Origin of the sequence: Deinococcus seoulensis, from assembly GCF_014648115.1 — a bacterium.
In the GTDB taxonomy this organism is placed as follows: Bacteria; Deinococcota; Deinococci; order Deinococcales; family Deinococcaceae; genus Deinococcus; species Deinococcus seoulensis.
Genome location: NZ_BMQM01000004.1, coordinates 1 through 56,686 on the forward strand (window position 1 = coordinate 1; position 56,686 = coordinate 56,686).

The 56,686-nt window shown below is 69.4% G+C and carries 52 protein-coding genes and 1 pseudogene (1 of these 53 cut by a window edge); 21 read left to right on the top strand and 32 right to left on the bottom strand.

All coding sequences use genetic code 11. The annotated features are described in order from the left end of the window. Positions 1 to 379: 379 nt before the first annotated feature. From pruA to IEY70_RS04345, 4 genes are read right to left on the bottom strand one after another with little or no spacing between them, the layout of a single operon-like run. A complete protein-coding gene (gene pruA, locus IEY70_RS04330) occupies positions 380 to 1,951 on the bottom strand; it encodes an L-glutamate gamma-semialdehyde dehydrogenase (protein ID WP_189063784.1) in 1,572 nt (523 codons plus the stop codon). An 11-nt stretch (positions 1,952 to 1,962) separates the two neighbouring features. Beyond that, positions 1,963 to 2,430 carry a hypothetical protein gene (locus IEY70_RS04335; protein WP_189063785.1) on the bottom strand — a complete coding sequence of 156 codons (468 nt, stop codon included), beginning with the start codon at positions 2,428 to 2,430 and terminating at the stop codon, positions 1,963 to 1,965. A gap of 9 nt (positions 2,431 to 2,439) precedes the next feature. Then, complete coding sequence (locus IEY70_RS04340; RefSeq protein WP_189063786.1) at positions 2,440 to 3,372, bottom strand: proline dehydrogenase family protein; 933 nt, start codon at positions 3,370 to 3,372, stop codon at positions 2,440 to 2,442. After that, positions 3,369 to 4,070: a GntR family transcriptional regulator gene (locus tag IEY70_RS04345; protein WP_189063787.1), complete on the bottom strand. Its 702-nt coding sequence runs from the start codon at positions 4,068 to 4,070 to the stop codon at positions 3,369 to 3,371. Before IEY70_RS04345 ends, IEY70_RS04340 begins: the two co-directional genes overlap by 4 nt. A 311-nt stretch (positions 4,071 to 4,381) precedes the next feature. On the opposite strand from IEY70_RS04345, the gene IEY70_RS04350 reads away from it, so the two are divergent. From IEY70_RS04350 to IEY70_RS04360, 3 genes are all read left to right on the top strand, one after another. Next, on the top strand, positions 4,382 to 4,639 hold the full coding sequence (locus IEY70_RS04350) for a cold-shock protein (protein WP_189063788.1): 258 nt from the start codon (positions 4,382 to 4,384) through the stop codon (positions 4,637 to 4,639). A 200-nt stretch (positions 4,640 to 4,839) separates the two neighbouring features. Further along, positions 4,840 to 6,891, top strand: a complete 2,052-nt coding sequence (locus IEY70_RS04355) for a M3 family metallopeptidase (RefSeq protein ID WP_189063789.1) — start codon at positions 4,840 to 4,842, stop codon at positions 6,889 to 6,891. A gap of 136 nt (positions 6,892 to 7,027) precedes the next feature. Further along, complete coding sequence (locus tag IEY70_RS04360; protein ID WP_189063790.1) at positions 7,028 to 7,528, top strand: CAP domain-containing protein; 501 nt, start codon at positions 7,028 to 7,030, stop codon at positions 7,526 to 7,528. Between the two features lie 76 nt (positions 7,529 to 7,604). On the opposite strand, the gene IEY70_RS04365 is transcribed toward IEY70_RS04360, so the two are convergent. Next, positions 7,605 to 8,396: a 3-hydroxybutyrate dehydrogenase gene (locus IEY70_RS04365; RefSeq protein WP_189063791.1), complete on the bottom strand. Its 792-nt coding sequence runs from the start codon at positions 8,394 to 8,396 to the stop codon at positions 7,605 to 7,607. A gap of 142 nt (positions 8,397 to 8,538) precedes the next feature. Between IEY70_RS04365 and IEY70_RS04370 the strand changes: the two genes are divergently transcribed. Then, a complete protein-coding gene (locus IEY70_RS04370) occupies positions 8,539 to 9,237 on the top strand; it encodes a CoA transferase subunit A (RefSeq protein WP_189063792.1) in 699 nt (232 codons plus the stop codon). A gap of 57 nt (positions 9,238 to 9,294) precedes the next feature. On the opposite strand, the gene nadE is transcribed toward IEY70_RS04370, so the two are convergent. Beyond that, the gene (nadE, locus tag IEY70_RS04375) at positions 9,295 to 10,134 is read right to left on the bottom strand and encodes an NAD(+) synthase (RefSeq protein ID WP_189063793.1); all 840 of its coding nucleotides are present in this window, start codon (positions 10,132 to 10,134) and stop codon (positions 9,295 to 9,297) included. 80 nt (positions 10,135 to 10,214) lie between these two features. On the opposite strand from nadE, the gene IEY70_RS04380 reads away from it, so the two are divergent. The 6 genes from IEY70_RS04380 (at position 10,215) to IEY70_RS04405 (ending at position 18,174) form a co-directional block, all read left to right on the top strand. Continuing rightward, complete coding sequence (locus tag IEY70_RS04380) at positions 10,215 to 11,627, top strand: MFS transporter (protein ID WP_308425507.1); 1,413 nt, start codon at positions 10,215 to 10,217, stop codon at positions 11,625 to 11,627. Positions 11,628 to 11,680: 53 nt separating this feature from the next. After that, positions 11,681 to 13,084 (top strand): nicotinate phosphoribosyltransferase, encoded by a 1,404-nt coding sequence (locus IEY70_RS04385; RefSeq protein WP_189063954.1) that lies wholly within the window; start codon positions 11,681 to 11,683, stop codon positions 13,082 to 13,084. 133 nt (positions 13,085 to 13,217) lie between these two features. Beyond that, on the top strand, positions 13,218 to 14,132 hold the full coding sequence (locus IEY70_RS04390) for an adenylyltransferase/cytidyltransferase family protein (protein WP_189063794.1): 915 nt from the start codon (positions 13,218 to 13,220) through the stop codon (positions 14,130 to 14,132). Positions 14,133 to 14,458: 326 nt separating this feature from the next. After that, entirely contained in the window at positions 14,459 to 15,088 is a 630-nt protein-coding gene (locus tag IEY70_RS04395) for a CoA transferase subunit B (RefSeq protein WP_189063795.1), read from the top strand. A 100-nt stretch (positions 15,089 to 15,188) separates the two neighbouring features. Then, the gene (locus IEY70_RS04400; protein ID WP_189063796.1) at positions 15,189 to 16,859 is read left to right on the top strand and encodes an acyl-CoA carboxylase subunit beta; all 1,671 of its coding nucleotides are present in this window, start codon (positions 15,189 to 15,191) and stop codon (positions 16,857 to 16,859) included. 106 nt (positions 16,860 to 16,965) lie between these two features. After that, positions 16,966 to 18,174 carry an acyl-CoA dehydrogenase family protein gene (locus IEY70_RS04405; RefSeq protein WP_189063797.1) on the top strand — a complete coding sequence of 403 codons (1,209 nt, stop codon included), beginning with the start codon at positions 16,966 to 16,968 and terminating at the stop codon, positions 18,172 to 18,174. Between the two features lie 129 nt (positions 18,175 to 18,303). Here the strand turns inward: IEY70_RS04405 and IEY70_RS04410 are convergent, their stop codons facing one another. Continuing rightward, positions 18,304 to 18,840: a hypothetical protein gene (locus IEY70_RS04410; protein ID WP_189063798.1), complete on the bottom strand. Its 537-nt coding sequence runs from the start codon at positions 18,838 to 18,840 to the stop codon at positions 18,304 to 18,306. Positions 18,841 to 18,878: 38 nt separating this feature from the next. Here IEY70_RS04410 and IEY70_RS04415 point away from each other — a divergent pair, with 38 nt between their 5' ends. Continuing rightward, on the top strand, positions 18,879 to 19,898 hold the full coding sequence (locus IEY70_RS04415) for an alpha/beta hydrolase (RefSeq protein WP_229777620.1): 1,020 nt from the start codon (positions 18,879 to 18,881) through the stop codon (positions 19,896 to 19,898). Positions 19,899 to 19,904: 6 nt separating this feature from the next. Here the strand turns inward: IEY70_RS04415 and IEY70_RS04420 are convergent, their stop codons facing one another. After that, on the bottom strand, positions 19,905 to 20,858 hold the full coding sequence (locus tag IEY70_RS04420) for a DUF1152 domain-containing protein (protein ID WP_189063799.1): 954 nt from the start codon (positions 20,856 to 20,858) through the stop codon (positions 19,905 to 19,907). Positions 20,859 to 21,379: 521 nt separating this feature from the next. Here IEY70_RS04420 and IEY70_RS04425 point away from each other — a divergent pair. Beyond that, positions 21,380 to 23,638: a RelA/SpoT family protein gene (locus tag IEY70_RS04425; RefSeq protein WP_189063800.1), complete on the top strand. Its 2,259-nt coding sequence runs from the start codon at positions 21,380 to 21,382 to the stop codon at positions 23,636 to 23,638. 82 nt (positions 23,639 to 23,720) lie between these two features. Further along, positions 23,721 to 24,689, top strand: coding sequence for a hypothetical protein (locus IEY70_RS04430; RefSeq protein WP_189063801.1), 969 nt, complete (start codon positions 23,721 to 23,723; stop codon positions 24,687 to 24,689). A 12-nt stretch (positions 24,690 to 24,701) separates the two neighbouring features. Here the strand turns inward: IEY70_RS04430 and IEY70_RS04435 are convergent, their stop codons facing one another. Continuing rightward, complete coding sequence (locus IEY70_RS04435; RefSeq protein ID WP_229777621.1) at positions 24,702 to 25,403, bottom strand: YqjF family protein; 702 nt, start codon at positions 25,401 to 25,403, stop codon at positions 24,702 to 24,704. A gap of 416 nt (positions 25,404 to 25,819) precedes the next feature. Here IEY70_RS04435 and IEY70_RS04440 point away from each other — a divergent pair, with 416 nt between their 5' ends. After that, positions 25,820 to 26,278 (top strand): PA2169 family four-helix-bundle protein, encoded by a 459-nt coding sequence (locus IEY70_RS04440; RefSeq protein WP_189063802.1) that lies wholly within the window; start codon positions 25,820 to 25,822, stop codon positions 26,276 to 26,278. A gap of 204 nt (positions 26,279 to 26,482) precedes the next feature. Here IEY70_RS04440 and IEY70_RS04445 read toward each other — a convergent pair whose 3' ends face one another. From IEY70_RS04445 to IEY70_RS04485, 9 genes are all read right to left on the bottom strand, one after another. Further along, positions 26,483 to 28,306: a HAMP domain-containing protein gene (locus IEY70_RS04445; RefSeq protein WP_189063803.1), complete on the bottom strand. Its 1,824-nt coding sequence runs from the start codon at positions 28,304 to 28,306 to the stop codon at positions 26,483 to 26,485. A gap of 157 nt (positions 28,307 to 28,463) precedes the next feature. Then, complete coding sequence (locus IEY70_RS04450) at positions 28,464 to 28,868, bottom strand: DUF8082 domain-containing protein (protein ID WP_229777622.1); 405 nt, start codon at positions 28,866 to 28,868, stop codon at positions 28,464 to 28,466. Next, positions 28,865 to 29,701, bottom strand: coding sequence for a hypothetical protein (locus IEY70_RS04455; protein ID WP_229777623.1), 837 nt, complete (start codon positions 29,699 to 29,701; stop codon positions 28,865 to 28,867). Before IEY70_RS04455 ends, IEY70_RS04450 begins: the two co-directional genes overlap by 4 nt. Before the next feature lie 342 nt (positions 29,702 to 30,043). Next, the gene (gene abxC, locus IEY70_RS04460; RefSeq protein WP_189063805.1) at positions 30,044 to 30,688 is read right to left on the bottom strand and encodes a monothiol bacilliredoxin AbxC; all 645 of its coding nucleotides are present in this window, start codon (positions 30,686 to 30,688) and stop codon (positions 30,044 to 30,046) included. 109 nt (positions 30,689 to 30,797) lie between these two features. Continuing rightward, positions 30,798 to 31,775 carry a class I SAM-dependent rRNA methyltransferase gene (locus IEY70_RS04465; RefSeq protein ID WP_229777624.1) on the bottom strand — a complete coding sequence of 326 codons (978 nt, stop codon included), beginning with the start codon at positions 31,773 to 31,775 and terminating at the stop codon, positions 30,798 to 30,800. Continuing rightward, entirely contained in the window at positions 31,772 to 32,695 is a 924-nt protein-coding gene (locus IEY70_RS04470) for a phospho-N-acetylmuramoyl-pentapeptide-transferase (protein WP_189063806.1), read from the bottom strand. Before IEY70_RS04470 ends, IEY70_RS04465 begins: the two co-directional genes overlap by 4 nt. 114 nt (positions 32,696 to 32,809) lie before the next feature. After that, positions 32,810 to 33,280 carry a hypothetical protein gene (locus IEY70_RS04475; protein WP_189063807.1) on the bottom strand — a complete coding sequence of 157 codons (471 nt, stop codon included), beginning with the start codon at positions 33,278 to 33,280 and terminating at the stop codon, positions 32,810 to 32,812. Positions 33,281 to 33,389: 109 nt separating this feature from the next. Then, positions 33,390 to 34,055 (bottom strand): GNAT family N-acetyltransferase, encoded by a 666-nt coding sequence (locus IEY70_RS04480; RefSeq protein ID WP_229777626.1) that lies wholly within the window; start codon positions 34,053 to 34,055, stop codon positions 33,390 to 33,392. 65 nt (positions 34,056 to 34,120) lie between these two features. Further along, a complete protein-coding gene (locus IEY70_RS04485; protein ID WP_189063809.1) occupies positions 34,121 to 34,561 on the bottom strand; it encodes a 23S rRNA (pseudouridine(1915)-N(3))-methyltransferase RlmH in 441 nt (146 codons plus the stop codon). A 156-nt stretch (positions 34,562 to 34,717) separates the two neighbouring features. Between IEY70_RS04485 and IEY70_RS04490 the strand changes: the two genes are divergently transcribed. From IEY70_RS04490 to pfkA, 4 genes and pseudogenes are all read left to right on the top strand, one after another. Beyond that, positions 34,718 to 35,146, top strand: a complete 429-nt coding sequence (locus tag IEY70_RS04490) for a hypothetical protein (RefSeq protein ID WP_189063810.1) — start codon at positions 34,718 to 34,720, stop codon at positions 35,144 to 35,146. Next, positions 35,143 to 35,328 (top strand): annotated as a pseudogene (locus tag IEY70_RS21405) (hypothetical protein); the annotation flags it as partial. The gene IEY70_RS04490 and the pseudogene IEY70_RS21405, both read left to right, overlap by 4 nt. 127 nt (positions 35,329 to 35,455) lie before the next feature. Beyond that, positions 35,456 to 36,427: a 16S rRNA (cytidine(1402)-2'-O)-methyltransferase gene (rsmI, locus tag IEY70_RS04500; RefSeq protein WP_189063811.1), complete on the top strand. Its 972-nt coding sequence runs from the start codon at positions 35,456 to 35,458 to the stop codon at positions 36,425 to 36,427. Positions 36,428 to 36,439: 12 nt separating this feature from the next. Continuing rightward, positions 36,440 to 37,474 (top strand): 6-phosphofructokinase, encoded by a 1,035-nt coding sequence (gene pfkA / locus IEY70_RS04505; protein ID WP_189063812.1) that lies wholly within the window; start codon positions 36,440 to 36,442, stop codon positions 37,472 to 37,474. A gap of 63 nt (positions 37,475 to 37,537) precedes the next feature. Here pfkA and IEY70_RS04510 read toward each other — a convergent pair whose 3' ends face one another. From IEY70_RS04510 to recF, 12 genes are all read right to left on the bottom strand, one after another. Further along, positions 37,538 to 38,695 carry a branched-chain amino acid ABC transporter substrate-binding protein gene (locus IEY70_RS04510; protein ID WP_189063813.1) on the bottom strand — a complete coding sequence of 386 codons (1,158 nt, stop codon included), beginning with the start codon at positions 38,693 to 38,695 and terminating at the stop codon, positions 37,538 to 37,540. Between the two features lie 454 nt (positions 38,696 to 39,149). Then, complete coding sequence (locus IEY70_RS04515) at positions 39,150 to 40,001, bottom strand: carbohydrate ABC transporter permease (protein WP_189063814.1); 852 nt, start codon at positions 39,999 to 40,001, stop codon at positions 39,150 to 39,152. Positions 40,002 to 40,028: 27 nt separating this feature from the next. Next, positions 40,029 to 40,970 carry a carbohydrate ABC transporter permease gene (locus IEY70_RS04520; protein ID WP_189063815.1) on the bottom strand — a complete coding sequence of 314 codons (942 nt, stop codon included), beginning with the start codon at positions 40,968 to 40,970 and terminating at the stop codon, positions 40,029 to 40,031. Positions 40,971 to 41,275: 305 nt separating this feature from the next. After that, on the bottom strand, positions 41,276 to 42,535 hold the full coding sequence (locus tag IEY70_RS04525; RefSeq protein WP_189063816.1) for an ABC transporter substrate-binding protein: 1,260 nt from the start codon (positions 42,533 to 42,535) through the stop codon (positions 41,276 to 41,278). 492 nt (positions 42,536 to 43,027) lie between these two features. After that, entirely contained in the window at positions 43,028 to 44,953 is a 1,926-nt protein-coding gene (locus IEY70_RS04530; protein WP_189063817.1) for an ATP-binding protein, read from the bottom strand. Between the two features lie 6 nt (positions 44,954 to 44,959). Then, positions 44,960 to 45,457 (bottom strand): DUF3293 domain-containing protein, encoded by a 498-nt coding sequence (locus IEY70_RS04535; RefSeq protein WP_189063818.1) that lies wholly within the window; start codon positions 45,455 to 45,457, stop codon positions 44,960 to 44,962. Positions 45,458 to 45,527: 70 nt separating this feature from the next. After that, on the bottom strand, positions 45,528 to 45,923 hold the full coding sequence (locus IEY70_RS04540) for a hypothetical protein (RefSeq protein ID WP_189063819.1): 396 nt from the start codon (positions 45,921 to 45,923) through the stop codon (positions 45,528 to 45,530). Further along, positions 45,920 to 47,008 (bottom strand): tRNA pseudouridine(13) synthase TruD, encoded by a 1,089-nt coding sequence (gene truD / locus IEY70_RS04545; RefSeq protein WP_189063820.1) that lies wholly within the window; start codon positions 47,006 to 47,008, stop codon positions 45,920 to 45,922. Before truD ends, IEY70_RS04540 begins: the two co-directional genes overlap by 4 nt. Positions 47,009 to 47,128: 120 nt before the next feature. Next, positions 47,129 to 47,932 carry a hypothetical protein gene (locus IEY70_RS21250; RefSeq protein ID WP_189063821.1) on the bottom strand — a complete coding sequence of 268 codons (804 nt, stop codon included), beginning with the start codon at positions 47,930 to 47,932 and terminating at the stop codon, positions 47,129 to 47,131. A 123-nt stretch (positions 47,933 to 48,055) separates the two neighbouring features. Next, positions 48,056 to 48,763 carry a MogA/MoaB family molybdenum cofactor biosynthesis protein gene (locus IEY70_RS04555; protein WP_189063822.1) on the bottom strand — a complete coding sequence of 236 codons (708 nt, stop codon included), beginning with the start codon at positions 48,761 to 48,763 and terminating at the stop codon, positions 48,056 to 48,058. 93 nt (positions 48,764 to 48,856) lie between these two features. Beyond that, positions 48,857 to 49,732 (bottom strand): DciA family protein, encoded by an 876-nt coding sequence (locus IEY70_RS04560; RefSeq protein WP_229777628.1) that lies wholly within the window; start codon positions 49,730 to 49,732, stop codon positions 48,857 to 48,859. Continuing rightward, positions 49,729 to 50,859 (bottom strand): DNA replication/repair protein RecF, encoded by a 1,131-nt coding sequence (recF, locus tag IEY70_RS04565; RefSeq protein ID WP_189063823.1) that lies wholly within the window; start codon positions 50,857 to 50,859, stop codon positions 49,729 to 49,731. The genes IEY70_RS04560 and recF overlap by 4 nt, the downstream gene beginning before the upstream one ends. Positions 50,860 to 50,975: 116 nt before the next feature. Between recF and IEY70_RS04570 the strand changes: the two genes are divergently transcribed. Both IEY70_RS04570 and aat read left to right on the top strand, forming a co-directional pair. Further along, the gene (locus IEY70_RS04570) at positions 50,976 to 51,443 is read left to right on the top strand and encodes a PaaI family thioesterase (RefSeq protein WP_189063824.1); all 468 of its coding nucleotides are present in this window, start codon (positions 50,976 to 50,978) and stop codon (positions 51,441 to 51,443) included. Position 51,444: 1 nt separating this feature from the next. Next, entirely contained in the window at positions 51,445 to 52,065 is a 621-nt protein-coding gene (aat, locus tag IEY70_RS04575; RefSeq protein ID WP_189063825.1) for a leucyl/phenylalanyl-tRNA--protein transferase, read from the top strand. Between the two features lie 173 nt (positions 52,066 to 52,238). Here aat and IEY70_RS04580 read toward each other — a convergent pair whose 3' ends face one another. Then, positions 52,239 to 53,552: an Nramp family divalent metal transporter gene (locus IEY70_RS04580; RefSeq protein WP_373290747.1), complete on the bottom strand. Its 1,314-nt coding sequence runs from the start codon at positions 53,550 to 53,552 to the stop codon at positions 52,239 to 52,241. Positions 53,553 to 53,765: 213 nt separating this feature from the next. On the opposite strand from IEY70_RS04580, the gene serA reads away from it, so the two are divergent. Further along, complete coding sequence (serA, locus tag IEY70_RS04585) at positions 53,766 to 55,400, top strand: phosphoglycerate dehydrogenase (protein ID WP_189063826.1); 1,635 nt, start codon at positions 53,766 to 53,768, stop codon at positions 55,398 to 55,400. A gap of 83 nt (positions 55,401 to 55,483) precedes the next feature. Here serA and IEY70_RS04590 read toward each other — a convergent pair whose 3' ends face one another. Next, a protein-coding gene (locus IEY70_RS04590; protein WP_189063827.1) for an FAD-dependent oxidoreductase crosses the window boundary here: on the bottom strand, positions 55,484 to 56,686 show its 3' portion. The gene runs 138 nt beyond the window's last position; the window shows 1,203 of its 1,341 coding nt (coding positions 139-1,341); its start codon lies off the right edge, out of view; its stop codon occupies positions 55,484 to 55,486.

Here is a 56,686-nt window from a genome sequence, read left to right on the forward strand (position 1 = left end):
CAGGTCTAGCCCGTATCCGCGTGCGCCGACTCGTTTCATAGCCTTATTATGACAAATGCTCTAGACTGCTCTGATGTTGGTCCAAGAAGCTGGAAAAATGATTTCCAGATCGACAATTCCGCCCTGTTTTGATCCGCGCTGTGGGCAAGTGTGGCAACGGTCAGCTTGATTTTCATGTACAGTAGCCGTTCTCATTGCTGGGTCAGTTGAGCATCAGATAGTGGCGATTGAAATGCTGGCCCTCTGCATTGTTTGCATTTGAAAGTGACCCCGGTGTTCCGACACATGACTGCCAATGCACCTGCCTGGGCGCCACCGCAGAAAAAAGCCCCGGAATCGAATCCGGGGCCTTTGGTCTACAACTGTACAGTTCCTGCCTTTACCAGCGCTCGGTCACGGTCTTCAGCTGCATGAAGTTCGCCAGGTAATCCGGGCCGCCCGCCTTGCTGTCCGTGCCGCTCATGTTGTACCCGCCGAACGGCTGCACCCCCACGATCGCGCCCGTGATCTTGCGGTTGAAGTACAGGTTCCCCACCTCGAACTCCGCGCGGGCCTGCTCCAGACGCTCCCGGCTGGCGCTGCACACGCCGCCCGTCAGGCCGTACTCGGTGCTGTTCGCGATAGCAAGCGCGTCCTGCCAGTCCCGCGCGCGGATGACCGACACGACCGGCCCGAAGATCTCCTCCTGCGCCAGACGCGACTCGCGCTTCACGTCACCCACGATGGTCGGCTGCACGTAGTAGCCTTGCTTGCCGTTCGCCTCGCCGGTCGCCGCGCCGCCCAGCAGCACCTTGCCCTCATTGGGGGCAATCTCCAGGTACCCCTTGATCTTGTCGAAGCTCATCTGGTTCACGACCGCCGTGACGTTCGCGTTCTCCTCGCCCGTCCCGACCTTCAGGGCCCCGGCGCGCTCCACGAAGGCGTTCACCACGTCGTCGTACACGCTGTCCACCACGATCAGGCGGCTCATGGCGCTGCACTTCTGCCCGTTGAACCCGAACGCGCCCTGCACCGCCGCCGTCACCGCCACGTCCAGATCGGCGGTCTCGTCCACGATCATGCCGTCCTTGCCGCCCAGCTCCATGATCACGCGCTTGATCCACTTCTGGCCGGGCTGCACCTTCGCCGCCACCTCGTTGATGTGCAGGCCCACCGCGCGGCTCCCCGTGAACGTGATGAACCGCGTCTTCGCGTGCGTCGTCAGGTACTCCCCGATCTCCCTGCCCACGCCGGGCAGGAACTGCAGCACCCCGGCGGGCAGCCCGGCCTCCAGCATGATGTCCACCATGAACCCCGCGATCAGCCCAGCGTCCTCGGCGGGCTTCACCAGGACGCAGTTCCCCACCACGATCGGCGCGGCCGCCATCCCGATGAAGATCGCGCACGGGAAGTTCCACGGGCTGATGCTCACGCCCACCCCCAGCGGGATGCTCATCAGGCCGTTCTCCTCACCCTCGAACCACGTCGTCTCGCTGCTCCCGAAGCCCGAGTACTTCATGGCGCTGCGCGCGTAGTACTCCAGGAAATCGATCGCCTCCGCGACCTCCACGTCGGCCTCGGCGTAGTTCTTCCCGACCTCGATGCTCATCAGGGCGCACGCCTCCAGGCGGCGACGCTTCAGGATCGCGGCGGCCTTCAGCAGCACGCGCGCGCGGGCGTCCATGTCCCACTTCTTCCAAGACTCGAACGCCGTCCATGCGCCCTGCAGGGCCCGCTCGGCATCCTCGATGGTGGCCTTCGCCGTCGTGCCCACCACTTCAGTCGTGTCGCAGGGGTTCAGGCTGGTCAGCTTCTGGGCCGTGTCCACCCGCTCACCGTTGATGACCATCGGGTAGTGCTTGCCGACCAGCTCGGCGCGCACCTTCTTCAGCGCGTCCTGGTAGGCCCTGACGTTCTCTTCCTTCGTGAAATCGATGAAGCTCTGCGGACGGTACTCCTGAACTTTGATCATGGGGTTTCTCCTTAACAGAATTGATAGAGCTGGAGGTGGTCGGCTGGGTTGAATACGGGAGCTGGAATGTCCCGGTAGGTGGCGAGTTCCGGTTCAGTTCCTGCGCTGAGGACGTCGAAGAACGCTCTGAACAGTGGTGCTGGCTTGTCGGCCAGCACGATCCGGTCTCCCATGAGGGTGTCGAAGAAGTTGACCTTCTCCCACAGCGAAGGCTCGTCTCTGGCGAGCAGAAGCGCAAGGCAGTCGAGGACGAGAACCTTCTGGAAGTCGTTCAGGGAGTCGAAGACGGGTCTGAGTCCATGGGCCAGAAACGCCTGGAGGCTGTGCGCATTGCCGGTGTACGGGGCCAGCACGTAGCTGTCCATCTCGAAGTCCACCTTCTCGGGGCAGGTCTGGCGGTACCAGTCGTCTGAGACATGAACGGCCGAATTCAGGATCTCGTGCAGCCAGAAGAGGTTGATGTACCCGAGAGGGTTCATCGCGTTCGTTCAGCCTTTGAGCATGCCGCGCAGCACGAACATGGCGTTGCGGGGCGTCTCGGCGATGCGGCGGCTGAAGTAGGGGTACCAGTCGCGGCCGTAGGGGATGTACGCGCGGACGCGGTACCCGGCGGCGGCGAGGTTGCGTTGCAGGTCGCGGCGGATGCCGTACAGCATCTGGAATTCGAAGGCGTCCTTGCTGACGCCGTGCGCGAGGGCGTACATCTGCACGTCGTGGATGATGCTTTCGTCGTGCGTGGCGACGTTCACGTAGTTCCCGGCCTGCATGTGGGCGTATACGAGGCGGCGGTACGCGGCGTCCACGTCGGCTTTCTGCGGGTACGCGACCGTTTCGGGTTCCAGGTACGCGCCCTTCACGATGCGGAGGTTGGGGGTCAGGTCGTCCAGGCTGCCTCTGTCTTTCTCGGTGCGGTAGAGGTAGCTCTGGAGGACGGTGCCGACGTGCTGCCCGCCGAACTCGCCGTGCAGGGTGCGGAACTGCGCGAGGGTCTGGTCGACGCGGGGGTGGTCTTCCATGTCGAGGCACACGAACCCGCCGTACTCCCTGGCGCGGCGGATGATGCGGCGGGCGTTCGTGAGACCCAGGTCCTCGCCGCCTTCGGTCTTGCCCTGGCCGACGCTGGACAGCTTGATGCTGACGTAGGGCGTGATGCCGTCGGCGTGCGCGGCGTCGAGCATGGTGATGACGTTGTCGGCGAACTGCGTGCACTGCGCGGGGCTCTCGATGAATTCGCCCAGCAGGTCGAGGTTCGCCATGATGCCGTCTTTTTTCAGGTCGTGCACGGCCTGGATGGCGGTCTGTGGGGTTTCCCCGGCGACGAAACGCTGCGCCATGCCCCAGCCGCGGGCGCGGACGGCGTTCTCGATGGTTTTCTGCCCGGCGACGGTCAGGACTGCTTTGCGGTACAGCTGGTCGATCATGCTTGTTTCTCCGGGTGGGTGGGCTGCGTGGGGGTGGGCTGGGCAAGGGTGGGCTGGGCGAGGTTCTGGAGGACCAGGGCGGCGAAGGTGCGGACGTGCGTGCGGGCGGCCTGACGGGCGGCGTCCGGGTCGCGGGCCAGGATGGCGGTCAGGATGTCGGCGTGCTGGGCGTCGGTCTGCGGGTGGGCGTTGTACGTGCGGGTCTGGTGCTTGATGAGTGCGACGCGCTGTTCGAGGTCGCGGTTCAGGTCGGCCAGCGTGGCGTTGTGGGTGGCGGCGGTGATGGCGCGGTGGTACGCGAGGTCCAGGCGGGTCTGTTCGCGGTAGTCGCTGCTGGGCGCGCGTTGCAGGGCGTGCAGGGCGCCGCGCAGGGTCTGGGCGTCGGTGGGCGTGTGGTGTTGCGCGGCGAGGGCGGCGGCCAGTCCGTCGAGTTCCTCGCGGACGACGTAGGTGTCGCGGGCCTCGGCGGCGCTGAGGGTGCGGACGCGCACGCCCTTGTTCGCCTCGGCGACGAGCAGGCCGTCCTGGGTCAGGCGCATCAGGGCCTCGCGGATGGGGGTGCGGGACACGCCGAGTTGCGCGCCGAGTTCCACCTCACCCAGGCGGTCGCCGGGCATCAGGTCGCCGTCCAGGACGGCGCGGCGCAGGTGTTCATAGACGCCGTCGCGGACCAGGGTGGGGCGCTCGAAAGAGGTCATTGTGGATATTGTATACAATATTCTGATCGCTCCGCAAGAGCGATCCGGCCCACGATTCCAGCCCCGACCGCCCGCCCGTTCCGCACGATCCTGTCGCAGGAAGGCCGCTGCCGGGGGGAGAGCTGATAAGCCGATGCTCCGGGCGCTGACCAGACGTTCAGAACAGTCCGTGCGTATTGTAATGCAAACTGCATTTACCGGGGTGGGTGGCCCCTACACTGACCCCATAGTTTTCCTGGGTACGCAGTGAGTAAGAGGCGCACAAGGTTTCTGTGCGTCTCTTCGTGCCTTTGGAAACTAAGGAGTTGAACATGGCTGTAGGTAAAGTGAAATGGTTTAACGCGGAGAAGGGCTTCGGTTTCATTCAGACGGAAGGGAGCCCCGACGTGTTCGCGCACTTCAGCGCCATCCAGAGCACCGGCTTCAAGAAGCTCAACGAGGGCGACGAAGTCGAGTTCGAAGTGGAAGAAGGCCAGCGCGGCAAGGGCCCGCAGGCCAAGAACATCGTCGTGACGAAGGCCGCGCCCGTCAGCGAGTACGGCGGTGGCCGCCGCGACGACCGCTGGTAATCGCAAACCATCCCTAACCGGAGCTGCCCACCAGGGCGCTCCGGTTTTTCGTTGTCCCGCCCGCGCCCCCGGCCCGCCAGCAAAAAGGCGCGCCATGCAGGCGCCGCGCGCGGGCGCAGCATGAAGGCTCTGCACGATGAAGGCTCTGCACGCCAATATGCTTAGATTGCAGACCCACCACCCTTCTATACTCGGAAACGATGACTGCAACTCAGACTGATCCGACCGGCGTGAGCAACCCCCTGCTGAACGTCGGGTTCCGCATTCCGTTCGACCAGATCCGCCCCGAACACGCCGAGGGCGCCGTGGACACCCTGCTGGCCCTCACGCAACAGAAACTCGAGGACCTGGCCGCCGCCCCGCAGCGCGCATTCGCGAACTTCATGGCCGACCTCGACACCCTGACCGAGCAGCTGGACACCGTGAACACCATCGTTCACCACCTGGACGCCGTGATCAGCAGCCCCGAATGGACCGCCGCGAAACTCGCCATCCTGCCCAGAACCAGCGAGTTCTACACCCGCCTGGGCCTGCACGAGGGCCTCTGGGACGCCCTGAAAGCCTTCGCCGCCACGCCCGAGGCCGCCGCGCTCGACCCCGTCCGCGCCCGGCACCTTCAGACCACCATCGACGAATTCCGCCGCGAGGGCGCCGACCTTCAGGGCGATGACCGCGACCGCCTGCTGACCCTGAACACCCGCCTCGCCGAGGTGACCAGCGCCTTCTCCCGCAACGTGCTGGACTCCACCGCCGCGTACGAACTGTACGTGCCCACAGAACGCCTGAGCGGCGTGCCGCAACGCGTTCAGGACGCCACCCGCCGCGACGCGGAAGGCCGGGGCCAGGAAGGGCACCGCCTGACCCTGCACGCCCCCACCCTGCTGCCCATCCTGACCTACGCCGACGACCGCCAACTGCGCCGCGAACTGTGGCAGGCGCAGGGGCAACTGGGCGTGCAGGAAGGCCGCGACAACCGCCCCCTGATCCGCGAGATCCTCAAACTCCGCCGCGAGAAGGCGCAGTTGCTGGGCTTCCGGAACTTCGCGGACTACGTGCTGCACGACCGCATGGCCGGCAGCGGCGATCGCGCCCTGAGCTTCGAACGCGACCTGGACGCCCGTACCCGCCCCGCCTTTGAACGCGAGAACGCCGAACTGGTCGCCTTCTACCACGAGCGTGCCGGCGCGGACGCCCCCGCCCTGCAACCCTGGGACGGCGCGTACTGGGCCGAGAAGCAGCGGCACGAGCAGTACGACTTCGACGAGGAAGCCCTGCGCCCGTACTTCCCGATGGACGGCGTCCTGGCGGGGATGTTCGAGATCGTGCGCCGCGTGTTCGGCGTGAGCGTCAGCGAATCGCAGGCGCCCGGCTGGCACCCGGAAGTGCGCTACTACGACATTCACGACGAGGCTGGCACGCACGTCGCGAGCTTCTACACCGACTGGTTCCCGCGTGACAGCAAACGCGCAGGCGCCTGGATGAACGCCTTCATCACCGGCGGCCCCCGCGAGAACGGCGTCGAGCCGCACCTGGGCCTGATGTGCGGCAACATGACCCCCCCCGACGCCGATACGCCCGCCCTGCTGTCCATCCGCGAGGTCGAAACGGTCTTCCACGAGTTCGGGCACCTGCTGCACCACGCCCTGTCCCGCGTGAGCGTCAAGAGCCTCAGCGGCACCCGCGTCGCCTGGGACTTCGTGGAACTGCCCAGCCAGATCATGGAGAACTGGGTCATGGAACGCGAGGCGCTCGACCTGTTCGCCCGCCACTACCAGACCGGCCAGACCATCCCCGAGGACCTGTTCGGCCGCATGATCGCCGCCCGCAACTACCGCGCCGCGAACGCCGCCATGCGCCAGTACTCCTTCGGCCTGACCGACCTGAGTCTGCACGTGGAATTCGACCCGACCGGCGACGCCGACCCCCTGCCGTACGCGCGGGACATCATGGCGACCTTCATTCCGTTCCCGCTGCCCGACACGTACGCGCAGATCGCCAGTTTCAGCCACCTGTTCAGCAGCCCCGTCGGGTACGGCGCCGGGTACTACAGCTACAAATGGGCCGAGGTGCTCGACGCCGACGCCTTCAGCCGCTTCGCGCAGGAGGGCATCTTCAACCGCGACACGGGCCGCGCCTTCGTGGACAGCGTCCTGAGCCGTGGCAACAGCGCCGACCCGTCCGAACTGTACCGCGAGTTCATGGGCCGCGACCCCGACGCCGACGCCCTGCTGCGCCGCAGCGGCCTCCTATAAGAAGGACACCGGCGTGAGCGGTTGATCTGATCGTTCACGCCAGCCAGGACAGGTTCCGGGCGCAGAGTCGGTACCTCTGCGCCCGGAACCTGCAACATTCACCGGACATTCAGGTTAAGCTGCGTTCACGATGCTCATGTGGAACCCCAAGCGGACGCTTGGCGCACTGGCGGCCCTTCTGGCCCTCGGTCTGCCCGGCACCACCCAGGCCGCCCCCACCCCCGCCGAGAGTCAGCTGATGGTCCGGCTGAACCAGGTGCGCGCCCAGGGTGTCAACTGCCCCGGCAGCGGGCGGCGCCCCGTGGCAGGCGCACTCAGCTACTCGCCGCAACTGGCCGCCGCCGCGCGCATCCAGGCCGGGTACATGAGCAGCAGTGGCCGCATCACCCACACCGGCGCCGACGGCTCCACACCCAAGGTCCGCGCGGCCAGCACCGGCGTGAACGCCGTCAGCGTCACCGAAATCATCTACATGGGCGGCGGCGTGAACCCCGAACAGGCCGTGCGCTGGTGGCTGAACTCGGCGGTGCACTGCTACTGGATGAACGAGAACCGCTACACCCACGTAGGGGCCGCCGTCGTGCAGGGCTCGCGCGGCACCTCGTACGTGATGGTCCTGAGCAGCCAGCCCCGCTAAGGGTAGGCGGGTGATGGAGGATGGTTGATGGAACCGGCCTCCATGTTTCTGCTGTGAGGGACTCCGCGCCCCACACTTACCGGGCGGTCCAGCCTAGATCCAGATCCAGCACCGCGCCCGTCATGCCCCACGCCGCCGGGCTGACCACGTAACTGGCCAGCGCGGCGATGTCCTGCGGGTTCAGCAGACGCTTGATCGCGGCGGGTTCCAGCATCACCCGCTGCTCGACCTCCTGCACGCTCAGGCCACGAGTGCGGGCCTGATCGGCGATCTGCCCCTCGACCAGCGGCGTACGCACGTACCCCGGACAGATGGCGTTCACGGTCAGGCCCTGCTCACCGGCCTCCAGCGCCGCCGTGCGCGTCAGGCCGATCAGACCGTGCTTCGCGCTGACGTACGCACTCTTGAACGGGCTGGCCACATGTCCGTGGATGCTCGCCACGTTCACGATCCGCCCCTGCCCGGAGCGGGTCAGGTGCGGCCACGCGTACCGGCTCAGCAGGAACGGCGCCGTCAGCATGACCGCCAGCATCGCGTCCCAGGTGTCCTCCGGGAAGGCGGCAATGGGATCGATGTGCTGAAAGCCCGCGTTGTTCACCAGCACGTCAAGGCCCCCCAGCGCCGCCACCACCTCATCCACCGCGCGGCGGCAGTCCTCGCGGCGCGACAGGTCCGCCCCGATGAAGATCAGTCCGTTCGCCCGCGCCACCTCGCGGGCCTGCGGCCGGTCCAGGTCCAGCACCGCCACCCGCAACCCATCCTGCACGAGCCGCTGCGCGATCGCCAGCCCGATGCCACCCGTACCGCCCGTGACCAGCGCGGCCCTGCCCTGCGTCGTCTGCGTGGTCTTCTGCGTGCCCTGCGTCATGCGCGGAGTGTAGTCCGGAGGCGTCACGAAACGTTGACGCCTGCCCGCCTGCCCTGCCCGTCGGCCTTGCGCCCGCCGCTGGACGAATTCCTGGACACCCTCCCCAGACCCTGACGAACGTTCGTTCTACACTGGAGGCCATATGAACAAGGTGTACCCCGACGCCCACGCGGCGCTCTCCGACATTGTGGCCGACGGCCAGACCATCGCCGTGGGGGGCTTCGGCCTGTGCGGCATTCCCGAACAGCTCATCCTCGCGCTGCGCGACAGCGGGGCCACCAACCTGACAGCCGTCAGCAACAACGCCGGGGTGGACGGCTGGGGCCTGGGCCTGCTGCTCCAGACCCGCCAGATCCGCCGGATGATCAGCTCCTACGTCGGCGAGAACAAGGAATTCGAACGCCAGTACCTCGCCGGGGAACTCGAACTGGAATTCACGCCGCAGGGCACGCTGGCCGAACGCATGCGCGCCGGTGGGGCGGGCATCCCCGGCTTCTACACGAGGACCGGCGTGGGCACCCTGGTCGCCGAGGGCAAGGAACACAAGGACTTCGACGGCCAGACGTACATCCTGGAACGCGGCATCGTCGCCGACGTGGCGCTGGTCAAGGCGTGGAAGGCCGACCGGGCCGGGAATCTCGTGTACCGCAAGACCGCCCGGAACTTCAACCCGATGGCCGCCACCTGCGGCCGGGTGACCGTCGCGGAGGTCGAGGAGATCGTCGAGATCGGTCAGATCGACCCGGACGACGTGGACACCCCCGGCATCTTCGTGCAGCGCGTCGTGCTGAACGCTGCGCCCGAGAAACGCATCGAGCAGCGGACCGTCCGCGCCGGGTAGGGTCGGCCACGCACGAGGTCACACTGGAACGTCCACACAGTGTGACCTCCCGTGCGTTTACGCCTCCTGCCACCACCCGTCGAACGGCGTGACCGGCACGGCGCGCTTGTGGCGGGTGATGCGGTACAGGCGTTCCAGCTTCCCGGCCACTTCCGGCGCGACGTCCTGGCCTTCGAGGTAGTCGTCGATCTGCGCGTACGTCAGGCCCAGCGCGACCTCGTCGGGGAGGCCGGGGCGGTCGTCTTCCAGGTCGGCGGTGGGGACCTTGCGCCACGTTTCCTCGGGTGCGCCCAGGAATTCCAGCAGTTGCGCGCCCTGGCGTTTGCTCAGGCCGGTCAGGGGCGTGACGTCCACGCCGCCGTCCCCGTACTTCGTGAAGAAGCCCGTGATGGCCTCGGCGGCGTGGTCGGTGCCCACGACCAGCATGTTCAGCTGCCCGGCCAGCGCGTACTGCGCGACCATCCGCTCGCGGGCCTTGATGTTCCCGCGCACGAAATCACGCAGTTCGCCGCCCACACCCGCCTCTGCCAGCGCGGCCGCTGCGGCGCCCGAGGCCGCGTCCACGGCGCCCCTGACGTTCACGGTCACGCTCCGGTCGGGTCGGATGAACGCCAGGGCGCGCTGCGCGTCCGCCTCGTCGGCCTGCACGCCGTACGGCAGGCGCACGGCCACGAAGGTCGCCTCGGTGCCGTCGGCGCGCAGGCGCTCGGTGGCCAGCTGGCACAGCCGCCCGGCCAGGGTGCTGTCCTGCCCGCCGCTGATGCCCAGCACGAACCCCCGCGTGCCCGACGCGCGCAGGTACGCGCACAGGAACGCCACGCGCCGCTCCACCTCGGCCGCCGGGTCGATGACGGGGCGGACCTCCAGTTCCCGGATGATGACCTGCTGCATGCTCATGCGGCGCAGTATTTCACGGGCGCGGCGGCCAGCAGGCCATCCGGCGTTCCAGGGGGGCCGCTGCACCTAAGATGGGTGGTGTGAACGACCGCCCCACCCTGCTGCGCCTGCCCGCCGACGCCGTGGCCGCGCCCCCGCCGGACACCATGACGGTTGACCGCGCCATCGAGCACCTGGGCCTGGGGGCCTTCCAGTACCGCCTGCTGCTGATCTGCGGCCTGACCTTCGCCGCCGACGCCATGGCCGTGCTGGTCATGGGATTCGCGCTGGGCAACGTGCGCGACTCGTTCGGACTGGAGGCCGGGACGCTGCCGGTCACGCTGCTGACCCTGGCGACCTTCGCGGGCATGCTGATCGGCGCGCCGCTGTGGGGGCGCGTGGCCGACCGTTACGGCCGCCGCCCGGTGTTCCTGACGACCGTGACGCTGGGCGTGCTGTTCGGCCTGCTCAGCGCCCTGGCGCCCAGCGTGGGCGTGCTGATCGCCGCGCGCGTCCTGACCGGCTTCGCCATCGGCGGGACCATGCCCGTGGATTACGCCATGATGGCCGAATTCATGCCCGCCGCGCTGCGCGGCCGGTTCCTGGTGCTGGTCGAGGGGTTCTGGGCCATCGGGACGCTGGGCATGGCGGCGCTCGCCTCGGTGCTGCTGGCCGGGAGCACCCTGGACTTACCCGGCGACGGCTGGCGCTGGCTGGTGGCCCTGACGGCCCTGCCGGGCGTGGCGGGCCTGCTGGTGCGGGTGGGCGTGCCGGACTCGCCGCGCTGGCTGGTCGCGCGCGGCCGCATGGACGACGCCCTGAACGCCCTGGGTCAGGTGGCGCGCCGCAACCGCCGCGACCTGCCGGACCTGCCGCTGGCCCCGCCGCTGCCCGCGCCGCGCCGCACGTCGCGTTTCGCGGCGCTGTTCGGCCCGGACCTGCGCGACCGGACGTTCCTGCTGGCCGCCGCGTGGTTCGGCATGAGCCTCGGCTACTACGGCATCTTCTCGTGGCTGCCCACGTACCTGCGCGCCAACGGCTTCGAACTGACCGAAACGTACCTGACGACCCTGCTGCTGGCCTGCGCGCAGATTCCGGGGTACCTGCTGGCCTCGCTGCTGATCGAGTGGGTGGGCCGCCGCGCCACGCTGGTGGGGTTCATGCTGGTCAGCGCGGTCGGCGCGTACCTGTTCCTGCTGGTGGACTCGGCCGTGGGCGTGCTGCTGACCTCGGCGCTGCTGTCGTTCTCGCTGCTGGGCACCTGGGGCGCCCTGTACGCCTACACCCCGGAACTGTTCCCGACGCTGCTGCGCGCCTCGGGCATGGGGGTCGCCAGTGCGTTCGCGCGGCTGGGCAGTCTGGTGTCACCGTTCGCGGCGGCGTTGCTGCTGGGCGGGAACCTCGCGCAGTCCCTGACGGTGTTCGCGGCGCTGTTCGTGCTGTCCGCCGCGTGCGTCTGGACGGTCGGCATCGAGACGCAGGGCCGCCCCCTGCGTGACCGGGAGACCGCGTGAACGCTCCGGGCGCGTTCGGCCCGGCGCTGTTCACGGACCTGTACCAGCTGACCATGATGCAGGGGTACTTCGCCAGCGACCTGCACACCCAGGACGCCACCTTCGACCTGTCGTACCGCCGCAACCCCTACCGGGGCGGGTACGCCGTGTGGGCCGGACTGGAACCCGCGCTGGAGTACCTGAGCGGCCTGCGGTTCGGCGGGGCGGACCTCGCGTACCTGGATAGCCTGGGCCTGTTCCGCCCGGACTTCCTGGCGGCGCTGCGTGACTGGCGGTTCACGGCGCGCGTCACGGCCTTCCCGGAAGGCAGCGTGGTCTTCCCGCACGAACCACTGCTGACCGTGCGCGGCCCGCTCTGGGAGGCGCAACTCGTCGAGACGGCGCTGCTGAACGTCCTGAACTTCCAGACCCTGATCGCCACCAAGGCCGCCCGCTGCCTGAGTGCCGCGCAGGCCGGGGCGCACGGCGGCGAGATCGTGGAGTTCGGCGCGCGCCGCGCCCAGGGACCCGACGGCGCACTCGGCGCGGCCCGCGCCGCCGTGATCGGAGGGGCCAGCGGCACCAGCAACGTGGAGGCCGCCGCCCGCTACGGCCTGCGCGCCACCGGCACGCACGCGCACGCCTGGGTCGAGAGCTTCCCGGACGAACTGAGCGCCTTCCGCGCGTACGCCGCGCTGTACCCGGACGCCACCACGCTGCTGCTCGACACCTTCGACACGCTCCGCAGCGGCCTCCCGAACGCCCTGACCGTCGCGCGGGAACTGCGCGCGGCCGGGCACGAACTGCGCGGCGTGCGCCTGGACAGCGGCGACCTCGCGTACCTGTCCGCGCAGGTGCGCTCCGCGCTGGACGGTGCGGGCTTCCCGGACGTGCAGATCATCGCCAGCAACGACCTGTCGGAATTCGTGATCCAGAGCGTCATCCAGGGAGGCGGCCGCGTGGACGTGTACGGCATCGGCACGCAACTCGCCACGGGCGGCGGCGACGGCGGCGGCGCGCTGGGCGGCGTGTACAAACTCGTGGCGCTGGGCGGGCAGGACCGCATGAAACTCACGGGCGACCCGGCCAAGACCAGCGTGCCCGGCACCAAACGCGTCTGGCGCGCCCGTGACGGCGCCGGCCAGTACGCGCTGGATGTCGTGGCCGGGCAGGACGAGGCGGCCCCGCAGCCCGGCGGGCGCGTCAGCGACCCCGCCAACCCGCTGCGCTCGCGCCGCATTCCGGACGGCCTGGACTGGTCCGACCCGCGCGTGACCGTCATGGACGCCGGGCAGCGCACCCGCCCGCCCGGGAGCCTGCCGGAGTTGCAGGCCCGCGCGCACACGGAACTGGCGGCCCTGCCGGACGGCACGCGCCGCCTGCTGAACCCGCACGCGTACCACGTGAGCCTCAGCGCCGAACTTCAGGGCCGCCGGGACGCCCTGATCACCGACCTGCGCGACCGCCACGGGCTGTGATACGGATTCCGTTTGTTTCGTTGACAGATCGGAAGACCACCGATCTGCCAACTCCACGTCCGGAATCCGCTCCGCTCCCACTCGCATCCGCTCGGATTGAATGGGCTGCAAAGCCCATGCAATCGGAGTCCGTATGACCGATCCGCTGACCGTGTATGTCGGGCGATTTCAGCCGCCGCACGCGGGGCACCTGCAGACCATGCAGGCCGCCACAGAGAGGCGCGGGCGCCTGCTGGTGCTGCTGGGCAGCGCGAACCTCGCCCGCAGCGCCCGCAACCCGTTCACGCCACGCGAACGGGCCGGGATGATCCGCGCCGCGCTGCGCGAGTCGGGCGTCCCGCCGCGGTGCGTCACCCTGCGCCCCCTTCCGGACGAGTTCGACGCGACCCGCTGGGCGGCGCACGTCCGCCGCGCCGCGCACGCCGTCGCCGGGAACGCCCCCGTGGTCCTGACCGGTTTCGAGAAGGACGCCAGCAGCAGCTACCTGCGCTGGTTCCCCGACTGGACCCTGGCCCCCAGCCCGGCCCTGAGGGTGGGGGAGGGCGTGCTGAACGCCACCGAGGTCCGCGCCGCCCTCTTCGGGCAGGGCGAGGTGCCCGCCCACCTGCCCCCGGCGGTCGCCGGATTCCTGACCCGCTTCCTGGGCACCCGCACCTTCACCCGCCTGCGCGCCGAGTGGACCGCGCTGGAGGCCGAACGGGCCGAGTGGGACGGCACGCCCCGCCACGAACGCCTCGACCTGCACGTCACCCCGGAACTGGTCTGGCTCTCCCGCCGCCCCGGCCCGGTCGGCGCGGGACTCTGGACACTGCCCGCCACGCCCCTGCCCACCGACAGGCTGCCTGCGGGCGCGACGGTGTTCAGCCACCCGGCCCGCTCGCTGGGCGTTCCCACCACCGCGCGCGTCGTCCTGACCGACTCCCCGCCGCCCGGCACGCGCCCGGTCCCCCTCGCGCACGCACTGGCGCGGCCCCGGCAATTCTTCGAGGACCACCACGTCATCCTCCGGCGGATGCTGGAGGCTGGGGCGCGCCGCAGTCGCGCGTGACAGGCAGAGGCTGTCCCGCAGCCATCCTCCATCGGCCATCCGCCTGTCTGAAACGGATTCCGTTTATTTCGTTAACAGATCGGAACACCACCGATCTGTTAACTCCACGTCCGGAACCCGCTCCGACTCCTACTCGCTCCGCTCGGATTGAACGGCTTTATAAGCCATTCAATCGGAGTCCGTATGAAACGGGCCTGTGACGGGCACCGGGCATGATGACGCTGTCCGATCCGGCCGGTCGGGCCGCTTGACAGGCCCGGCCAGCGCGCCGCAAGCTGCCCCTGACTTTCACAATCCCACCCCTACTGACCGCAAGGAGGTCACCCATGCCCTGGACCCGAGACGAGATGGCCGCCCGCGCGGCCCGTGAACTGCAGGACGGCTACTACGTGAACCTGGGCATCGGCCTGCCCACCCTGGTCGCCAACCACATCCCAGACGGCGTGAGCGTCATGCTGCAGAGTGAAAACGGCCTGCTGGGCATCGGCCCGTTCCCCACCGAGGATGAGGTGGACCCGGACCTGATCAACGCCGGGAAGCAGACGGTCACGGCGCTGCCCGGCGCGAGTTTCTTCTCCAGTGCGGACAGTTTCGCCATGATCCGCGGCGGGCACGTGAACCTCGCCATTCTGGGCGCCATGCAGGTCAGCGAGAAGGGTGACCTGGCGAACTGGATGATTCCCGGCAAGATGGTCAAGGGCATGGGCGGCGCGATGGACCTCGTGGCGGGCGTGCAGCGCGTCGTGGTCCTGATGGAGCACGTGGCGAAGGGCGACGCGCACAAGATCCTGCCCGACTGCACCCTGCCACTGACCGGGCAGGCGGTCGTGAACCGCATCATCACGGACCTGGGCGTGCTGGACGTCACCCCGGACGGGCTGAAGCTGGTGGAACTCGCGCCGGGCGTGACGCTGGACGAGTTGCAGGCCAAGACGGGTGCGGCCATCCACGCCTGAACCGTCCCCGCTTTGGCGCCCCTCGTGTCCCGGTGGAGGCGGAGGGCCTGTCATGAATCCCACCACACCCTAACGACCGTTTGTTAGACTGTGGGCAACAATGACCCAGCCAGACACCAGCGCCCCCCCGGCGCCCCCCATTCAGACCCCCTGGGCCGACGCCCTGGCCCGCCTGGACACCGACCGCGCCCGCGTCCACGCCGGTGGCGGCGCCAAAGCCCAGCAGCGCCAGCACGACAAGAACCGCCTGACCGCCCGCGAACGCATCCGCCAGCTCATCGACGATCAGACGCCCTTCGACGAACTGATGACCTTCGCCGGGTGGGAGATGTACCAGGACGTCGGCGGCTGCCCGTCTGGCGGGACCGTCACCGGCATCGGCACCATCCAGGGCCGCCCGTGGATGATCATCGCCAACGACGCCACCGTGAAGGCCGGCGCGTTCTTCCCGATCACCGCGAAGAAGGTCATCCGCGCGCAGACCATCGCGCTGGAAAACCACCTCCCAGTCGTATACCTCGTGGATTCAGCGGGCGTGTACCTGCCCATGCAGGACGAGATCTTCCCCGACCAGGACGACTTCGGCCGCGTGTTCTACCTCAACGCCCGCATGAGCGCGCGCGGCATCCCGCAGATCGCCGCGATCATGGGCAACTGCGTGGCGGGCGGCGCGTACCTGCCCGTCATGTGCGACACCCTGATCATGACCGAGGGCTCGGGGCTGTACCTCGCCGGACCCGCGCTGGTGAAGGCCGCCATCGGGCAGGTCGTGGACAGCGAGGACCTCGGCGGGGCGGGCATGCACGCCTCTATCGCCGGGACCGTGGACTACAAGGAACCCGACGACGCCGCCGCATTGAGGCGCATCCGCGCGCTGGCCGACCTGTACGCGCAGGGCGACCCCGCCCCGTTCGCTAGGCGCCGCCGCGAGACGCTGCCCGCCCCGGAACGCGACCTCACGGACCTCGTCGGTTTCGACGGCAGCAGGACGTACGACGTGCGCGACCTCATCACCGCTCTGGTGGACGGTGGCGAGTTCCACGAGTTCAAACCCGAGTACGGCGAGACCCTCGTGTGCGGCTTCGCCCGCGCCGGGGGCTACCCCGTGGCGTTCGTGGCGAACCAGCGCACGGTCATCAAGAAGAAACTCAAGAGCGGCGGCGAACCCGGCCTGCGTACCCGCATCGAGGTCGGCGGCGTCATCTACGGCGACAGCGCCGACAAGGCCGCCCGCTTCATCATGGACGCCAACCAGGCGGGCGTGCCCCTCGTGTTCCTGAGCGACGTGACCGGCTTCATGGTCGGCCGCGACAGCGAACAGGAGGGCATCATCCGGCGCGGCGCGAAACTCGTGAACGCCGTCAGCAACACCGTCGTGCCCAAGATCACCATCATCACCGGCGGCAGCTTCGGTGCGGGGAACTACGCCATGAACGGCAAGGCCTACGCCCCCCGCTTCCTGTTCGCGTGGCCCAGCGCCAAATACGCCGTCATGAGCGGCAACGCCGCCGCCAAGACCCTCCTCGACATCCAGCTCGCTGCCCTGAAACGCAGCGGCCACCAGCCCGACGACGAGGAACTCCAGCGCCTCTACGACGAGGTCAAGAGCAAGTACGACACCGAACTCGACCCCCGCTACGCCGCCGCCCGCCTCTGGGTCGACGAGATCATCCCCCCCAACGACACGCGCGACCGCCTCATCCGCGCCCTCGAAGCCTGCGCCCAGAACCCCCACCAGGAAGAATTCCGCGTCGGCGTGTTCCAGGTGTAAGTCGGCGGATGGCTGAAGGCAGATGGCCTATGGCCTACAACGCCCCAGCCCCACCTTCGCCATCCGCTATCTGCCATTCGCCATCTGCCCTCCAAAGGAGCCCCCCATGACCAGCACCCTGAACCGTCCCGATGTCAGCAACCCGAACACGCAGCCCATGAACGACGACCAGCGCACGATCATCAGCGCGCTGCGCAGCTTCCTGAAGAACAGGGTCGAGCCCGGCGCGGCCGAGCGGGACCAGACCAGCGAGTTCCCCATGCAGATCGTCCGTGAACTGGGCGAGATGGGCATCATGGGCGCGCAGACGCCCGAGGAGTACGGCGGGGCCGGGCTGGACACGGCGACGTTCGCAATGATCATCGAGGAGGTCGCCGCGGTGGACGGCAGCCTGTGCCTGACGGTCGCCAGTCACAACAGCCTGTGCCAGGGGCACATCCTGATCGGCGGGACCGAGGCGCAGAAACAGAAGTTCCTCCCGGCCCTGGCGAGTGCCGAGAAGCTGGGCGCGTGGGGCCTGACGGAACCCGGCAGCGGCAGCGACAGCGGCGGCATGCAGAGCAACGCGAAGGAGCAGCCCGACGGCAGCTGGATTCTGAACGGCAGCAAGAACTTCATCACGCAGGGCAGCGTCGGCGGCACGTACGTCGTCCTGGCCCGCACCGACGCCCCCCGCCCCGGCAAGGGCAAGAACGACGGCATCAGCGCGTTCGTGTTCAACCGCGACGAAGTGCAGGGCTTCAGCATCGGCCGCAAGGAAGACAAGCTCGGTCTGCGCAGCAGCGACACCGCGCAGCTGATCTTCGAGGACATCCACCTCCCCGCCGATGCCCTGCTGGGCGAGCGGGGGAACGCCTTCAAGGACGTCATGAAAGTCCTCGACGGGGGCCGCGTCGGCATCGCCGCCATGGGCCTCGGCCTCGGCCGCGCCGCGTTCGAGTACGCCGCCCGCTACGTCAACCAGCGCGAGCAGTTCGGCAAGCCCATCGGCCACAACCAGAACCTCGCGTTCCGCCTCGCCGACATGGACACCAGACTCGAGGCCGCACGTCTGCTGATCCGCAAGGCCGCCGACCTCAAGGACGCCGGAATGAACTTCACCGTCCCGGTCGCCCGCGCCAAACTCTTCGCCACCACCGTCGGCGTCGAAGCCTGCGACGAGGCCATCCAGATGCTCGGCGGGTACGGCTACATCAAGGAATACCCCGTGGAACGCATGTGGCGCGACAACCGCCTCACCCGCATCGGCGAGGGCACCGACGAGGTGCAGCGCCTCGTCATCAGCCGCGACGTGCTGAAACGCTTCGCGGACTGAAACGAACTCCGATTGAATGGTGTGCAATCACCGTTCAATCCGAGCGGATGCGAGCAGGAGAGAAAAGGATTCCGATCTGCCAACGCAACAGACGGAATCCGAATCAGTGGGCAGGGGAGGGGTCGGGGGTCAGTCCTCCGGCCCCTCCAGTTTCTCCAGGAACTCGTCGTACTGGTACGCGATCTGATCCGAGAAGCCGTACCCGAACCCGCCAGCGTTCGACACCAGCCGTTCCAGCCGCTTGAATGGAATGTCTTTCAGGTCGAGGGTCGCCGCGCGTTTCAGGGCCGCCTCGAAGACGCCTTCCATGCTGCCGTAGTTGTTCTCCGGCCAGTCGCCGTACGCGTGCAGGCACAGTACGCCGGCCTCCACGTAGCGCAGTTCCGCGTCGAGCGCGTCGGCGGGCGCGGCGACCTTCAGGTACGCGGTCAGGGCCTTCTTCGCCCCGCCGACCTTCATGGTCGGAAGGCGACCGGACGTGCGGAACGCCTTCTCCAGCTCGGTTTCCAGTCGGTCTAGCAGGCCGCTGTGGTCGCCCTCCAGCAGCGCGGCCAGCTGGCGTTTGTTGTCGGCGTTGGCGCGGTACAGGGCTACGAGGACCTCGCGGAGTTCGGGAGCGTCCATGTCGCCGAGTGTCTGGCGGAGCTGCGTGAGGGTCAGGGCCATGTCGTCAGCGTAACGGGTGGCGGGTGCGACAATCAGTCATGAAATCCGGAAGACTGTTGGGGGTGGGGGCGGCGCTGGTGCTGGGTGCGTGGTTCCTCTCGACCAGACGCGCCGCCTCGTACGCCCAGTTGCACCCGGAGTTGCGCTCGCCGTTCGTGCGCCTGCGGACGCCGCCGTTCACGCGGGGCGTCGTGGCGGTTATGGGGGCGATGCAGGCCCGCGCAAAGGCTCCCGCGCTGCCGGATGGGGTGCAGGTCGAGGAGCGCCGTATTCCCGGCCCGCCCGGTGCGCCGGACGTGACGGTGTTCGTGTACCGGCCCCCGAATCTCCCGGCGAAAGCGGCGGCCATCCTGAACATTCACGGCGGCGGGTACGTGACCGGGTCGGCCGCGTCGTACCACCCGCAGAGCGCCGCGTACGCGCGGGAACTCGGCGTGGTGGTCGTGGGTGTCGAGTACCGCCTTTCTCCGGGCACGCCGTTCCCCGGCCCGCTGGAGGACTGTTACGCCGCCCTGACCTGGATGGCACGCGATGCGGAGGCGCTGGGCCTCGACCCGGCCCGTATCGCGCTGGTCGGCGATAGTGCCGGAGGCGGGCTGGCTGCCGCGCTGGCGCAACTCGCGCACGACCGGGGCGAGGTCACGCCCGCGTTTCAGCTGCTGTACTACCCGATGTTGGACGACCGCACCACCCTGGCAGCCACGCATGACGAGCGCGGGGATTTCATCTGGCGGCCCGCGTCCAACCAGTTCGGGTGGTCGGCTTACCTGGGCCGCCCTCCACGGATGGACACCGCTCCTGAGTACGCCGCGCCCGCCCGCCGCGAGAGCCTGGAAGGCTTGCCGCCCGCGTGGATCGGCGTGGGCACCCTCGACCTGTTCTGCCCGGAAGACCGCGAGTACGCCCGGCGGCTCACGGACGCCGGCGTGCCCTGCGAGTATGTCGAGGTGCCCGGCGCGTACCACGCCTTCGAGCGCTTCGCGCCGGACTCGGCGGTGGCCCGCACCTTCACGGCCTCCGCCCTGAACGCCCTGCGGCGCGGGCTGGGGCTGAACTGACGGGCATCAGACTGGAATATTCACCCGTGGCTGGATCGGCACACTGTCCCGGTGCCGTTCGATCACGAGGCCCACGTCGCTCAGCGTGACGGTGTCCAGCATGGGCTGGTAGTACTGGAGGCGGCTGGCGACGGCGGGCAGGTGGTACGTCCAGTACAGGCCCATCAGCGGGTTGATCCACAGTTCGCTGCCGTGCGTGCGGCTGGTGGCGTGGTGGTCGCCGTAGTGCCCGTCGATGGCACCGATGATGCTGCTGTTCACGATGCTGGTGTAGCGGGGCATCATCTGGAACACGGCCTCGCAGGCCTCCTTGTACTTCTGCACGGGGGGCATGTCGGGTGTGAGGCTGAACGCGCCCAGGTACGCGCCGCTGCGGGTGAGCTCGGCGGTCGCCTCCAGGTAATTCGCGTGGCACACGCCATGGAAGCGGTCGATGCCGAAGCCCAGGCACGCCAGGAGTGTCTTCGGGCCGCGCAGTTCATTCACGGCGACGAGGCTGGTGGCGTCTTCGTGCGGAGTACCCAGGTCGACCTCGTCGCCGCGCATCAGCGAGTCTGTGCCCCCGTCCACGAGGATGACTGTGTCGATCTTGAGGTGCGTGATCAGGGCCTCGTACGCGGCCTTCAGAGGCTGCACGCCGACCTTCCGGAAGGCGTACACGGTGCCCGGCTCGCCCTGCGTGACCAGCCAGCGGCTCAGCCAGTATTCCGGGAAGTACTCGCCGGGCTGCGCGGACAGGTCCGGCGTGACGGGCACCACTGCGTGCGGCAGCGGGCCGTTCGGGCCGAGGTCCATGCTGGTGAAGGAGTAGTTCGCCAGGAACACCTCCTTCCCATCTGCCTTCAGGGCGAAGTACAGGGGCAGGCCGCAGAACACGTCGAACCCGCCGCCCATTCCGGCGATCAGGATGCGGCGTGAGTCCTGAACTTCCTGAAAGAAGGGCGGTTGAAGGGAATACATGCAGCAGTGTCGCATGCAGTGTGCACCCGTACCGGCTGAACTGTGTCGGCACTGGCAGGCGGTTGTCAGAATCTGTCAGGTACGCGCGTGGCGGGCCGTGAGTGCTGCGGGCGGGACGTTTGTCTGGAGTGCGTGCTGCACGGCGCGGCGGGTGTGAGTCCGGGGTGTGAACTTATCGTAAGCTTCGTGCCATCTCTGTCAGGGTTTGGTCTTTACACTGGTGGACATGAAGGGCCTGCGTGAATTTGTTGACTGGCTCCGCGAGGTGCTGAAAGGCAGCCCGCAACCACAGCCGGTGCCGATCCCCGTGCGCGTGCGTGACCGTCGCTAGGGGCACTGCTTTTCCCGTCATCTTCCCGCCCACCCGCCGTTTCCGGGGTGGGCGTTTTTCTGCCGTGTGCGGCGCAGGTCTGGTGGTGTCCGGGTGTGGGTGCCCGTGTGCGCGGCGCTGTGTGGGCAGCGCGGGCGTGCCGGGGTGTGGGGGCGCTATTGTGCAGGGCGTGGCTGACGGCGATCATGGCATGAGTGAACTGCGCGCACTGGTTTCGGCGCGGCCCCCGGCGGAAGTGGAAGGGATTGAGAAGGCGTACGTGTTCGCGCGCGACGCGCACGCGGGCGTGAACCGTAAGAGTGGCGAGCCGTACATTACGCACCCGGTGGCGGTCGCGGTGATCCTGGCGCGGCTGGGCATGGATTCGGACAGCATCATGGCCGGGCTGCTGCACGACACGGTCGAGGACGTGGAGTACGTGACGTTCGGCATGATCGAGAAGCAGTTCGGGCCGGACGTGCGCCGCATCGTGGAGGGCGAGACGAAGGTCAGCAAGCTCTCCAAGCAGGGTTCCCAGGCGGCCGAGGTCAGTGACGCCGGGCGGGACGTGCAGGCCGAGAACCTGCGGCAGATGCTGATCGCCATGACGGGCGATATTCGCATCATCGTGGTGAAACTCGCCGACCGGTTGCACAACATGCGCACGCTGGGCAGCATGAAACCCGAGAAGCAGCAGCGGATCGCGCGGGAGACCATGGACATCTTCGCGCCGCTCGCTCACCGGCTGGGGATCGGGCAGATCAAGTGGGAACTGGAGGACCTGAGTTTCCGGTACCTGCAACCCGACGAGTACGAGTACCTTCAGTCGCGTCTGCGCACCCGGCAGGAGGAACGCGACGCGCTGATCACCCGCGCCGTGAAAGAACTTCAGGAGGCGCTGGAGGACGATCTGGAGTTGCCCGAGTGGGTGTCGGACATCGACATTGCGGGGCGCAGCAAGCACCTGTGGAGCATTCACACCAAGATGCAGCGTGAAGGCAAGGCCCTGGAGCAGATTTTCGACCTGCTGGCCATCCGCGTGATGCTGACCCCGCGTGACCTGGTCGTGCCGCCCGGCACGGACGACGTGCGCCGCGAGCGGGCCGAAGCGACCCGCGAGAAACGCATCTGCTACCACACGGTCAGCATCGTGCATTCCATGTGGACGCCGCTGCCGGGCCGCTTCAAGGATTACATCGCGGTGCCCAAACCGAACGGGTACCAGTCGCTGCACACGACCGTGATCAGCCAGAGCGGCCAGCCGATCGAGGTGCAGATCCGCTCGCGGCGCATGCATGAGGTCGCGGAGTACGGCGTGGCCGCTCACTGGATGTACAAGCAGGGCAACCAGCTGGCGCAGAAGGACCGCGAGAACTGGATCTCGCAGCTGCGCGAGTTGCAGAACGAGATCAACGACGCCTCGGATTACATGGACGCCGTGAAGACCGACATCCTGTCGCAGCGGGTGCGGGTGTTCACGCCCAAGGGACTGGCGATCAGCCTGCCGTCCGGCAGCACCCCGGTGGATTTCGCGTATCACATTCACACCCGTATCGGCGAGACGACCGTGGGCGCGCGCGTGAACGGCAGCATCGTGCCGCTCTCGTACAAGCTGGGAAACGGCGACATGGTCGAGATCGTGACCAGCAAGAACGGCCACCCCAGCAAGGACTGGCTGAACTTCACCGTGACCCGCAGCGCCCGCGCGAAGGTCCGGCATCACTTCCGCATGGAGGAACGCGACGAGGCCCTGCAACGCGGCCACGACCTGCTCGAACGGTACCTGCGTAAGCGGCAGCTGGCGGTGCGGCAACTGATGCGCACCAAACTGCTGGAAGACGCCACCCTGAAACTGCTGGGCACCCGCAACCCGGACGACTTGTACCTGGCGCTGCACGCTGGGAAGCTCACGCCCAGCGTGGTGGGGCGTGTCCTGTCACCGCAACTGGCGCAGGAGCAGGCCCCGGCGCGGCGCGTGCCGACCCCGCGCGTACCGGAACCGGGCGGCGTGTACGTGGAGGGGTTCACCACGAACACCAAACTCAGTCAGTGTTGCAACCCCATCCGGGGTGATCAGGTCATGGGGTACCTGACGCGCGGGCGTGGCGTCAGCGTGCACCGCATCGACTGCCCGAACATGATCCGCCTGCTGAAAGACGAACCGGAACGCTGTGTGGCGGCCAGCTGGGACGCTGGAACGCCCGGCACGACCCTGGTGGATCTGGATGTGATCGGCCCGGACCGCGCCGGCCTGCTGGCTGACGTGCTGGGCATCCTGGCACGCGAGAAACGCAGTCCGACCCGCGTGGAGGCCGTGGTGGGCATGGAGGAAGTCGCCGTTATTCACCTGCGCCTGCCGGTGCTGGGCAACAGCGACCTAGAGAACATGCGGCGCGCCATCATGCAGGTTCAGGGCGTGGACGACGTGATCCGCGTGGGCGGCCGCAAACGCAACGGGGCCAGTTCCTGACGGGTCGGCCCGGCGGATGCTCTAGACTGCCCGGGATGCTGACAATCCTGACCGTTCATGCCTGCCCGGCGCGGAGCAGCGCGTGCCGCTGACGCTGCTGCCGGACCTGGGTGACCTGCTCAGGCTGCAACCCCAGTTCAACGCGGGCACGGTCGTGGAGGCCCTGCGGTTCCTGCGGGTGAGCGCGGCGCTGTGGGGCAGCGGCATGGATCCGGACCACCCGCTGCGGGACGCGCTGCCCGCTGCCCGCGTGGACATCACGGACGGTCTGGTCGGGGACTGGGCGTGGGCGGACGCCGAGCACACCCAGTTGCAGGACTTCCTGCAGCAGTTTCCGCAGGGCCGTGAGCGCCTGCGGGCCGCTGCGCAGGCCGAGTCGGCGCTGGCGCAGCTGGTCACGGCTCCCCTGTCCCTGACGCGCGCCTGCCACCCGGAGGTGCTCGCCGGGGTGCAGCAGGCCGTGCGGGGCGTGCAGGACGCGCTGGACGAGGGGCCGGGCACCCGCTGGCGCGCGCGGCGCCTCTCGGAACTGGCCGCCCGCCTCGCAGGGGTCGGCGGCGTGCTGATCGTGCCGCTGGACGACCTGCCAGACCTGCTGACCCTGCTGCCCGGCGCGGCCCTGCCGGACCTCGGCGGGTTCCAGCCGGGCGAGACGAGCCGCCTGCGTGCCCTGGCGGACCGCGCGTGGCAACTGCACGAGGACGACGACCTGAGCGGCCTGCTGGACAGCCTCAACCGCGAGGCGGGTGACCCCGTGACCCCCCGCGCGGAACTGGACGCCGCCGCGGCCGGCATTCACCTCGCGGTGGGGGACCTGGGCACGGCCCGCACGCTGCTGGAACGCGCGGCGCACGGCCTGACCGACGATCAACCCCGCAGTCTGGCGGGCCTGACCCTGGCGCGGCTGGGGCAGGTGCGGGACGCGCAGGGCGACCGGGAACTCGCGCAGCGCACCTACCGCGCGGTGCTGGCCCTGCGGTACGCGCCGCAGGTGGCCCGCGAGGCCGCGCAGGCCGGACTGGACACGCCGTTCGCCCTGACCCTCAGCTGAACGGCCGGCTGCCTACAGGACCCGTTCGATCCACTGGGCACGCACGTCCAGCCGCTGGGCGTGCAGGGCGTGGGGGGGGCCGCTCAGGGTCAGGCCCAGCGGTGCGGCCAGGGTATTCACTCGCACTTCCACCTGGGCGCGCCGCAGCGGCCACGCGCGGTGGTCGATCACGCCCCGGTACACGTGCCCGGCCCGGTCAGCCGAGAACAGACGCAACCGGTCGGTCAGCCACGCCTCCAGCGAGTCGCCGCTCACCCGGAGGGCCTCTCCGACTGGCCGGTACGCTCCGGCGAACTGCCCGCCGCCGGGCGTGCCGCTCACCCGCAGTTCGCTGGCGTAGCGGGTCACGCCTCCCTGCCGGTTCACCCACATGCGGCTGTGCCGGTACGGCAGGTGAAAGAAGGTGCGTGCCAGGCCCGCTGCAAGGGGCTGCGTGACGTCCAGGCTGTAGAACCACACGCCGGGCTCGCCGTTCACGGTCACGTAGGTCCGCAGGTTCAGTTCCGGGAAGGCGCTCAGGCCCGGCACGTCCGGCAGGCCCAGCGGACTGACGCCCTCCATCCGGAACGGCACCACACCCAGGTACGCCTGACCCCCGAAGGTGTCCAGGCGAACGCCGCGCGGCAGGGTGCGCTGCAACGCGTCCGCCGGGACGGACCAGTGCATGAAGCACAGGTCGTGCCACTGCATCCGCAGCACCCAGGGACGCGTCATGCCCGGCCCACCACCCAGGTCCGGCCCCCTGCACAGGTCCAGCCCACTGCCCGGGGGGCGGGACGGGCGGCGCCACTACCGAAACCCGCACGGAAACCGGCATGAAGACCGGGAGGGGAGAGCGGGCGCGCCGGGAACATCCTGCCAGCAGAGCACGTGCCCGGCGCCGCAGATGGTGTGATTTCCCTGCATGTGAACGGAGGCAACCCCCGCTCAACAGGCCGTAAAGCCCGCCTTGGGGCCCCCATCATCAGATCCGCCGGGAGCACCACTAGGCTTACCTCGTTGAACAGCCCGGCCCCCCCTCCCTGACCTGTCAGGAGGACCCGGCCGGGACTCACGGCGGGCGGCTCCCGTTCTCCGCACGTTCTCGCAGCGGCCGCCCGCACCCAACCCATCCCCTAGGAGGCACCACCATGACCATGAACAACGAAACCGTGCTCGACAAACTCCAGTACCTGCTTGGCACCCTGCGCGACGGCGAGAAAGGCTTTGCCGATGCTGCCGAGCACGCCACCGACCCCAAACTGAAGGCCCTGTTCAGTGAACGCAGCGCCCAGCGTCAGAAGCTGGCCGCCGAGGTCGAGGAGAAGATCGCCGCTCACGGTGACAAACCCCGCGAGGGCGGCAGCGTCGGCGCTGCCCTGCACCGCACGTGGCTGAACGTCCGTGACGCCGTGACCGGCCGCGACGACTACGCCGTGGTCGCCGAGGCGGAACGCGGTGAGGACGTGGCCGTCGAGAACTACCAGGACGTCCTGAAGGAAACCGAGCTGCCCGCCGAGATCCGCGCGTTCGTGGAAGGGCAGTTCAGCCGCGTGAAAGCCAGCCACGACGAGATCCGTGACCTGAAGCACGGCATGCAGGCCAGCTGATACCGACTCCTACTCGCTCCGCTCGGATTGAACGGCTTTATAAGCCATTCAATCGGAGTCAGTATGATACCGACTCCGATTGAATGGGCCGCTCGGGCTGTTCAACCGGGGATCACGTAAGGGCGGGTCAGGTTCTGTCCCGACAGCAGAGAGCGCAGCCACCAGTACGGGCTGCGCTCTCTGCCGTGTTGTGAGGTCGGGCGGTCAGCCGCGTTGCTTGCGGCGGCGCAGGCGTTCCATGGCGGAATCCAGGCTCAGACGCATGCGTTCCAGTGCCTGCGCGAGGTCGCCGATCTCGTCGTTGCGTTCCGGCTGCACCGGGCGCGACAGGTCACCCATGCTGATGGCGTCGGCCACCCGCACCAGCCGCTCGATGGGCTCCACGACGCGTTGCGCGGCGCGCACGGCCAGGTACGCCGCCAGTCCCAGGGCCAGCAGCGCCACGAATAGCACCAGCAGCAGCGTGTTGCGCAGCGTGGCGGCCTGCTCGGCGTTCTCCACGCCGACCGCGACCGAGTACAGCAGGTTGGTGTTCTCGCTGTCCACGGGGTTGGTGGTGACGCTGCGCACGCCGTCCTGTTCCAGCACCGAGATCTTCTGCACGATGTAGTTCACGCGGGTGCTGCGCTGGTTGGCGGGATCGGCCGCCAGTTTGTCCAGTTTCAGGGTGTCGTTCGCGGTGCCGGCCCCCACGGATTTCAGTTCGTCGGCCATCTGCCGGTAGATCGCGGCCGGGTTGACGGTCCGGGTGAAGGTGGACTGCTTGGGGTTCTCGATCAGCCAGTTGCTGATTTCCGGGTTCAGCAGGTCGTCGAGTTCCGGCGTCTGACTGCGGAAGTACCGGGTGCCGTCCCGCAGTTCGATCTGCACGAACCCCACGCTGGAACTCGTGACCAGCGCCTGCAACTGCGCCGGGATGGACTGACTGCGCGACGGATCGAGGTTCGTACCGACCGCCACGGCCACCGCCTGCGCGTTGCGTTTGACCAACTGCCCCTGCAGGTTCGGGAGGGTCAGGGCCAGCACGCCCAGCGTCAGGGCGCTGGACACGCCCAGCGGCACCAGCGCCCCCACGGCCATGCGGCGCGACAGGCTGCTGCGCCGCTCGGACGCCGAGGCCAGCGGGTCCGCCAGGGGCGTGACGACCACCGAGTCCAGCGGGCGTAACTGCACGTCCGGGGTACTTTCCGGCGTGGCGGCGGCGGGCATGCTGAGCGCTCCCGTGAAGTCGCTCCACACGTCGGCCGGGGCGACCTCGGGGGCGGTCATGATGGCCGCGCCTCCACCCATTCCCGTGCTGCCCATTCCCGCGCTGGCTGGAGTGCCGGAGACAGTAGCCGGAGTGCCGGGCAGGCTGCCGAAGGGGTCGCTGGCCGCCGCGGCGAACGGCCCCGGCGCCGGGCTGCCCTGGGCGGCCGGAACTTCCGGCGTACCGGGCGCGGTGGGTTCCGGCGCGAACAGGTTCCCCGGCGTGAACTCGCCCATGTCCAGTACGGGCGCGGCGGGCGGGGTGCGCCAGTCGTCCGCTGCGGCCAGAGGCGCGAAGGGATCAGAGGTCGCGGCCGCGAACGGGTCCGCGCCGAACGCGGACGGGCGGGGTACGGACGCCACGCTGTCCTCACTGAACTTCACTTCCGGCCAGATGGCCGAGGCGCGCAGGTCCGCCATGTCCTGCGACACGCTGGGCTGCGGGTTGCTGGGCGCCAGCGGCGCGTCGTCCTGCGCGGCACTCACGGGCGCCGGCACGACCTGCCGGGGTGGGGGGGCCACGCCCTGGAACGGTTCGCTGATCAGGTTCGTCTCGTCACGCACCTCCTCCAGCGATACGTTGGCACCCACCGCCTGGAACATGGACAGCAGCAGTTCCGCGCGGGCCCGCCCGGTGGGTTTCATCAGGCGTCCCGAGCGGCGCGCGCTGAGGCGCTGGGCCTGCTCGCCGTTCAGACCGAAGCGTTCCATCAACTGGTGTTCGAGCACCTGCCGCATGCTGTCCGCGACCGGTTCCCGGATGACGACCGTGTACTTCATGCCGCCACCCGTCCTGCGCGCGCGCGAGTGACCTGCAGTGAAACCGGGACGTTCAGGGGCGTATTCATCGGGGGGCCTCCAGCGGTGCGGGCGGGCAGTCGGCCACCGGGGCGGACTGCGGCAGGGAAGACGGGGGTGTGAGGGATGATCCGGGCGTTCATGTGATGCCCCGGTCGCGCAGGTTACGGGCGAACTGCTGCACCCGTTCGGGATTCAGTTGCCGCGCCAGTCCTGACAGCAGGCCGCTGAGGGTCGCGCCGCTTCCGAGTTCGTCCAGAACCTCGTCCACCATGACCTCGGCCATCGGGCCGACGACGGGGATCAGGCACTGCGTGACGGTGTCGGCCGTGTCGTCCGTGACGCGCTGGTCGCGCTGCGCGGCGCGGTTCACCCACTGCCCGGCAGCTTCCAGGCGTTCGGTCACGTCCGGCACGGTCAGGCCCGCCAGTCGCGCGACCTCCGTGATGTCCCGCACGCCGTCCACCTGATGCATGACCCGCCAGATGGTGTACGGCAGGGGCGTGCTGTCGTTCAGGCCCTCGGGCCACTGCGGCGCGCTCACCGGGACTCCAGGCCAGCGGCGGACCATTCGGGCCGGTCACGCAGGTCCGTGACGGGCAGGTCCAGCAGGCGCAGGCCAAGGCGTGCCAGGGTCGCTTCCAGCGCCGCCAGCAGCGCCGGACGGAACTCCGCGACCGTCACTTCCTCGTCGATGGTCAGCTGCCCGCCGCTCAGGTGAATGTCCTGCGCGAACGGGTCCAGGCACGGGTACGACTCGGCCAGGCGCATGGTGATCTGCCGCCACGTGGCGTCCAGCGGCGCGGCCCGGTGAATGCGGGCCATCAGTTCCCGCCAGAACGCCACGAGTTTCTCGCGGTTCGCCTCGCTGTTCTGCGAGTACGCCACGCAGGTCGCGCCGGCCACGGGCAGCGTGCCGCCCAGCACCCGCCCCGACGTCCAGAACGAGCAACCCTCACCGGCCAGCAGCAGCCCGTGAAAGCGGTCGCGTTCCAGCTCGGCCCGCAGGTCCGGCCACGCACCCCGGAGCGGGCGGCCCTGTGCGTCGCGGGTACTCCAGATCAGGTCGCTCAGGGAGGGGGACAGCGCCGTCAGGCTGACGGTCGCGCGCGGCACGCCCCGCATGGCGGTCTCCCAGGACAGCGTCTGCCCGCCGCGCGTGAAGCCGCCCAGCAGCACGCCCCGCGTCCAGACGAAACGCACCCAGCGGGACCCCTGAACGCCGTCGAAGGTGCCGCTGAACTCCTGAGCCTGACGCAGTGCGAGATCCGAGATGATTTCCGTCCAGGGGTAATGGTCGGTGCTGAGGCCGGTGTACACCGCCGCGTCGAGGGGCACCGGCACCAGTTGGTTCAGGGGGTGCAGTTCCAGCGGCAAGGATGGCGTCTGTGAGGAAGGGGAGATTGGCTCAGGCATGAAGGTTCCGGGGGTCAGAATGAGGACTGGCTTTGCAGGGACTAAACACGCTCCGTTATGGATACCTCATCATGACACCCCTCGGCGTCTTACGTGCCGCTTACACATGTCGAAAAACTCACGTTCGGTACGGTGTCGCGCACACACCAGTGCGCCCGGTACCCGTATCCGCCGCAGTCGCGGGCCGCGCGCCGCCGCCTTCATACAACGCTGCTCGCTCACGGAACGCCGAGGGGGGGGAGGCGTCCGCGCCGCAGCGCCAGACCACCTCCCCCCCTCCGCGTTCCGGGTGGACTGCTGGGCTCAGCCCAGTTCGTCCAGCAGGGCCTGCACGCGGGCCTTCAGGTCGCCGCGTTCCTGCGGCGCGCCCAGCTGGTGCAGGCCGCCGTGGTAGGCGTCCGGGTCGCCGAACAGGCGCGACAGCAGCTCGAATTCACGCTGGCTGCGCAGGCTGGCGTCGTCACGGAACATGTTCACGTACTGATCCTGGAAGGCCCACTCGCTCAGCTGGCCGTCCAGGAAGGCGCGCATCAGGCGGCGGTACGGCTCGGCGTTGTCGTCGGTGGCGACGGCACCCTCGCCGCTGCGCAGCGGGACGTGCTGCGCGAACACCGGCCCCAGCGCCTCGGGCGTGATGTCCCAGTTGTTCACCTCGAAGCGCGGCTGGCCGTCCTGGAACAGGATCAGCTGCGGGCTGTGGTGAATCAGGCCGGTACGCTGCGCGATGTGGTTACTGGCGGGGCGCCAGTCCACGACGCGCACGAAGCCGACGGGCAGGTCGTGGCGTTGCAGGAAGGTTTCGAGCACGCCGAAGCCCTGCATGGTCTTGTGGCAGGTCCCGGCCTTGAACACGGCGGCCAGCGGGTACTCGCTCAGGAACTGATCGACTTCCTCGGGCGTGGTCAGCGGCACGAGCACCTGGGGTTCGTTCTGCGCGGTCTGGGTCATGCCCCCAGCATAGCGCCCGCTTTACAAAACGAAGTAATTCCGCTTCCGTTTGCCCCGTCCTGCGGCCGCCCGGTTTCTGCCCCCACAGGTCCGGCTGCCGGGCAGCCGGTTATTCCAGCGTCCAGACGTGCGCTTTCAGGTGCGTGGCGCCCGGGTAGTCCTCACCGGAACTCAGGTGGTCACTCAGGCGGGCGCGTCGGCCCGCGCCGCCGTTCGCGTCATCCAGTCCGGCCAGCACCATCCGCTCGAACGCGCCGGGCGTCACGCCCGCATGGTTCAGCAGCGCCAGCACCTGCCCGCCCGGAGCGGTCACCGCCGACGCCAGCGCCATCAGGCCGCCGTAATCCCGTTCGGAACGCCAGGTGCCGCGTGGGCCGCGCGCGAAACTCGGTGGGTCCAGAATCACCAGATCGAACTGCGCGCCGCGCCGCGCGAGGCGGCCCAGCCACCCGAACACGTCACCGTACAGGAAGTCGGTGTCCGGGGCGTGCAGGCCGCTCAGGGCGTAGTTCGCCTGCCCCCACGCCAGCACCTTGCGGGACAGGTCCACGTTCTTCACGACCTGCGCGCCCCCCAGCGCCGCGTTCAGGCCGAACCCGCAGGTGTACGCGAAGGTGTTCAGCACCCGCCCCTCCCCGTGAGTGGCGTGCTCCCGCACCCACGCGCGGGCCGGGCGGGCGTCCGTGAACAGGCCCACGCTCAGGTCCGCGCCGGGACGGATCAGGAACGGCACGCCTTCCTCCAGCGCCGTCACCTCGGGCCGCGCCTCGCCCCACACCGGGTCCGGCGGGGACAGGTACTCGCGGTCCACGTTCGCCGCGTGCCGCGCCTCGACCGGGCGGCGCTTGAGGTACACGGCCGCCAGCCTGCCCGCGCGGCCGCAGGCGTCGGCCAGCGCCTGCTCCTCCCAGGGGTCCAGCGTGTCGTACAGGCTCAGAATGCCGGCGTCCCCGGCGATGTCCAGCGTGAACAGGCCCCCAGTCTCGGTCTGGTGCGCCGCGCGGTACACGGTCGTACCCAGCGACGGCAGGTACGCCCGCGCCGCCAGCAGGCCCGGCAGACCCGAGAGCAGCTCCGTGAACGTCAAGGACGCCCGCCGAGAATCCACCACACGGCGGCCGTCGCCACGGCCGTGACCACCCAGAACCGCATGGTGACGTGCGTTTCCGGCCAGCCGATATCCGCGTGCTCGAAGTGATGCTGGATGGGCGACATCTTGAACACCCGCTTGCCACGCAGCTTGAACGACGCCACCTGAATCACGACGCTCAGGACCGCCGCCACCGGAATGATCGCCGCGAGCGGCAGCAGCCACACGTCCGCGTACAGCACGTACGCACCGGCCGCCACAGCCCCGATCGCGTGGCTGCCCATGTCACCCATGAACACCCGCGCCGGGTGCGCGTTGAACCACAGGAACCCCAGCAGCGCCGCCACCAGCAACGCACTGACCGGCGACAGCGCCAGCAGCGGCAGCAGCACGATGATCGCCACGCCGCTCAGCAGGCCGTCCAGGCCGTCCGTGAAGTTGAAGGCGTTCACGCTGCCCACCATCACCAGCGTCAGCAGGATCACGTCGGCGACCGGCCCCAGGCTGGGCAGCAGTTCATGCGCGGCCAGCGGCGCGGCAAAGTACGCGAAGACCAGCGACACCACGAACTGCAACGGGAACTTCTCGCGGGCCAGCAGCTCCGTGCGGCCCCGCCCGGTCATGCGCGACCGGATCTTCAGCAGGTCGTCGATCCCGCCGATCACGCCCATCGCCAGCGCCGCGAGCATGATGATCAGCTCACGTGGCCCGCCGGCATGCCCGGTCAGGTACAGCGGAAAGAACACCAGCGCCGCGGCCAGCACGAACGGCACGCCGCCCGCCGTGGGCGTGCCCTCCTTGACCAGGTGCGTCTGCGGGCCGTCCACGCGCACCTTCTGCCCCCAGCCACGCGCCCGGCTGACCCGCACGAACAGGCCCACCAGGAACCACGAAAGCAGCGCCGTGACGACCATCATGGCCGCACCACCCGGAAAGCAAACAGGACACTCATCTCAACCGAGGAGCCTACCACGCACCAGGAGGCCGCCCGCACGCCCGCAGCGGCCCGGCACAGGGCAACTCCAGTCGGGTCAGTTGGCGAGGTAACGGATGAAGTCCCGCATGTCACTCACGCAGGCGGGCGAGTGCTGCGCGGCGCTGCTGCCGGTCACGGTGCGCAGCACGCCCCGGTCACTCAGGTACAGCTGACTCACGCGGTACTTCACGCCCGCCTGCTGGTAGTCGTACGCGGCCAGCACGCCCCAGTTCCCGGCGCGGTCCACGGGCTGCGTGACGACATTACTGACGCTGCGGCCCAGGGACGACTGGAGTTTCACGGCGAACGAACGGGCGTCGTCGGGCGTGGTGAACTGCGGGAAGGCCTGACCGTGGCGTTCCTCCCGCATGACGCACTGGCCGCTGGGGTCCGCCCAGAAATTGGCGTCGCCGTTCAGGGGGGTCCAGCCGGTGATGGGCACGATCAGGGCGGCGCTGCGGCCGGACAGGGCAAGCAGCGTCAGCAGAACAGGGGCCAGAAGGGCAGGGAAGGCGCGGGCAGGCATCTTGACTCCGAGCCTAGCAAAGGCATTCTGACAATCTTGACCAGATTCTCATGAACACGCACACCACGGTGGCGGGGCACACGGATTCACACTTTCTGCCGCGTTGTCCTCAGCGGCCGCCCAGCGCCTCCAGCCGCGCCAGCAGGCCCGCCTTCACGGCAGGCCACTCGCCGGCCAGCACGCTGAACATCACCGAGTCGCGCGTGAACCCGTCCGGGCGGCGCTGGTAGGTGCGCAACACGCCCTCGCGCACGGCGCCCAGCCGTGTCATGGCCCGCAGGCTGCGTTCGTTGCGGGCGTCCACCTTGAACTGCACCCGCCCGGCCCCCAGCATCTCGAAGGCGCGCGTCATGAGCAGCAGTTTCGCCTCCGGGTTCACGGCCGTGCCCTGCGCGGCGGGCAGCAGCATCGTGCCGATCTCGACCCAGCCGTCGGCGGCGTTCACCTCACTGAAACTGACGCGCCCCACGGTCGGCCCCGGCACGCCCCCCGGCCCGTTCCGGCGGACCGCGAAGTTCACGCGGTCTGGCAGGGCGTTCAGCCGCTCCAGGTACGCTGCCCAGGCGTCCACCGTCGCCTCCTGCGGGCCGCCCCGCGCCAGGAAGCGCAGCGTGTCGGGTGTCGCCCCGGCGTGCAGGTCGGCGGCGTGCCCGGCGTGCAGGGCCTCCAGCGTCACCGCCCGCCCCGCCAGGGTGGGGGCCAGCAGCCACTCCGCTTCCGGCAACGGCGCGGGCGGAGAAACGATGGAGTCAGGTCCGACCGGTGGGACGTTCACGCCGCCCATCGTACTGGCCGCCCCCGCCGCGCCCGGCCGCGCAGGTGAGGACCAGTGCCCCGGCGTCAGCCCCGGTGGTACGGTTCCCCGGCGCTGATGGTACTGGCGCGGTACAGGGCCTCGGCCAGCACCACCATCGCCAGGTCGTGCGGCAGGGTCAGCAACCCCAGACTCCACAGCGCGTGCGCCGAGGCCCGCAGGTCGTCCGTGTGTCCGTCCGGCCCGCCGATCGCGAAGGCCAGTTCACCCACACCGCCCAGCGCCTGCGCGTCCAGGTACGCGCTGAGGTCCTCGCTGGAGAACTGCCGCCCGCGTGGGTCCAGCAGCACCAGCGGGGACTTCCCGGCCGCGCGGCGCACCGCCTCGCTCTCCAGCGCCTGCGTGCGGCCGTTCACGCGCGTCACCTGAAGTTTGTGGTAGCGGCGCAGGCGTTTCTCGTACTCGTCCCAGCCGGTGCGGGCGTACGCGAGTTTCGGTTCTCCAACGGTGATCAGGTGCAACCTCACGCCCGCCAGCCTACGCCACCGCCCGTCCCTGAGCGCGCGGCGCGGCCAAACCCATGTCCGCGCACGGCGCGGCGCGTTCCGGCCCGCTAGACTGTCGCTCATGCAAGGCGCGACGAAATCCCCTGGACCCACCCGGCGGGCCGCCCGGACGTCCGCGTGAACTACGCGGCGACCCTGGCCATCCTGGCCGTCCTGGCCTTCTGCTTCCCGCTGACCGTGCGGCTGGGGTCGGTGGTGGGCGTGCCGGAAGCCGTGTCCGTGTCCATCATGGGCGCGGTCCTGACCTTCGGACTGGCGACCTTCCTGGTGCGCTGGCAGGTCAACCGGCACCGCGTCCACCTGGAGCGGCTGGAAGCGGCGCGCGCGCAGGTGACGGCCGACCCCCAGAACCCCCGGTCGTACTTCGTGGCCGGAGAGCACCTGGGCAGCCTGCTGCTGCGCCTGGACCGCCGCCGCGAGGCCGCCGAGGTCATCGACCGCTACGCGCGGCTGGCCGGAGCACGTGAATCAGAGATCGTCGCGCTGCGCGAGGCACTCTCGAGCGCCGAGCGGCGGCAACGCCGCGCCCAGAGGAGGGAAGCATGAAAGCCTACAAGGGCGTCGTGGAAAACGGCGTGGTCGTCATCATCGGGGGCCGCCTGCCGGAAGGCACGGTCGTGACTGTCACGGTCGGCGAGGGCGAACTGCTGCGCGCCCGCATCACCAACGTCCTCAAGCGCCCCCGCAAGGTCAAGGTGCGCCTGAAGCCGAACACCGGACTGGCTGCCAGTTTCACCGAGCGTGCCGCGCAGATCGGCTCGCAGGCCAGCCAGCTGGGCGAGCGGGCCAGCAGCGCCGCCAGCGAACTGGGGCACGCCCTGAGCGGCCCGCTGCGGCAGGGAGCCGAACCGGCCAATGAGTGACCCGCACACCGATCCGTACTCTGACCTGCCCGGCGACCCGGACACGCAGCCGGACCTGGAATCGGACCTGGGCGCCGCCCCGGAGACCGACTTCAGTCCGGTGGGCATCCCGGACGGGGCGCGCGTGTGGCTGGTGCCCACCCCGGTCGGGAACCTGGGCGACATCACGTTGCGGGCGCTGGAGGTCCTGCGGGCCGCCGACGCGGTCGCCTGCGAGGACACCCGCCGCACCGGGGCACTCCTGACGCACCTGGGGATCCGCAAGCCGCTGGTGCGGCTGGACGCGCACACCATGCGCCGCGCGCCGCAGGTGCTCGAGAAGTACCCGCGACTGGCGTACGTCAGTGACGCCGGTACGCCCGGCATCAGCGATCCGGGCGCGGAACTCGTGCAGGCGGCCGTGGCTGCCGACACGCCCGTGGAGGTGCTGCCCGGCGCGACCGCCTTCGTGCCCGCACTGGTGCTGTCGGGCCTGCCCGGCGGACGCTTCACCTTCGAGGGATTCCTGCCACGCAGTGGCCGGGAACGCAAGGAGCGGCTGGCGGCCGTCGCGGCCCGCGCGGAGACCAGCGTGCTGTACGAGAGTCCGCACCGCCTGCACGCCACGCTGCTGGACCTCGCGCAGGCGTGCGGGGAGGGTCGCGCGGCGAGCGTCACGCGGGAACTCAGCAAGCGCTTCGAGGAGACGGCGCGCGGCACCCTGAGCGAACTGGCCGCGCATTTCAGCGGCGGCGTGCGCGGCGAGATCGCCGTGGTCGTCGCGGGCCGCAGCGACGCCGAGCGGGCCGCCGAGGCCGCGCAGGTCGATCATCTGGGGCAGGCGCAGGCCTGGGCGGCCAGTGGACTGGGGGTCAGGGATATACGTGACCTTCTCGTTTCGCAGGGTTTGCGTAAGAATGACGCATATACTCTGGCGTTACAGGCAACCGGCACCCAGGCCGGGCCGCCGTCACGCCGCCCATGAAACGAGGCCACTATGACCGACCAGCACACCCCGCCCGCCGCCCTGACCGCTGAACCCACCCGCCACTCCAACCCGCAGGGCGTGCGCCGCGTCGCCGTCCTGACCAGCGGCGGCGACGCCCCCGGCATGAACGCCGCCATCCGCGCGGTCGTCCGCACCGCCACCTTCGAGGGCATCGAGGTCGTCGGCGTGCGCCGCGGCTTCTCGGGCCTGCACCGCGGCGAGTTGCAGGTCCTCGGGCCGCGCGACGTGGCCAACACCATCCAGCGCGGCGGCACCATCCTCCTGACCGCCCGCAGCCACACCTGGCGCACCCCGGAAGGCCGCGCGCGCGGCGCCCAGCACCTGCGCGACTGGAACGTGGACGGCCTGATCGTCATCGGCGGTGACGGCAGCTTCCACGGTGCGCACTACCTGCAGCAGGAGCACGGCATTCCCGTGATCGGCCTGCCCGGCACCATCGACAACGACCTGTACGGCACCGACCACACCATCGGGTACTTCACGGCCGTCGAGACCGCCCTGGACGCCGTGGATAAACTCCGCGACACCGGCGCCAGCCACGAACGCATCTTCGTGATCGAGGTCATGGGCCGCCACGCCGGGCACATCGCCCTGGACGTCGCGGTGGCCGGAGGCGCCGAGGAAGTCTTCATTCCCGAGGACGCCAAGGACGTCAGTTGCGTCGTGGACGTCGTCAAGGAGAGCGTCGCCAAGGGCAAGACCGGCAGCATCATCATCGTGGCGGAAGGGTATCCGGGCGGCGCGCAGGGTGTCGCCGACGCCATCCAGGCGGGCACCGGCATGGAAACCCGCGTGAGCATCCTGGGCCACATCCAGCGCGGCGGCAGCCCCGTCAGCAGCGACCGCGTGCTCGCCAGCCGCCTGGGCGAGGCCGCCGTGTACGCGCTGATGGAAGGCCGCAGCGACGTCATGATCGGCCGCCAGAACCACGGGATCGCGTACGTGCCCCTCAACGAAACCTGGGAGAAACGCAAGGACGTGAACCGCGACCTGTACCGCTGCGCCAAGACCCTGAGCGTCTGACCGCCCTGCAACCAGCAACGCGCCGCCGGACAGTTCCAGGCGGCGCGGTTCTGTTTCGGGAGGTTACTTGACGGGTGCTTTCACGCTGACGGTCGTGCTGAGTTTCGCCCTGCCGTTCGTGATGTTCATGACGTACAGGTTGGCGGCGCGGCGGTCCCCGACCGAGTTGAACGCGACCGTGCCGGACAGCAGACCGGTGTACGTGCCGCTGCGGACGGCGGTTTCCACCTGCTGGCGGGTGGGGGCCTTCCCGGCGGCTTTCGCGGCGCTCAGGATGCCGCGCAGGGCGACGCGGGCGGCGTCGTACCCGAACATCGCGAAGCCCTGCGGGGCCACGCCGAACGCCTTGCGGTACGCGGCGGCGAACGTTCTGGCGCCGGGCAGCGACTCGACCGGCGCGGCAGTCGTCGTGAAGTACACGTTGGTGGCGCCGGTCCCGGCAATCTGCATCAGTTCGCCGCTGTCCAGGCCGTCGCCGCCCACCACGGGCGCCGTGACGCCCGCGCCTCGCAGTTGCCGCAGGAACACGCCCACCTGGTTGTACACGCCGCCGAAGTAGATCGCGTCGGGTTTCTGCAACTTGATCTTGGCGATCACGCTGGAAAAGTCGGCTTTCTCCTCGGTGCCCTCGTTCGCGATGACCTTCACGCCGCCCGCCTTCAGGCTGCGTTCCACCTCGGTGGCCAGGCCCTCGCCGTACGCGGTCTTGTCGTTCAGGACGTACACCTTCTTCGCTTTCAGGGTGGTGCGGATGAAGCTGGCCCCGGCCGGTCCCTGCGCGTCGTCGCGCGGCACGATGCGGTTGATGTTCTTCAGGCCGCGGTCCGTGACCTGGTTGGCGGTGCTGCCGGAGTTCACCATGACCACGTGACTGCTCTGGAGTGCGGCGCTGGCGGGAATGGTCACGCCGCTGTTCAGCGCGCCGATCACGGCCAGGATCTGCCGGTCGGCGGCGATCTTGCGGGCGGCGGCGGTGCCGGTGGCCGGGTCGGCCTGATCGTCGAAGGCGACGAGTTGCAGTTTCAGGCCCAGTTTCGCGAAGTCCGGCGCGGCCTCGCGGATGGCGAGGTCGGTGCCGTTACGGACCTGCGTGCCGAGGTTCCCGATGGACCCGGACAGGGGGCTGAGGGTGGCGATCTTGATGGTGGTCTGCTGGGCGTGCGCGGCGCTCTGGGCGAGCAGCAGGGCGGCCAGGGTCATGGTGAAACGGGTGGCAGGCATGGTGTGAACTCCTCGTGACGGGCGGACCGGAGGGGAAGGTGGGTCCGTCGCCGTCCGAGGATAGGCCGCTGCGGGCGGGTGGCCGGGGGATGTCCAGCCAGATACGGGGCCGTGAAGGGCCGGGTGTCTACACAGGTTTGTCTGCGCCCAGCCGCATAAAATCGGGTTTAGTCCGTCTGGGCGGCACTTAAAGGTCTGAAAAACAGACAGAAGCAGAGGGGCGTGGTCCGGGCAGGGCGGCGGGGGCCGCGCGTCACCGGAACAACCCCCGGACCGCGCGGCCCCCGCCGCCCTGAATTAATACGGATTCCGTTTGTTTCGCCAACAATCCGGAACTTCACCGCCCCTGCCGGCTCCACGTCCGGAACCCGCCAAGCTCCCACTCGCTTCGCTCGGACCCAGCGGGCTTTGCAGCCCATTCAATCGGAGTCCGTATAAGAACCGACCGGCCGGATCAGCCCTTGACGGCCCCGGCAGTCAGGCCCGACACGATGTTGCGCTGGAACACCAGCACCAGAATGATCAGCGGCACCGTCACCACGATACTGGCGGCCATGATCTGCCCCCACGGCTGGTCGAACTGCGTGGCGCCCGAGTAGTTCGCGATCACGACCGGCACCGTGCGGTTGGTACTGGTGAACGTCAGCGCGAACAGGTACTCGTTCCAGGCGTTGATGAACGCCAGCAGTCCGGTCGTGACCAGCGCCGGCATCATGACCGGGAACAGCACCAGGAACAGCGTCTGTAGCGGGCTGGCGCCGTCCACCAGCGCCGCTTCCTCCAGTTCGCCCGGAATGTCACGCACGAAACTGGTCAGCACCCACACCGTGAACGGAATCGTGAAGATCAGGTACGACATGATCAGGCCCAGCGGGTTGTTGTACAGCCCGAAGTTGTTGATCAGGGTGTACAGCCCCGACAGCACTGCGATCTGCGGGAACACGCTGACCGCCAGGATCACGTACATCACGATGGCCTTCCCCTTGAACCGGAACCGGCCCAGCGCGTACGCCGAGAACGCACCCAGCAGCAGGCTGATGGCGACCGAGCCGACCGCCACGATCAGCGATTGCAGCAGGCCGCGCTGGAAGTTCGGGTTGGCGAAGACCTCGGTGTAGTTGCTCAGGGTGGTTTTCGCCGCGATGAACTGCGTGGGCGTCAGGAACAGGTCGCCGGGCGACCGCAGGCTGGTCAGGACCGCCCAGAAGAACGGAGCGAGCAGGTACACGCCGATCACGATCACCAGCAGGTAGAACGCGGCGCGTTGCAGGTAGTACAGGGTGGGGTTCTTGCTTTTCAGGTTCATGTGTTCACCTCCTTGGCGGTGTGGGGCTCAGTCGAACTTCACGCGGAACGCCGTGACGTAGATCACGACGATCACCATGATGATCACGAACACGGCCACGCTGACGGCGCTGCCCATGCCCAGCAGTTGATTGTCGATCAGCGCCTGCCGGGCGTACCCGGTCATGCTGGTGCGGGCCGCGCTGACGTTCCCCAGCATCACGGACATGATGTCGAACACGCGCAGGGCGTCCAGGCTGCGGAACACCAGTGCCACCAGCAGCGCCGGGCGCAGCAGCGGCAGCGTCAGGCGCCAGAACTGCGTCCACTTGCTCGCGCCGTCCATGTCGGCCGCCTCGTACATGTCGCTCGGCAGGCTCTGGAGGCCGGCCAGGATCAGCAGCGCCATGAAACTGGTGGTCTTCCAGACATCCACCGCGATCATCGCCCAGATGCGCTGCTCGACACCCAGGAACTCGTTCGAGCTGGCCAGCAGCGCCACGCCGCCCAGCACGCCGCGCCCCACCAGACCGAAGGAGTCGTTGTACAGGTACGCCCACATCTGCGCCGACACGACCGTGGGAATCGCCCAGGGAACCAGCATGGCGGTCCGCAGGAACCCGCGTCCCTTGAAGGCGCTGTTCACGACCAGCGCGATGATCATCCCGAACACCGTTTCCAGGAACACCGAGATCACGGTGAACAGCAGCGTGTTCTTCACGGCGCCCCACCACTGCGGATCCTGTAAGAAGCCCAGCGCGATGCCGTCCTCGGTGGTGAACCAGAAGTTCCCCAGCCCGATGAAGGTCTTCTGGTCCGGCGCGGTCAGGTTCGCCTCGAACATCGAGAAGTAGATGGTGCGGTACAGCGGGTACCCGGCCACCAGCGCAATGGCGATCAGCGTGGGCAGCAGCAGCCAGAAGGCCTGACGGGCGCGGGCCGTTTCGATGCCTCGGGTCTTGGCGGGTTTCGGTGCGGTATTCACGGTCATGATCGGAAAGCCTCCTTCGGCACGTGATCAGGGAATGCGGGAAACCGGGACGCGCGGCGCGGCGCTGGTTGACGGCTCCGGGAGACCCGCGGCTGACAACCGGAATGGGGTCCGGTAGGTGAATGAAGGCAGTGTACGTGCCGTGAGGGGAAGTGCCTGAAGCAGTGTGTAAACAGTGAAGGTTCAGCAAACGTGGCCGCGCGGGCAGGGCAGCCAGGATCGGCCCAGGAAAGGGGGGACACCCCAGAAACGGGCGTCCCCCCTGACTCACACCGGCCGGAAGCGGGGGCCGGAGTGGTGAACGCTTACCAGCCGCGACCCTTGATGCGGGCCAGGTCGGTGCTGAGCTTGGCGACGGCCGCCTGACCCTTCATCTTGCCGTTCAGGACGTCGCTGACGGCGGTGCTGAAGGCCTGCGACACCTGGTTGTACTTGCCCTTGGTGGGGCCGGAGGGGCGCGCGACGGCGCTGGTGAACACGTTGTACAGGCTGCCGAAGAAGGGGTTGGCCTTCAGGACGTCCTTGTCCTTGTACAGCGCCTGGATGGTGGGGTTGTAGGCACCCTCGATGGCGCGGATCTTCTGCTCCTCGGGGCCGGTCAGGTAACGCACCAGTGCGATGGAGGCGGCCTGGTTCTTGCTGTAGGAGCTCACGCCGAGCTGCCAGCCGCCGAGGGTCGCGGCGTTGCGGCTGCCGCCGCTGGGCAGGGGCGCCACGCCGATCTTGCCCTTGACCTTGGAGTCGTCACCCTGGCCGAGCGCCCAGGCGTAGGGCCAGTTGCGCATGAAGGCGGCGTTGCCGGACTGGAAGATGCCGCGCGCTTCTTCCTCGGCGTAGGTGGTGACGCCGGCTGGGCTGATGCTCTTGATCCAGCTGGCGGCGGTATCCAGCGCTTTGGCGGCCTGGGGGTTGTTGATGGTGATGTTGCCCTTGGCGTCCACGATGGTGCCGCCGCCGAAGCTCGCGACCCATTCCAGGGCGTCGCAGGTCAGGCCCTCGTAGTTCTTGCCCTGCCAGACGAACCCGGCGAAGGACTTGTTGGTCTTCTGCTCGCCCGCCTGGATCTTCTTGGCCATCAGGGCCAGTTCCGTCCAGGTCTTGGGGGCGGCGCTGAAGCCGTACTTCTTGAGCAGGTCGGTGCGGTAGTACAGCAACCCGGCGTCGGTGAACCAGGGCATGGCGACCAGTTTGCCGTTCACGGTGTCGGCGTCGATGATGCCCTTGAAGTGCGCGTTGACTTCAGCGGCCGGGATCTTGCCTTTCAGGTCCACGAAGTGCTGGGCGAGCAGGCCGGGCCACACGACGTCGAGCTGGTACACGTCGATGTCGCTGCTCTTGGCGGCCAGCTGCTGCTGGTACAGGCCGAGGCGGTCGTTGGTGAGGTTGGGGCTCTCGAAGATCTTGACGGTGTTGCCGGTCTTCTTGGCCCAGCGGGCGGCGCCGTCCTTGCAGAGCTGGAGTTCCTGGCCGACGCTGCCGCAGGCGAGGGTGACGGTGGCGGCGCTGGCGTTGCTGGTGGCGGCGATGGCGACGGTCAGGCTCACGAGTGCAATAGCTTTCTTCATGCATCCCCCTTGGTGGGTGCTGGACAGGCCCAGCCCGCTTCATCTGGGAAGCGGTTCCACGTGTATTAACTTCAGGTAACGCAAGGTTACATGCCCGGTCGGAGCCTGTCAATGGAAACAGTTCCAATAACGATCCAGAAACGGGGGGGCACACCCCCCAGAGCACCCCCAGAACACCGTGCAGAACGAGAGAAATACTCGGTCAACACCGCAGCCGGACTGCCCGGAATCATAAAGGCCAATCCCGTAAAAGATTGCAATTGGCAGGTTATGGGCCTTTCGGCGTAAGCCCCCAGAGCCCACCTGCGCAACCTCACCGACCCCCATACGCCCGGCCTGCGTCCCAGCGGACCTGTGATACGGATTCCGTTTGTTTCGCCAACAATCCGGAACTTCACCGCCCCTGCCGGCTCCACGTCCGGAACCCGTTTTTCTCCCACTCGCTTCGCTCGGATTGAATGGGCTGTACAGCCCATTCAATCCGAGTCCAGATCAGTGACGCAGTTCGTACGCGGCGTCCCGCGTGCCCGTCCCCAGCTTGCGCAGCAGGCCGTCCTGCACCAGTCGGCGCAGCGTCCGCCACGCCTGCTGCGTACTCAGGCCGCACGCCTCACGCAGGTCCACGTTCCGCACGCGGCCCCGCTCGCGCGCCAGGGCCAGCGCAATCGCGCGGATCTCGGCAGCACTGGGGCCACTGGCATCACGCGGTTCACGCGCCACTGACCGGCCCCTGCGCCGGGACGCGCCCCCGTCCACCTGAGCCGCCCCCGGTTGTGCAGTTGCCTCCGCCAGGACAGACGCCGCCGGTTCCCCCGCCCGCTCGATGCTGATCTGTTCGGCTCCCGGCTGTTCCGGTCCGACCGGCCCGGCCTGCACCGGCACGGCCTGCACTGGCACGTACTGCACTGGCACGGGCGGCGCGGGAAGGCGCGGCTCCGTACGTTCCTGCTCCGTGCGTTCCTGCGGCTGTTCCCGCACGGTCAGCGGCGCCGGGCGTTCACGGCCCAGGGCGCGGCGCACCTCGTCGGTCAGGACGTACGCGATGCCGCGCCCCACCCCGGCCTTCACGATCAACGCGTGATCCTCCATGCCGCGCAGCAACCGGGGCGTGCGGTCCTCCGGCAGTTGCAGGGCGCGGGCCAGGGCGGCGCGGGTCGCCTCGCCCTCACGGGCCAGCAGGCTCAGGACGATCAGCACGTCCAGCGACAGCGTCTGCATTTCCTCCTGCTTGCGCGCCACGAACCGCACGAATTCCGCGTCGAAACCCGGCGAGTGCAGCGCCAGCGTCACGGAATCCGGGTACGTCGTGAACTCCGGCGGTTCCTTCCCGTGCCGCAGCATCAGCGAGTACATCTTGTCCACGCCCACGCCCGCCCGCTCGACCAGCCCCAGGCGGGCCAGCACCTCGGCCAGCAGCGGGTTGCGGCGCTTGGGCTGGTGGCGCAGGATGTTCCCCGGCGTGATCCCGCCCGGCAGGCCGCCGGGGTTCATGATCTCCAGCCGGTCCGGGAAGTGATGCACGTGCACCGCGTCACGCAGCGTGTAATCCCGGTGCGTCAGCGCGTTCAGGAGTGCCTCGCGGTACACGGCCTCGTCCTGATCCCACACCTCGATCCGGAACAGGCCCACCTGCACCGGCGTGAAGCGGTTACGTGCCTGGATCAACTCGGCCAGCCGGGTCAGCAGCGCCGGGATGGGCCGCAGCAGGTCCTCCCGGAACTGGAATTCCACGTCGCCCGTCTGGTGGTGGTAGAAGCACACCTCCGCCTGCGGCACGTGTGCCCGCAGCGCCGCCGGGGTGCCCGCCAGCAGAATGGCCGCCAGCGTGGGCCGCAGCGCCCCGCCACTCGGAACGAGCAGCCCCAGTTCCTGAAGGAAATCCAGGTCCGGCAGGTTCGACGCACTCGCCCGGCGACCCAGCGCCCGCAGTCTCGCCACCTCGGACGGGTCCAGGTCCGCCAGGGACGCGTCGGGCGGCACGACCGCCGTGAAATCCTGATCCGCGACCGGTTCCGCCTCGCTGGGCGTGACCGGCACCAGATGCGCGCCGTCCCAGGCGATCACCGAACCGTCCGGCGCGGCCAGCACGTACGGCGCCTGCGGCACGAACACCGCCAGCACCCGCGCGCCCCCCGGCAGACGGTGGTGCTGCACGTTCACGGTCAGGCGACCCCCGGACAGTTCGAAGATCGCGTGCGTCACCATCAGCGGGTGCAGTTCGCCCGCGTCCCGCTCGGCGGCCGGGAGGTCCAGCACGTCCACGCCCACCAGCACCGTCCCGCCCCGCGCGTTCGCCAGTCCCACCGCGTACCGCGCGAGATCCTGCGGCGAGACGTTCAGCGGCAGGTGAATACACGTCGGCCCCGCCAGAGGCAGCACCCCCAGCGGCGAAATGGCGTCAGCAGCGTCCAGCGTCACAATCGATCAGTATACATCCTGCCCGGCAGGCACGGGCCGCAGCCACAACCGCTCGGGCCGCACCAGTTCCGCGCCGGGCGGCAGCCACACCAGCGCCGCCCGCGCCCCGCAGCCGTACAGCACGGCCGCCTGCCCGAAAGCCCGGCCCAGCCGCGCCGCCCCCCGCAGCGACGGGCCGCGCAGGACCAACGACGGCTCCCGCCACTCGCCCTCGCCGTTGAGGGCCTCCAGCACGGTGCGGCCGGGTGCGCCTGCCCAGGCCGTTGCCTGCGCCAGCAGCGCCGCGTGGGCCGCGTCGTTCCGTACCCGCGACTGCCGCTGTCCCGACGGGTTCCAGGCGGTCACAATCGCCCAGCGACCGGCCGTCCAGTCCGGCGGCGCCCCGGGCAGACCCGGACCTTCCCCGGTCAGGGTGACCCGCGCGCCCGGCGGGCCGTACCGCGTGGTCCGGAAGGCCGCCCGCAGGGCCGGGTCGGGCCACGCGGTATCCGGCGGGGCGGTCATGGAAGCCTCTGCTGTCCTTTGCGCTGCGCCCGGATCGACCGTTCCAGAGACGGTGTCACCGGAGTCCGCATCAGTACGCGACGGTGGCGGTCAGGTTCACGATCTGCGCGTTGCGGTAGCGCAGCACCAGACTGATCTTCTGCCCGGCCTTGAAGGTGCCGCCCAGCACCACCCGGTAGGCGCTGGCGTCGTTCAGGTTCAGGCTGCCCGGCACGGGAACGGCCTTCACGACCTCGCAGTTCGGCAGGCAGCGCATCAGGCGGGCGCGGCCCACGCTGCTCCACACGCCCGTCAGTTCATCGGCGCGCGGCACGCTCAGCGTTCCGATCAGCAGCGCCCCCCCGTGCGTGGGTTTCAGGGTCAGGGGCCGCGTGGCCGCCTGCACGCCGCCCAGGTTGACCGTGACCGCCAGACTGAGGGCCAGGGACGCCACCCGCCGCGCCGCCACCCGCCGCGCGCGGCTCACTCGCCGTCCTCCAGGTCGCCCGTCTCGTCGCCGGGCAGGGGAGAGGCGGCGTCCACGTCGGTCTTCATGATTTCCCGCAGCACGCTGGTCGCGAAACTGCCGCGCGGCAACGTGAACGACACCGTGAAGCCGTCGTCCTCGGCGGTCACGCTGACGTCCTCCGGGAACACCCGCGTCAGGCGGCGGTCCCCCTTGCGCGACGAGAACATGTCTGCCGACAGGCCCAGCGCCGCCAGCGCCTCCTGCTCCAGCGCCCCGGCGTCCAGCGTCAGGGGCTTGACCTTCTTGCCGAACAGCGTGCCGGTCGCGCTGACCTCACCGCGCGCCGCACGCACGGACTCCTGCGCGGCGTCCTCGACCTGAAACACACCGCCTGTATCGTGTTTCTTCGCCATGTCCCCGGTCAGCAGGCCCGCGAACACCCCGCGTTCCAGGCGGAGGTTCACGAACCCGTTGAACACCACGCTCTGAAGCGCCGTCGTCAGGAAGCGCCGCACGCGCGGGTCACGCACCCGCGACTCGCCCCGCACGACCCGCAGGCCCTCCTCGGCGTTCAGGCCGCCCAGCCCGAACCGCTGCGGCCCGAAGTAATTCGGCACGCCCTGCGCCGCGAGCAACTCCAGCGTCTGCGCGGCCTGATCAGCCTGCCCCGCCGCGCCCCGCACCCGCACCGAGAAGCGGTTGGCGCGCAGGTGCCCCATGCCCAGCTTGTTCCCGTGCCGGGTCAGTTGCAGCACCCGCACGCCGTCCAGCGCGAAGTTCTGCACGCGCGCCTCGTACTTCTGCGGCAGGCTGATCCACTGGGTGGTCACGGCGTGCCGGTCCTTCAGGCCAGCCACGCCCACCTCGCGGTCACGCACGCCGACCTGCTCACCGAGTTCACGCAACACGTGCGCGGTCGTGTGACCGGTCTTCTCGAACTGCAGGTACAGGTGCTCGCCCTCACCGGACGGCACGTACAGGGGCACTTCATCCACTCGGAAATCACCGGGTTCCTGACGGAGGATTCCGCCGGTTCCCGGCCCTTCCGTCAGCGCGCGCAGCGCCGACCAGTCAAACACCAGACTCACGATGCTGCCCACCATATCCCGAGATTCCCCCGCCGAAGTGAAAAACCCTGCAAATCCACATGGCGAACCCTCAGGTTGCCCCCCATACGGACTCCGGTTGAACGGCTTTGCAGGCTGCTCAGGCCGGAGTCCGGATCAGTTCAGCACGCGGCTGTCCGAGTACGCCGTGGGCGTCCAGTCCGCGCGGTACAGGTGCGCGTCCTCCACCCGGGCCGGAGCGTACCAGACGCGCACGCCACTGTCCTGCGCCGTGACCGGCAGCAGCGCCTCCTGCCCGGCGCGCAGTTCCAGCAGCGGCTCGCCCGACGCGCCCCGCACACTCAGCCACGCGTTCATGCCCGCCGGGGACCACCCGGCCAGCCGCAGCGGCCGCCCCGAGACATTCTTCAGGTGCGCGCCCTGCTCGCTGAGCGTGACACTCAGGTCCGGCCAGTCCGGCGTGACCACATGATTCCAGCGGGTCTGCCAGCGGGCATGCGAATCGAACGGTGCGGCCCGCCGCCGCGCCGGGACCAGCGCCGACACCAGCCCCGCCCCCGAGAACAGCAGCGCCGCCACCGCCACGCACAGCGTCAGCGGATTCAGGTTCGCCGGGTCCCGCAGCGCCAGCAGCAACCCCACCCCCAGCGTCACGCCCACCAGCGGCCAGCCCAGCCGGTCCCACCGCAGCCCCGCCGGGCCGGGGGCCGCCGGAACGAACGCGGCAGGCAGGAACTCGGCCAGCAGCAGCAGCGCCGCGCCCACCCCGAACAGCGCCGGGACGTCCAGCACGGGCGCCAGCAGCATCAGCAGCAGCCCCGGCACCGCCCACCACGCGCCCCTGGGCGTCAGGCCCAGCCGCGCCGCGCGCCCCATCCGCAGCATCCAGTACCCGCCCAGCAGGGCCAGTGCCGCCGCCAGCAGCGGACTCAGGCCCGCGCCCACATCCAGCAGGCCCACCGTCAGCAGACTCCCGCTGCACAGACTTCCGCGGCATAGACTTCCGCGGCACAGACGCGCGCCGGGCGCGGCCACCTGCGGGTCACGCCGCCTTCAGACACGCCACGTTCAGACACGCCACGTTCAGAAGCGCTCATTGCCCTGCCCTCCCTTACGGTGACGGCCCAGCCCGGCCGCCACGCCACCCCCCGCACCCGGCTGCGGCGCGGGAGGCAGGGTCGCGCCCGCCTCCGGCAGCGCGGGTGGGGCGCTCAGCACGCCCGGCTGCCCGTGCCGCTCGACCTCGAACGCCAGGTGACCGATCTCGTCACGCAGGATGCCCTCCCAGGCGGTCTTCACGGCGTTCAGGCTGCCCGGCATGGCGAACACCACCGAGCCGCGCACCAGTCCCGCCACCGCCCGCGACAGCATCGCCGCGCCCCCCACCTGCTGGTACGACAGCATCCGGAACAGCTCACCGAAGCCCGGAATGGGTTTGGTGATCATGGACTCCACGACCGGCACCGTCACGTCCCGCCCCGTGATGCCCGTCCCGCCGGTCGACAGGACCACCGTCGCCTCACGCGCGAACGCCACCAGACTGGACCGGATGTGCACCGCGTCGTCCTTCACGACCCGGTACCCCACGACCTCGTGCCCCCGCGCGCGCAGTTCGCCCAGCAGGTACTGCCCGCTGGTGTCGGTGTCCTCGGTGCGGGTGTCGCTGACGGTCAGGACCGCCACGCGCACGGACCGCTCGCCGTGCTTCCGGTGCTGCCCCGCAGAATCGAGCGGGGCGCTGGCGCTGTCCGGAGCAGGGGCGGAGGGCGTGCCGGGAGGAAGGTCCGTCATGCCGACCAGCGTACCCCGTCCCCGCCGCGCAAAAGGAGCAGTTCTCACGCAGCCGCCTCCCCCGCAACAGGTGCCTCCCGAGAGGCCCTGGTGTCAGGGCTGCCCGGCGTTCAGGACGTTGCGGGCACTGTCGGGCAGCAGGGCGCGGTCCACGCGGCGCAACTCCGCGCGCGTGCAGCGCCGGGTCAGGGCCATGAACACGTCGGCCTGCTGCGCCAGGAACTCGCGGTACCCGTCCTCCTGGCCGCTGCGCACGCACTCCAGCGCCAGCAGGTCCAGCTGCCCCGCCAGTTGTTGCAGCGCCAGGTGCCGGGCCGCGCCCGCCCCGCTGTCGCCCAGCGTGCCGCGCAGTTCGGGCAGCCGCTCGGGCCAGCGTTGCAGCAGACGCGCGGCGCGGCGCACGTTCGGGTCGTCCAGGGTCAGCAGGCAGGCGCGGCACGGCTGCTCGCGGCTGGCCTCGCCGCACACTGGGCAGGGACGCCAGCCCTGCTCCTCGCGCCAGCGGCGGGCGCGGGTGATCGCCTCGGCCGCCCGCAGCGCCGCGCCCTTCAGTTCGGGGCTGCGTTCGCTCTGCACACCCTCGACCAGTTGCCGCGCCCGCGCGCGATCCGGGGCGGGCAGCGGTGCGGGCGTCGGCACGGCCGCCTCGGGGCCGCGCACCGTGCCCACGCTGAAGCGGATCTCGCTGATGGGTTTCTCCGGAATCAGGGCGTTCAGGGCCTTCATGAAATGGTGGCGCTGCATGCTCAGGTGGTGCGCGGTGGCGCTGTCACGGACCTCCACGAACAGCGTCCCGCCCTGCTGCGTGCGGGGCCGCGTGATGCGCGCGATTTCCGGCCCGACCGCCTGCGGCCACATCAGGATGGCGCGCGCCCGCTCGATGCCGCGCGCGATCCGGGCCGTGCCCAGCGTGGCGCCCATCAGCTCGCCCATCTGGCGCGGGCCGCTCAGGCGGCGGCCACGCGTCACGCGCCCACCCCGGCCACGTCCGGCACGTCGGCCAGCTCAGCCTCGGGCAGCTCCGGCTCAGGCAGCTCAGCCTCGGGCAGCTCAGATTCGGCTTCCGGCGTGAAGCGGCCCGACTGCGCCCGCAACGTCAGGGCCGCGCCCGGCGCACGTTCGGTGCCGGTCACGATGGCCTGCGGCACGCTGGCCGCCAGTTCCAGCAGGAACGACCGCCGCACCGGGTCCAGTTCCGCCGAGAAGTCATCCACCAGCAGCACCGGCCGCTCTCCGAAGCGTTCGGCCAGCAGTTCCAGTTCCGCTCGCCGCAGCGCCAGTGCCACGGTGCGGCCCTCGCCCCGGCTGGCGTACTCGCTGGCCGGGAAGTCCCCGAGCGTCAGCAGCAGGTCGTCGCGGTGCGGGCCGGTCGCGGTACTCCCGCGCGCGAGTTCCTCGGCGCGGCGCGACCCCATGTCCTGCGCGTACGTTTCGGGCGTGGTGGATTCCGTCAGGGACAGCGTCAGGGTCTTGCGGCTGCCCAGCGCGGCGTTCGCCTCGGCCGCCAGTTCGTTCAGGCGCACCAGCGCGCGGCGGCGGAACAGCATGATCTCGGTGCCCAGCCGCACCAGCGACTCGTCCCACACGTGCATGGCCCATTCCTCGCCGCCGCGCAGGGCCGCGTTCCGCTGCGACACCGTGCGCTCGTAGCGTGAGAGCTGCTCGGCGTAGCGGGCGCTCAGGCGCGACAGCAGCGAATCCAGGAACGCGCGCCGCCCGGACGGCGACCCGAACACCATCTCGCTGTCCTCCGGGCGGATCCACACGGCACTCCCGCGCGGCAGGTCCCCGGTGCGGACGCGCACTCCGTCCAGTTTCAGTTGCCGCCGCCCGCGCCCCAGCCCGACCTCCTGCACGCTCAGGCTGCCGCCGCTTTCCAGGTCGGCGCGCACGTACGCCTCGGTCTCGCCCTGCTGCACCAGTTGCTCCAGGCGCGACACGTCCGTCAGGCCGGTCAGCGCCAGGTACGCGGCTTCCAGCAGGTTCGTCTTGCCCGCGCCGTTCTCGCCGAACACACCCGTCACGCCTGCCGGAAACGCCAGGGTGCACGGCGCGAGGTTCCGGTAGTTCAGGGTGGACAACGAATCAAGACGCACCCGACCATTCTAGAGCGCCGGCGTTCAGGCACAGAGGCGCCGGTCACAGGAGCGTGCCTGATGGGAAAGCGGCAGCAGAAAGCGGGGGCGCGGGCGGGCACGGTACGCTGGGCGGCATGAGTGCCTCCGCCCCCACCCCCGAGCCGTCCACCCCAGAACTGCCCAGCCTGGAGTCCCTGAACGCGTTCGGCGCGGGCCGCCTGCCGGGCCTGATCGGCGTCCGGTTCACGCACGCCGCGCGGGGCCTGCTGCGCAGCGAACTGACCATCCGCCCCGAACTGCTCGCCCCGAACGGCTTCCTGCACGCCGCGAGCGTCATCGCGCTGGCCGACACCACCTGCGGATACGGCACGCGCATCCTGCTGCCAGACGGCGCGCACTCGTTCACGACCATCGAACTGAAAAGCAACCACCTGGGCACCGCCCGCGACGGCACCGTCACCTGCGAGGCCCGCAACGTGCACGCCGGCCGCACCACGCAGGTCTGGGACGCCGAGGTCCGCGCGCCTGACGGCAAACTCATGGCGCTGTTCCGCTGCACGCAGGCCGTCCTGTACCCGAAACCCGCCCCGGCAGGCGAGTGACTTGCCCGCCGCGCGCACCTTCCTGACCCACCCGGACCCCCTGACCCGCGAGGTCGCCCGCAACTACGCCGGGGGCGCGTTCCTGATGGACAACGGCGACGGCCTGCAATGGTACTCCGTCGAGGGCCGCGCCGTCCTCCCGCTGACCGAGGCGGACGGACTGCACGTGCCCCGCCGCCTGCGCCGCGAGCTGAAGCACTTCGAGCCGCGCATGGACACCGCCTTCGCGCAGGTGGTCGCCGGGTGCCGGGGCGAACTGCCGGGCAGCCCCCCCCGCGACGGCGAGTGGATCAGCGACGAACTCGCGGACCTGTACCTGCACCTGCACGCGCAGGGACTGGCACACTCCTTCGAGGTCTGGCGCGGCGGGCAACTGGCCGGGGGCGTGCTGGGCCTCGCGCTGGGCGGCGCGTTCATCGCCGAGAGCAAATTCCACCGCGTCACGAACGCCAGCAAGGCCGCCCTGATCCTCCTGGCCGCGCACCTGCACGCGCGCGGATTCACGCTGCTGGACGCCCAGATTCAGAACCCGCACATCGAGACGCTGGGCGTGCGCGAGATCGGCAGCGACACGTACGGCGCGCTACTGGGCGCCGCTTTGCCGCTGGACGTCAGCCTGTAATGCGGACTCCGATTGAATGGCTTATAAAGCCGTTCCATCCGAGCGGATGCGAGTAGGAGAGAAACGCCCCTCCGGACGTGGAGCTGGCAGGGGCGGTGAAGTTCCGGGTTGTCAGCGAAACAGACGGCAGTCCGTATAACGGGGTGTGGGTCGTGCTGACCCCACGGCCCCGTTTACCCTCCGGCCAGGGTGCCCCACAGCAGGTAGCCGTTCAGGGCGATGATGATGCCCGCGAACAGCCACCCGAGCGCCGTCACGTGCGGGCGGCTGACCAGCACGCCCATGATGTCGCGCCGCGCGGCGAAGACCAGCAGCGGAATCAGCGCGAACGGCACGCCGAAACTGAGGATCACCTGCGACAGGATCAGGACGCTGGTGGGGTCCAGGCCCAGCAGGATCACGATGAACGCCGGGAGCATGGTGACGGTGCGCCGCAACCACAGCGGAATGCTGAAGTTCACGAAGCCCTGCATGATCACCTGTCCGGCCATGGTGCCCACGGCGCTGCTGCTCAGGCCGCTGGCGAGCAGCGCGATGGCGAAGGCGGTCGCGGCGGCCGGGCCGAGCAGCGGTGTCAGGGTGCGGTACGCGGTTTCCAGGTTCCCGGCGTCCTCGATGCCCTTGCCGTAGAAGGTGGCGGCGGCGACGGCCAGCATGCTCATGTTGATCAGCCCGGCGACGCCCATCGAGATGATCACGTCCACGCGGTTCAGGCGGCTCAGGCGCAGTTTCTCCTGGTCGTTGCGGGTGGGTACGCGGCCCTGCGTGAGGGCGGAGTGCAGGTAGATGACGTGCGGCATGACAGTCGCGCCGATGATGCCGACCGCGAGGTACACGCTGTCCACGCCCTGGAAGGACGGCACGAAGCCCGCCCCGAGCTGCGCGAGGTTGGGCCGCGCCAGCACGAACTGCGTGAGGTACGCCACGCCGATGATGGCCACAAAGCCCCCGATCACCAGTTCCAGCGGGCGGAACCCACGGCGCTGGATGGTCAGCAGCCAGAAGGTCAGAACACCTGTGATGGCCGCGCCCCAGATCAGCGGCAGGCCGGTCAGCAGTTGAATGGCGATGGCCGCCCCGATGAATTCGGCGAGGTCGGTGGCGATGGCGACCAGTTCCGCCTGCACCCAGTACAGCCACACGGCGGGGCGCGGGAAGCGTTCCCGGATGACTTCCGGCAGGTTCTTGCCGGTGGCGATGCCCAGTTTGGCGCTGAGGTTCTGGATCAGCATGGCCATCAGGTTGGCGGCCAGGATCACCCACAGCAGCCCGTACCCGAACTGCGCGCCGCCCTGGATGTTGGTGGCGAAGTTGCCGGGGTCCATGTACGCGATGGAGGCGATCACGGCCGGGCCGAGGAACGGCAGGATGCGTGCCAGGCCGCGTTTGTTGCCGGTGCGTTCGAGGATGGCGGCGGCGCGGGCGTTCATGCGGGCGTCCAGTGAGGACGTGCCGGGTGATTCGGGTGAGGGGGGCGTGGACGACATGCCGCATCTTAGGCACGCCTAAAAATAAAATCCAGCCCTGCCCCGTCCGCCCCGGCCCGCGCCGCCACAGCATCAAGAAACGCCCAAGCCCAAGCCCGCCCCGCGCCCCGCAGCCGCCCACCTGCCCTCTGCACTGGCCCACCTGCCCTCTTCACTAGCCAACCTGCTAGCCAAATCACGCCCGCACCCCCTCCGGACGCTTACCCTCTGGGCATGACCGCACCCGCCACGCCCACCGACCCGGCCCAGGCAGACCGCACCGACACCCTGCGCGTCCTGATCTGCGACGAGATGAACCCCGGCAACCTGGAACACGACGGCTTCCAGATCGACTACCAGGGCAACATGGACCGCGCCGAGACCCTGCGCCGCCTGCCCGAGTACGACGCGCTGATCACCCGCAGCCGCACCAAGGTCGACCGGGAACTGATCGACGCGGCCGGACCCCGCCTGAAAGTCATCGGGCGCGGCGGCGTGGGCGTGGACAACATCGACCTGGACTACGCCAGCCTGCGCGGCCTGCTGGTCCTGAACGCCCCCGAGAGCAACAACGTGTCGGCCGCCGAACTGGCCGTCATGCACCTGATGGCCGCCGCGCGCGGCCTGACCCGCAGCGACCGCAAAACCCGCGCCGGAGAGTGGGACCGCAAGTACCTGGGCCAGGAACTCAAGGACCGCACCCTGGGCATCGTCGGCCTCGGCCGCATCGGCAGTATCGTCGCCGACCGCGCGCAGGGCCTGCGCATGAACGTCGTCGCCTTCGACCCCTACGTCCCGGAAAGCAAGTTCGAACGCCTGGGCGTGAAGCGCGCCGCCACCCTCGACGACCTGCTCTCACAGGTGGACGCCATCACCGTCCACACCCCCCTGACCGACGAGACGCGCGGCATGATCGGCGCCGAGCAACTCGCCCGCCTGAAGAAAGGCGCCATCGCCGTGAACGCCGCGCGCGGCGGCATCATCGACGAACAGGCCCTCGTGGACGCCCTGCACAGCGGCCACCTGTTCGCCGCCGGAGTGGACGTGTTCGTGGACGAACCCCCGGCCGCCGATCACATCTTCCTGCACGCCCCGAACCTGGGCATCACCGCGCACCTGGGCGCCAACACCTTCGAAGCGCAGGAACGCGTCGGCGCCGAGATCGTCGCGCGCGTGCTGGCCGCCCTGCACGGCGACGTCAGCAAGGGCGCCGTGAACGCCCCCGCCCTGGACGCCAAGACCATGGAAGCCCTCGGCGGGTACCTGACCCTCGGGGACAAACTGGGCCGCATCCTCTCGCAACTGCTGCCCGGCGCGCACGACGTGGAAGTCACCTTCCGCGGCGAGTTCCCCGCCGACCCCGCCCCGGTCGTCACCAGCGTCCTCGTGGGCTACCTGAGCGGCAGCACCGACGAGACGCCCAACATGATCAACGCCCGCGCCCTCGCCCGCGAACGCGGCGTGAACATCGCCATCCGCGAGCAGGCCGACAGCCCCGACTACCAGACCGAGGTCATCGTGAAGGTCACGGGCGGCCAGACCGGCGAGAAGGAACGCACCCGCACCGTGGGCGGCACCGTGTTCGGCCGCAACCCCCGCCTGACCCGCCTGCGCGACTTCCGCGTGGAACTCGAACCCGAAGGCAACATCCTGATCGCCAGCAACCAGGACAAACCCGGCGCAGTCGCCAAACTCAGCACCTTGCTCGGCACCTGGGGCGTGAACATCGCCGGAATGGCCCTCGGCCGCGCCGAGAAGGGCGGACAGGCGCTGTTCACCCTGACCCTCGACGACGCCCTGACCCCGGACCAGCTGGGGCAGGTGCGGGAACTCGACGTGATCGACAGCGCCTACATGGTCCGCGCCTGAGGACCGGCGCAGCGTGAGGGGGGGCGGCCCGGTCGGGTTCGCCCCCCCTTCTGCGTGCCGGTGCTGCGTGGCTCCGCTGAAGTTCAGAGTTGCCGGTGCAGGCGGTCGGCGGCGACCAGCAGTACGTCCCACACGCCACTGAACGGCGGGGCATACGCGAGGTCCGCGTCGAACAGGTCCTGCGCGGTCGCGCGGGTGCCCAGCAGGGCCGCGACCACATCCACCCGTTTCACGCTCAGGTGGTTGCGGCCGATCAGTTGCGCGCCCAGCAGGCGGCCTGTGCCCCGCTCGCCGGTCAGGCGCACGTGAATGGGTCTGGATCCCGAGTGGTACCCGGCGTGGTCGGTGCTGGTCACGTCCACGCTCACGGCCTTCAGGCCCAGTTCGTCCGCCTCGGTCTGGGTCAGGCCGGTGCGGGCCACGCCCAGCTCGAAGGTCCTGAAGATCCCCGTGCCGACCACGCCGGGAAAGCGGGCGTGCCCTCCGGCCATGTTCACGCCTGCCACGCGGCCCATGCGGTTGGCGGGCAGGCCCAGCGGAATGTGCACGCTGCGGCGCGTGACGCGGTGCGTGCTCTGCGTGTTGTCACCGGCCGAGTAGATGCCGGGCACGTTCGTTTCCTGCCGGGCGTTCACGGCGACCGCGCCCGTCTTGCCCAGCCGCACCCCGGCTGCCCGCGCCAGTTCCACGTTCGGTTTCACGCCGACCGCCACCACGACCAGATCGGCGCGCACCAGTCCGGCGTCCGTCTGCACGCCCGTCACGTGCCCGGTGCCGGTCAGGCCCTCCACGGTCACGCCGCAGCGCACGTCCACCCCGCCGCGTTCCAGTTCCTCACGGACCTGCGCCTGCAACTGCGGGTCCAGCATGCGGCCTGCCACTTCCGGCCCCCGTTCCAGCAGGACCACGCTCAGGCCCCGCGCCCGCAGCGCCTCGGCCAGCTCCAGCCCGATGTACCCGCCGCCCACGATGCAGGCCCGGCGGGCGCCCGCCACGCTCGCCTCCAGCGCCTGCCCGTCCGGAATGTCGCGCAGCACGTGCACGCCGCCCAGGTCCGTTCTGGCCCACGCGGGCCGCACGGCCGACACCCCGGTCGCCAGCAGCAGCCGGTCGAACGGTTCGGTCGTCGTGCGCCCCGCCTCGCGGTCCAGCACGGTGACCGTCGCGGCCCGCGCGTCCACGCCCGTCACCTCGTGCCGGGTGCGCACGCCGATCCCGCGCGCCCGCATCTGCTCGGGCGTGCGCGCCACCAGATCCCCGAAGTCCCCGACCTCACCGCCGATCAC

Coding starts and splice junctions, on each gene's coding strand:
- pruA (WP_189063784.1), bottom strand. CDS start 1,951: ATGATCAAAGTTCAGGAGTACCGTCCGCAGAGCTTCATCGATTTCACG.
- IEY70_RS04335 (WP_189063785.1), bottom strand. CDS start 2,430: ATGAACCCTCTCGGGTACATCAACCTCTTCTGGCTGCACGAGATCCTG.
- IEY70_RS04340 (WP_189063786.1), bottom strand. CDS start 3,372: ATGATCGACCAGCTGTACCGCAAAGCAGTCCTGACCGTCGCCGGGCAG.
- IEY70_RS04345 (WP_189063787.1), bottom strand. CDS start 4,070: ATGACCTCTTTCGAGCGCCCCACCCTGGTCCGCGACGGCGTCTATGAA.
- IEY70_RS04350 (WP_189063788.1), top strand. CDS start 4,382: ATGGCTGTAGGTAAAGTGAAATGGTTTAACGCGGAGAAGGGCTTCGGT.
- IEY70_RS04355 (WP_189063789.1), top strand. CDS start 4,840: ATGACTGCAACTCAGACTGATCCGACCGGCGTGAGCAACCCCCTGCTG.
- IEY70_RS04360 (WP_189063790.1), top strand. CDS start 7,028: ATGTGGAACCCCAAGCGGACGCTTGGCGCACTGGCGGCCCTTCTGGCC.
- IEY70_RS04365 (WP_189063791.1), bottom strand. CDS start 8,396: ATGACGCAGGGCACGCAGAAGACCACGCAGACGACGCAGGGCAGGGCC.
- IEY70_RS04370 (WP_189063792.1), top strand. CDS start 8,539: ATGAACAAGGTGTACCCCGACGCCCACGCGGCGCTCTCCGACATTGTG.
- nadE (WP_189063793.1), bottom strand. CDS start 10,134: ATGAGCATGCAGCAGGTCATCATCCGGGAACTGGAGGTCCGCCCCGTC.
- IEY70_RS04385 (WP_189063954.1), top strand. CDS start 11,681: ATGATGCAGGGGTACTTCGCCAGCGACCTGCACACCCAGGACGCCACC.
- IEY70_RS04390 (WP_189063794.1), top strand. CDS start 13,218: ATGACCGATCCGCTGACCGTGTATGTCGGGCGATTTCAGCCGCCGCAC.
- IEY70_RS04395 (WP_189063795.1), top strand. CDS start 14,459: ATGCCCTGGACCCGAGACGAGATGGCCGCCCGCGCGGCCCGTGAACTG.
- IEY70_RS04400 (WP_189063796.1), top strand. CDS start 15,189: ATGACCCAGCCAGACACCAGCGCCCCCCCGGCGCCCCCCATTCAGACC.
- IEY70_RS04405 (WP_189063797.1), top strand. CDS start 16,966: ATGACCAGCACCCTGAACCGTCCCGATGTCAGCAACCCGAACACGCAG.
- IEY70_RS04410 (WP_189063798.1), bottom strand. CDS start 18,840: ATGGCCCTGACCCTCACGCAGCTCCGCCAGACACTCGGCGACATGGAC.
- IEY70_RS04415 (WP_229777620.1), top strand. CDS start 18,879: ATGAAATCCGGAAGACTGTTGGGGGTGGGGGCGGCGCTGGTGCTGGGT.
- IEY70_RS04420 (WP_189063799.1), bottom strand. CDS start 20,858: ATGTATTCCCTTCAACCGCCCTTCTTTCAGGAAGTTCAGGACTCACGC.
- IEY70_RS04425 (WP_189063800.1), top strand. CDS start 21,380: ATGAGTGAACTGCGCGCACTGGTTTCGGCGCGGCCCCCGGCGGAAGTG.
- IEY70_RS04435 (WP_229777621.1), bottom strand. CDS start 25,403: ATGACGCGTCCCTGGGTGCTGCGGATGCAGTGGCACGACCTGTGCTTC.
- IEY70_RS04440 (WP_189063802.1), top strand. CDS start 25,820: ATGACCATGAACAACGAAACCGTGCTCGACAAACTCCAGTACCTGCTT.
- IEY70_RS04445 (WP_189063803.1), bottom strand. CDS start 28,306: ATGAAGTACACGGTCGTCATCCGGGAACCGGTCGCGGACAGCATGCGG.
- abxC (WP_189063805.1), bottom strand. CDS start 30,688: ATGACCCAGACCGCGCAGAACGAACCCCAGGTGCTCGTGCCGCTGACC.
- IEY70_RS04470 (WP_189063806.1), bottom strand. CDS start 32,695: ATGATGGTCGTCACGGCGCTGCTTTCGTGGTTCCTGGTGGGCCTGTTC.
- IEY70_RS04475 (WP_189063807.1), bottom strand. CDS start 33,280: ATGCCTGCCCGCGCCTTCCCTGCCCTTCTGGCCCCTGTTCTGCTGACG.
- rsmI (WP_189063811.1), top strand. CDS start 35,456: ATGAGTGACCCGCACACCGATCCGTACTCTGACCTGCCCGGCGACCCG.
- pfkA (WP_189063812.1), top strand. CDS start 36,440: ATGACCGACCAGCACACCCCGCCCGCCGCCCTGACCGCTGAACCCACC.
- IEY70_RS04510 (WP_189063813.1), bottom strand. CDS start 38,695: ATGCCTGCCACCCGTTTCACCATGACCCTGGCCGCCCTGCTGCTCGCC.
- IEY70_RS04515 (WP_189063814.1), bottom strand. CDS start 40,001: ATGAACCTGAAAAGCAAGAACCCCACCCTGTACTACCTGCAACGCGCC.
- IEY70_RS04520 (WP_189063815.1), bottom strand. CDS start 40,970: ATGACCGTGAATACCGCACCGAAACCCGCCAAGACCCGAGGCATCGAA.
- IEY70_RS04525 (WP_189063816.1), bottom strand. CDS start 42,535: ATGAAGAAAGCTATTGCACTCGTGAGCCTGACCGTCGCCATCGCCGCC.
- IEY70_RS04535 (WP_189063818.1), bottom strand. CDS start 45,457: ATGACCGCCCCGCCGGATACCGCGTGGCCCGACCCGGCCCTGCGGGCG.
- truD (WP_189063820.1), bottom strand. CDS start 47,008: ATGGTGGGCAGCATCGTGAGTCTGGTGTTTGACTGGTCGGCGCTGCGC.
- IEY70_RS04555 (WP_189063822.1), bottom strand. CDS start 48,763: ATGACGGACCTTCCTCCCGGCACGCCCTCCGCCCCTGCTCCGGACAGC.
- IEY70_RS04570 (WP_189063824.1), top strand. CDS start 50,976: ATGAGTGCCTCCGCCCCCACCCCCGAGCCGTCCACCCCAGAACTGCCC.
- IEY70_RS04580 (WP_373290747.1), bottom strand. CDS start 53,552: ATGTCGTCCACGCCCCCCTCACCCGAATCACCCGGCACGTCCTCACTG.
- serA (WP_189063826.1), top strand. CDS start 53,766: ATGACCGCACCCGCCACGCCCACCGACCCGGCCCAGGCAGACCGCACC.